The following is a 57,671-nucleotide window of genomic DNA, read 5'->3' as shown; positions in this document are numbered from 1 at the left end:
GAGGCGGTCGACAAACTTCAACCGATACTTGAGTTGAGCGGCGACAATATGCAGAAGCTCAACCAGTTGAAAGGGGTGCTCGCTGTTTCGGAGACGGGCATGAAGGGCATCGAGGAGATGGAGGCCGTATTCGGCTATGTCGGGCGGCTGGGCATCGACCTCACGGTGGAGCTGGACCTCTCGCTGGCACGCGGTTTGAACTACTACACCGGTGCGATCTTCGAGGTCAAGGCCCTCGATTTCGCCATCGGCTCGATCTGCGGCGGCGGCCGTTACGACGACCTGACGGGAATTTTCGGCATGCCCAATATGTCGGGCGTGGGCATTTCGTTCGGTGCGGACCGCATTTACGACGTGATGACGGGACTTTCGCTCTTCCCCGAGGAGGTCAACAGTTCGACCCGCGTGCTGTTCGTGAACCTCGGCGCGGAGGAGGAGGCCGCCGTGCTGCCGCTGCTGCGTCAGCTGCGCGGGCGTGAAATCGCCGCCGAAATCTACCCCGAGGCGGGCAAGATGAAGAAGCAGATGGAGTACGCCAACCGCCGCGGCATCCCCTATGTGGTGATCGTTGGGTCGCAGGAGCTGGAGGCCGGAGCCGCAACCGTCAAGGACATGCGCACGGGTGAGCAGCGGCAGGTTTCGTTAGACAAGCTGGCAACCGAAATCTGCAATTCATAATCGAGAATTCGGGATTGCAGGGTTGCAGAAACCGACCTGCGGGCTTTTGCCGCAAAGTCGGATTGTGAATTGTGAATTTTGAATCGAATCATGCGCCGATTATTCGTCATACTCGCTACCCTCTCCGTCCTGCCCCTCGCGGCGCAGAACGAGGACGATGCGCGCCAGTTCCAGAAACTCGCGCAGGTTTTCCGTTATCTTTCGGGTCTTTACGTCGACGAGGTGGAGATGAAACCCGTCGTCGAGGGCGCCATCGCGGGCATGCTCGAAGAGCTGGACCCCCACTCGGCCTACATCGGCGCCGAGGAGATGAAGGGCGTGCAGGAGAGTTTCGACGGGGAATTCAGCGGCATCGGCGTGGAGTTCAACGTCCTGCGCGACACGGTGATCGTGGTGAACACCATCGCCGGGGGACCAGCCGAACGGGTCGGCGTCAGGGCCAACGACCGCATCGTGCGCATTGATACGCTCGACGCCGTGGGGATGAGCCGCACGGACGTGCCCAAACACCTGCGGGGCAAGACCGGCACGAAGGTCGGAATCGACGTCGTGCGCCACGGCACGCCCGGACGGCTCCATTTCGTGATCGTCCGCGACAAAATCCCCCTGAACACCGTCGACGCCTCCTATCTGGCCGGCGAGGGCATCGGCTATATCAAGGTCAACCGCTTCGGCCGCACCACGATGGACGAATTCACCGAGGCCTACCGCAAGCTGGGACGGCCCGAAGGGCTGATCCTCGACCTGCGGGGCAACGGCGGCGGCCTGCTGGAGCAGGCGATCGGGATGGCGGGATTCTTCCTGCCGCGCGGCGCGGTGATCGTCTCGACCGAGGGGCGCGCCGTTCCGGCGTCGTCGTTCCGCGCCCAGACCAACGGCGAGGACCTCAAGGGACGTCTCGTGGTGCTGATCGACGAATCGTCGGCTTCGGCTTCGGAGATCGTCGCAGGGGCCGTGCAGGACTGGGACCGCGGCGTGGTCGTAGGCCGCCCGAGCTTCGGCAAGGGTCTCGTGCAGCGGCAGATCGGGCTTTCGGACGGTTCGGCCGTGCGCATCACCGTGGCCCGTTATCACACCCCTTCGGGCCGCGTCATCCAGCGTCCCTACGAGAAGGGGAAGCGCCGCGAGTACTACCTCGACCACCTGCGCCGTTATGACGATGCCGCGCGCGATTCGCTCGACGCGGCGGCCCCGGCCTACCGCACGCTCCGCACCGGACGCACGGTCTACGGCGGCGGAGGCATCCGTCCCGACATCCTCGTCGAGGCCGACACGGCGGGTTTCTCGAACTACTACGGCGAACTGATCCGCCGCGGCATCGTGGCCGATTTCGTGGGCGACTGGCTCGACGGTTCGCGCGACAGCCTCTCGCGCCGCTACGCCTCGTTCGAGGCCTTCGACGCCGGGTATACCCCCTCGGACGAGGTTCTCGAAAGGCTCACGGCGCTCGGTGAAAGCCGCGGCGTGAAGTTCGACGCCGAAGGGTTCGCCGTCTCCGAACCCCTCGTGCGCATGCAGCTCAAAGCCCTCGCGGCGCAGCGGCTGTTCGGCACGGGAGCCTATTTTCGGATCATCAACCCCGCCGCAAGCCCCGCCTACGCCCGGGCCGTGGCGATTCTCGAAGATTGGGACAAATCGGGCCAGCCGGTTCTGGAACCGTGAAAATAGCCCTTCAAGTTTTTGGAAATTCGCTTTTTTTTGCGTATATTCGTAGATACGAGCGTGTGCTGAAAAAGCTGAAACCAACCCAAAAACGAAACCCATGCTATCCCCAACCCATCTCCGTCGCGAAGGCGAGGATTACGAAGCCCAGATTCTTTCCAAAGCCGTAAAGGCGGGCCGCCGGACCTATTTTTTCGATGTCCGGGCCACGCGCGGCGACGACTATTTCCTGACCATCACCGAGAGCCGCAAAATCACGGCCCCCGACGGCACGTCGAGCTACGACCGCCACAAGATATTCCTCTACAAGGAGGATTTTTCGAAATTCGCCGACGGTCTGCACGAGGTCGTCGAGTTCATCCGCCGCAGCAAGGCGTGCCCCGAGCCGGAGGAATAGCCCGTTCCGATCCGTTTCGGAGCGCGCGGAAATCGGCCACCGGCCCGGTTCCGCCGTAAGATGCGCCGGAGTCCGGCGACAGCTCCCGGGAGGCGGCGGAGGCTTATCCGCATAGGATGTCCCCGGAACTGTCGGGGAGCGGGAGAAGGTCCGGCAGCGGTTGTTTGGGACGAATGTGCGCCCTGCACAGCGCGGCATTCCGAAAGGAACGGCGCCGACTGCGGGAAATCCCTCCGCGGCGGAGGCTTATCCGCACAGGATGTCCCCGGAACTGTCGGGGAGCGGGAGAAGGTCCGGCAGCGGTTGTTTGGGACGAATGTGCGCCCTGCGCAGCGCGGCATTCCGAAAGGAGCGGTGCCGACTGCGGGAAATCCCTCCGCGGCGGAGGCTTATCCGCACGGGATGTCCCCGGAACCTGCCGGGGAGCAGGAGAACGTCCGGCAGCGGCGGACGCAGGCGGGTGCGAAAAACGGCAGGCTCCCGAAAAATTGATGAAAACTTAATTTTCGGAACGCGGGCGTTCGTCTTTTATCCCCTATCTTTGGCTGCGCCGAAGATACTCCGCCTGAACAAAATCGCAAACAAGTTTGCTTTTGTATCCGGCTTATTCGTATCTTTGCGTTTAAAACCAAAATACGCAAACAAACCATGAATTTTTCCCGGTACATCGTACTTGCGCTCAAAGGGTGCGCCATGGGTATGGCCGACGTAGTTCCCGGCGTCTCGGGCGGTACGATCGCTTTCATTTCGGGTATCTACGAAGAACTGCTCGACTCGATCCGCAGCGTCAACGCCACGGCGCTCAAGCTGCTGCTGAAACTCCGCCTCGGCGAGTTCTGGCGTCATATCAACGGAAGTTTCCTGCTGCCCGTGCTGCTGGGCATCGCCATTGCGATCTTTTCGCTGGCTCGCCTGATGACCTATCTGCTGACCTACCATCCCATCGCCATCTGGTCGTTCTTCTTCGGGTTGATCATCGCCTCGGCGCTGCTCGTCGCCCGGCAAATCGGACGCTGGGACTGGCGGAGTCTCCTCGCGTTCGTCGCAGGGGCCGCCGCGGCCTGGTGGATCACCGTCGCCACGCCCGCAGAAACCCCCAACGACTGGTGGTTCGTGATGCTTTCGGGCGCCATCGCCATCTGCGCCATGATCCTGCCCGGCATCTCCGGGGCCTTCATCCTGCTGCTGCTGGGCAAATACCAATATATCATGCAGGCCGTGGGCGATCTGAACATTCCCGTCATCGTGATCTTCGTCGTCGGAGCCGCGGCGGGCATCATCTCCTTCTCGCACCTGCTGTCGTGGCTGCTCAAACACTGGCACGACGTCACGGTGGCCGTGCTGATGGGCTTCATGGTCGGCTCACTCAACAAGGTCTGGCCGTGGAAGGAGACCGCCGAGACCTACCTCGACAGCCACGGCGTCGCACAGCCGCTCGTCCAGCACAACGTCGCTCCCGGGACCTTCGAACAGCTCACCGGCCAGCCATCGCAGCTTGTGCAGGCGGTTCAGCTCTGCGTCGTTGGATTTCTGGCCATCTACGGCATCGAACTGCTGGCGCGCATCATCGTCAAAAAAGAGGAGAAGTAACCCATGCGACGCTTCGGACTGATCGGACGCCCGCTGGGGCATTCGGCTTCGGCCGCCTACTTCACGGAAAAGTTCAACAGAGAGGGGATAACCGACTGTGAATACTCGCTTTACGAACTCGGGTCGATCGGAGATCTGCCCGGTCTGCTGGAGCGTCTCCCGGAGCTTTGCGGGCTGAACGTCACGATTCCCTACAAGCGCGACGTAATGGCCTTTCTGGATTCGGTGTCGCCCGAGGCCGAGGCCATCGGGGCCGTCAACTGCATCCGCCGCACGGCGGACGGGCGTCTCGCGGGCCACAACACCGATGTCATCGGCCTCCGGGCCGCGCTGAACGAACTGCTGGGCGCGGCCCAGCCCGGGCAAGCCCTCGTGCTCGGCACGGGAGGCGCTTCGCAGGCCGTGCAGTATGCCCTTGCCGAACGCGACATCCCCTTTGCGCTGGTCTCGCGCGAAGCGGCGAAAGGCAACTACACCTACGACGATCTGCCGTGTGAGGCAGTGGAAGCCAGCCGGTTGATTGTCAACGCATCGCCCGTGGGGACCTACCCCAACGTCGATGCCGCGCCGCGTATCCCCTATGCCTATGTCACGCCGGAGCACTACCTGCTCGACCTGGTTTATAACCCGCCGCTGACGCAATTCCTCGACTACGGCCGTCAGCGCGGGGCGCATATTCTGAACGGGCGGACGATGTTCGTCGGGCAGGCCGAAGCCTCGTGGCGCATCTGGAATGCTTAAAGCGGGGCTTTAAATAAATCTTATAATGTTATGAAAAACCGCTTGTTGTCGATATTATTCGCTCTGCTTGCCGGAACGGGAGCGGTCTTCGCGCAGTCGGAGGTGACGCCTCCCGCATTCAACGGCGCGGTGATCAGGGTCTTTATGACGCGCATGGCCGCCACGGTCGAGAAGATTGCCATTGAGCAGCAGATTCCGGCGGACTCGATCTCTCCGGTCGTGGGCATCGCCCTGCAAATCGACAAGGCGGGAAACGTCGCGGAGTGGCGCTACATGGACAATACGCAGGAGGGCCGCGACCATGCGGAGTTCGCTCCGGCGACGGCGGCCACCCGCCGGGCGATGGAGAAGGCGTACGACCGTCTGGGCGGAACGTGGAGTCCCGCGACGCTGGCCGACGGAAGTCCGGTCTCCTACACCTCGCGGATGACGATCCGCATTCCGGTCGAGAAGATCCGGAGGGCGCAGGACGCCGATCCGCTGCTCTTCATGGGGGAAAATCCGGACGAGAATTTCCACGCGTGGGCCAAAATGCGCATCCGCTACGACGGGCGTTTCACGGAGAAGGGCGTGGAGGGAGTGGTGCACGTGCGGTTCTACATCGAGCCGGACGGGCGCATCGCCATCGGCGAGGTCGTGCAGTCGCCCGACGAGCGGCTGACCAAAGAGGTGCTCCGCGTCATCCGCAGCAGCAAGGGCAAATGGACGCCCCGCAAGGTGCGCGACGTGCCCCAGCGGACGGCCTACGAATACCGGGTCAACTACCACAACAACTGAACGAAAAGCTCCGCCGTGCAGCGGAGCTTTTTCATGGGGTTCTTATCGGTGGTGGAGCATCGCCTTCGCCTTCTCGTAGTCCTCTTCGCGGACGACAATCTGGGCGGGCATGGTCCCTATCGGGTAGATGGCCGACATGTATTCGTTGCGGATCGTCGACCAGATACCGGCGCTGTCGAGCATCGACTTGGCGATCTCGGCCTCTGTGATGATGTTGTACTCCGCCAGTACAACCAACGTGTCGTCTTGCATAATTCTTCGGTTTTTGGTTCGGTATTTAAAGTTAAGCATTTTATCGGTAAAATGCAATAGCCCTGCCATGAATTCTTCAATAAAAAAACATTATCTTCGTCCGGAACCGGAGAGGGGCCGCATCCCGGTAAAACAAGTCGTCCGGCATTTGATTATACCCCCGATTTATATTATCTTTGTCGTAGCAAAATTTTGACGCAATGCCCCAATTCGTACACCTTCACGTACATACGCAATATTCGATCCTCGACGGACAGGCCAGCGTCCAGCGGCTCGTGGACAAGGCCATGGCCGACGGACAGCCCGGCATCGCCGTGACGGACCACGGCGACATGTTCGGCATCAAGGAGTTCTACAACTACGTCCAGAAAGTCAAGGGCAAATGCAAGGACAAGGCCGCCGAGGCGGAGGCCCGCATCGCCGCCCTGCGCGACGGCACGGAGACCTGCGCTGACCCCGCTGCCGAGATCGCCAAATGCGAAAGACAACTGGAGGAGTGCCGGCGCAAACTCGCCTTCAAGCCCATCATCGGCTGCGAGGTCTACGTGGCGCGCCGCCGGCTCCACGACAAGGAGGGCAAGCCCGACCAGAGCGGCTACCACCTGATCCTGCTGGCCAAGAACCTCAAGGGATACCACAACCTCATCAAGATCGTCTCGAAGGCGTGGACCGAAGGTTTCTACATGCGTCCGCGAACCGACCGCACGGAGATCGAGAAATACCACGAGGGGCTAATCTGCTGTTCGGCCTGTCTGGCGGGCGAGGTTCCGCGCGCCATCACGGCCAACGACCTCGAAAAGGCCGAGGAGTCGATCCGATGGCACAAGAAGGTCTTCGGCGACGACTATTACCTCGAACTGCAACTCCACAAGGCCACCGTCGAGCGGGCCAACCACGAGGCCTATCCCATGCAGCTGCACGTGAACAAGCACCTGCGCGAACTGGCCGCGAAGCACAACGTCAGAATGGTCTGCACCAACGACGTGCACTTCGTGGACGAAGACAACGCCGAGGCGCACGACCGGCTGATCTGTCTCTCGACGGGCAAGGACCTCGACGACCCCAAGCGCATGCTCTACTCGAAGCAGGAGTGGCTCAAGACGACGGCCGAGATGGCCGCGATCTTCGGCCAGACCGACCCCGAGGCGATGTCGACGACCGTCGACATCTGCAACCAGATCGAGTGCTACTCGATCGACCATGCGCCGATCATGCCTAACTTCGAGATCCCCGAGGAGTTCGGAACCGAGGCCGAATACCGCGCCCGGCTCACGGAAAAGGACCTTTTCGATGAATTCACGCGCGACGAGAACGGCAACGTGGTGATGTCGGAGGAGGAGGGACTCAAAAAGATTCAGAAATTAGGAGGTTACGACAAACTCTACCGCATCAAGTTCGAGGCCGACTATCTGGCCAAGCTGACGATGGACGGCGCGCACAGGCGCTACGGCGAGCAGCTGACCGAAGAGCAGGAGGAACGGCTGAAATTCGAGCTGCACATTATGAAGACGATGGGTTTCCCGGGCTACTTCCTGATCGTGCAGGACTTCATACGCGCCGCGCGCGAGGAGCTGGACGTGTCGGTGGGTCCGGGCCGCGGATCGGCCGCCGGATCGGCCGTGGCCTACTGCCTCGGCATCACGCAGATCGACCCCATCGCCTACGACCTGCTGTTCGAGCGTTTCCTGAACCCCGACCGTATTTCGCTCCCCGATATTGACGTCGACTTCGACGACGACGGCCGCGGAAGGGTCCTGAACTGGGTGACGCAGAAATACGGCAAGGAGAAGGTGGCGCACATCATCACCTACGGCACGATGGCCACCAAACTGGCCATCAAGGACGTGGCGCGCGTGCAGAAACTGATGCTCTCGGAGTCGGACCGCCTCTGCAAACTCGTGCCGGACAAGATTCCCGACAAGAAGCTCAACCTGCAGAACGCCATCGACTACGTCCCCGAACTGAAAGCCGCCGAACAGTCGGACAACCCGATTCTGCGCGATACGATCCGTTACGCCAAGATGCTCGAAGGAAACGTCCGCAACACGGGCGTGCACGCCTGCGGCACGATCATCTGCCGCGACGACATCACGGACTGGGTTCCCGTCTCGACGGCCGACGACAAGGAGACCGGCGAGAAGATGCTCGTCACGCAGTACGAGGGTTCGGTGATCGAGGACACGGGACTGATCAAGATGGACTTCCTGGGGCTGAAGACCCTTTCGATCATCAAGGACGCCGTGGAGAACATCCGCCTGACCAAGGGCGTGAAGATCGACATCGACGACTTCACGATCATCAACGACCCCGCGACCTACCGCCTCTACGGCGAGGGCCGCACCGTCGGGACGTTCCAGTTCGAGTCCGCGGGCATGCAGAAGTACCTGCGCGAGCTGCAACCCTCGACCTTCGAGGACCTGATCGCGATGAACGCCCTCTACCGGCCCGGCCCGATGGACTACATCCCGGACTTCATCGCCCGCAAGCACGGCCGCAGCCCCATCGAGTACGACATCCCCGTGATGGAGAAGTACCTCAAGGACACCTACGGCATCACGGTCTACCAGGAGCAGGTCATGTTGCTGTCGCGTCTTCTGGCCAACTTCACCCGCGGCGAGTCGGACACGCTCCGCAAGGCCATGGGCAAGAAACTCAAGGACAAGCTGGACCACCTGAAACCCAAGTTCATCGAGGGCGGCAGGAAGAACGGACACGATCCGAAGGTGCTCGAAAAGATCTGGGGCGACTGGGAGAAATTCGCCTCCTACGCGTTCAACAAGTCGCACGCCACGTGCTACTCGTGGGTGGCTTACCAGACGGCCTACCTCAAGGCCAACTACCCTTCGGAGTACATGGCTGCCGTGTTGAGCCGAAACCTCACGAACATCGAGCAGCTGACGCTCTACATGAACGAGTGCAAGCGCATGGGCATCAGCGTCATGGGACCCGACATCAACGAGTCGATGCGGACCTTCTCGTCCAACGCCGCCGGGGACGTGCGCTTCGGCCTCGCGGCAGTGAAGGGCGTCGGTGCGGCGGCCGTGGAGAGCATCATCGCCGAACGCAAGGCCAACGGGCCTTTCAAGGACATATACGACTTCGTCGAGCGCGTGAACTACTCGCTCGTCAACCGCAAATGCCTCGAAAACCTGGCTTACGCCGGGGCGTTCGACTCGATCTCGGATTTCGCACGCTGCAAGTATTTCGGCGTCGACCTGCGCGATTCGAGCGGCATCACCTTCATCGAGCAGCTGATGCGCTACGGGCAGCGGTTCCAGACCGAGCAGAACAACGCCCAGCAGAGTCTGTTCGGCGGCGGCGAGCACGTGGACATCCAGCGCCCGGTGCTTCCGGCCTGCGCCGACTGGAGCCAGTTGGAAAAACTCACGAAGGAGCGCGAAATGGTGGGCCTTTACCTCTCGGCGCACCCGCTCGACGATTACAAAATCATCATCGACCACATGTGCAAGACCCAGCTTTCGGAGCTGGAGAACCTCGACGCCCTCAAGGGGCAGGAGATCGCCGTGGCGGGCATGGTCGTGGGCGTGCAGAACCTGATGACCAAGACCGGCAAGCCGTGGGGCAAGTTCAAACTCGAGGACTACAACGGAGGCCACGAGTTCGCCCTCTTCGGCAAGGACTACGAGAACTTCCGCAAATACCTTTTCCCGGACTATTTCCTCTTCGTCCGGGGCCGCGTGCAGGCCAAGCCCTACAACGACAAGGAGCTGGAATTCAAGATCATTTCGATGGTTCAGTTGCAGGAGATGCGCGACACGATCAAGGAGATGATCGTGCAGCTGCCGATCGAGGAGGTGACCGAAGCGTTCATCCACGACCTGACGGAGAGGGTCCGCGAGTCGAAGGGCGACACGCTGCTGCGCCTGAACGTCTACGACCGCGGAGCGCAGGTCTCGCTGCGCCTCTTCTCGAAAAGCCACAAGGTGAGCCTCTCGCAATCTCTGGTCGGATATTTGGACGACAACAGCATCCACTACTCAATCGCATAAGCATACTTTAATTGATAATCAACAAAAAACTCAAAGCTATGGCATTGGCAATCAACAAAGACAATTTCGAAGCGCTGGTCGCAGGCGATCAGCCGGTGGTCATCGACTTCTGGGCCGAATGGTGCGGTCCCTGCCGCACGATGTCGCCCATCGTGGACGAACTGGCTGCGGAATACGAAGGCAAGGTCGTCATCGGCAAGTGCGACGTCGAGGAGAACGATGACATCACGATGAAGTACGGCGTGAGGAACATCCCGACGATCGTCTTCCTCAAGGGCGGCGAGCTGGTCGACAAGCAGGTCGGCGCATGCCCGAAGGATGCCCTGAAGGCCAAGATCGAGAAGCTTCTCTGATGCTGCGCGCCATCGACTTCCACGGGCTGAAAGGCGTGGAGTTCTCCAAGGGGGAGTATACGGTGCTGCTGATTCCGGAGATGGGGGCCAACCTCGTGCGGCTGGCCAACACCCGGCTGGGCGCGGAGATCCTGCGCACGCCCGGACCCGGGGAGATCGAGACGTTCCGGAGCCGTCCGCAGGTCTTCGGGCTTCCGATTCTGTTCCCGCCCAACCGCATCGCCGACGGCCGTTACGTCTTCGAGGGACGCACGTACCAGTATCCCATCACCATCGAGAGGGAACGGAACTACCACCACGGCGTCCTCAAGAGCGAGGCGTTCCTGGTGTCGAAGGCCCGCGAGACGGACAGGGAGGTGATGATCGAATGCCGTTACTACGCCAATGCGGGGAACGATGCCGTTTACCGCGATTTCCCGCACGAGTTCAAGTGCAAGATCACCTACCGGCTCACGGCCGAAGGGTTGGAGCAGGAGGTGGTGTTCTTCAACCGCAGCGAGACCCGCATGCCCCTGGGCGTGGGTTTTCACACCCCGCTGACGATTCCCTTTGCGGGCGGGACCGACGCCGACTACGTGATGCGCCTGGCTGTCGGGGAAGAGGTCGAACTCGATGGCCGCAACCTCCCGACGGGACGCAGGCTGCCGCTGTCGGAGCAATTTTCCAAATTGCGCCGCGAAGGGCTTCAGGTCACCGGCTGCGGGCCGATCGAGGCGGGTTTTACGCTGCGCGAGATTGACGTGGACGGCAAACCGTTCCGCGGCGCGCTGGTCGAGCACCTGCGCACGGGCGTGAGAACCTGCTACGAGGTCGACGAGCAGACGACCTACTGGACGCTGTGGAACAACGGAGGGCAAGTGCCCTACTGCTGTCCCGAGCCGCAGACATGGACCACGAACGCCCCCAACGCCGCCGATCCCGCGGCCGAAGGGTTTCGGGCCATTGACCCGGGCGAGTCGTGGCGCACGACTTTCCGCCTGTATGCGAAATAGTGGTAAAAAAAGAGGATCGACCGGCGATCCTCTTTTTTGTCTCAAAACCTCTCGTGGAAGACCGTCGCGGAGAGCGGTTTGCGCAGCGTGTCGTGGCGGTTGGGATCGGCCGCCGGGCCGTCGCCGTAGCCGATCAGCAGGATGTTCACGGGTTCGACGTTCGCCGGAAGGGCGAACTCCTCGCGCACGGCTTCGGGTTTGAACATGCAGATCCACAGCGTGTCGAGGCCCAGCGACGCGGCGGCAAGCATCATGTGGTCGGTGACGATCGACGCGTCGATGTCCGAAATGTTCTTGCTGTCGTACTTGCGGGTCCATGCCTCGGAGGTGTCGGCGCAGACGATGACGGCCGTCGGGGCGCCGAAATCGCGCGTGCAGCGCGCAAGGCGTTCCATGCCCTCCTTCGACTGCACGACCACCAGCCGCTGGGGCTGGCGGTTGGCGCCAGTGGGAGCCACGCGGCCCGCTTCGAGGATCAGCTCCAGTTTCTCCGGCTCCACTTGCCTGGAGAGGTATTTGCGGCAGGCGTACCGCTTTTTCGCCAGTTTCAGAAAATCCATTTGCAAAGGTTTTAATTATATAAAGGTACGAACAGGCCGGGCGATTCGAAACCTCCCGACCGGTAAAAAGGGCCGTTACGCCTCCAAAGGTATAAAAATTCGCGCCGTTATACAACCGGGCGCTCCGTTTTGGCAGGTCCGGCTGACAGAATGGCAGAAAAAAAGTACTGGCACACCGTTTGTTGCAGGAAGGGCAGGAAATCAAATACAACAACAACGATAGCACTATGAAAAACGGAAAAATCGGAGTTACGACGGAGAACATTTTCCCCGTCATCAAGAAATTCCTCTACTCGGACCATGAAATTTTCCTGCGCGAGCTGATTTCGAACGCCGTGGACGCCACCCAGAAGCTGAAAACCCTCTCGTCGATCGGCGAGGCCAAGGGCGATCTGGGCGACGTGACGATCCGCGTCGCCGCCGACAAGGAGAAGAAAACGCTCACCGTGACCGACCGCGGCGTCGGCATGACGGCCGAGGAGGTGGATAAATACATCAACCAGATCGCCTTCTCGGGCGCCGAGGAGTTCATGGAGAAGTATAAGAACCAGGCCATTATCGGACATTTCGGACTGGGATTCTACTCGGCATTCATGGTGTCGGACAAGGTCGAGATTTTCACGAAATCCTATAAAGAGGGTTCTAAAACCGTACATTGGAGCTGCACCGGGTCGCCCGAGTTCGAGATGGAGGAGACCGACGAGGCGCGCGACCGCGGCACGACCATCGTGCTGCACCTCTCGGAGGATTCGCTCGAATACGCCGAGGATGCGCAGGTCGAGGCCCTGCTGAAGAAGTACTGCCGCTTCCTGCCCGTGCCCATCGCCTTCGGCAAGGTCAAGGAGTGGAAGGACGGCAAATACGTCGACACCGACAAGGACAACATCATCAACAACGTCGAGCCGCTGTGGACCCGCAAGCCCGCCGACATCACCGAGGAGCAGTACAAGGAGTTCTACCGCGAACTCTACCCGATGAGCGACGAGCCGCTGTTCTCGATCCACCTCAATATCGACTATCCGTTCCACCTGACGGGCATCCTCTACTTCCCGAAGATTCACAACAACTTCGAGATCCAGAAGAACAAGATCCAGCTCTATTCGAATCAGGTCTATGTGACGGATCAGGTCGAGGGCATCGTGCCGGAGTACCTGACGCTGCTGCACGGCGTGATCGACTCGCCGGACATTCCGCTCAACGTATCGCGCAGCTACCTGCAAAGCGACGCCAACGTGAAGAAGATTTCGAGCTACATCACCCGCAAGGTCGCAGACCGCTTGCAGGAGTTGTTCTCGACCATGCGTTCGGACTACGAGGCGAAGTGGGACGACCTGAAAATCTTCATCCAGTACGGCATCCTCACCGACGAGAAGTTCGCCGAGAAGGCCGCCGGGATCATGCTCTGGAAGAACGTCGAAGGCAAATATTTCACCCCCAAGGAGTATGCGGAGAAGGTGAAGGAGAACCAGACCGACAAGAACAAGACGGAGGTGTTCCTCTATGTGGACGATCCCGTGGAGAAGCACACGTTCCTCGAAGCGGCCAAAGGCAAGGGGTACGACGTGCTGGTGATGGACGGCCAGCTGGACAGCCACTACATCAACTGGTACGAGTCGAAGAACAAGGAGTCGCGTTTCGTGCGCGTCGACAGCGACGTGGTCGACAAGCTGATCCAGAAGGAGGAGAATGTCAAGATGTCGCTCACCGAGGGCCAGCAGGAGGTGCTGACGCCCGTTTTCGAGAGCCAGATGCCCAAGGACGACAAGATTCACTACAACATCTCGTTCGAGGCCATGTCGCCCGACGAGGCTCCGGTGGTGATCACGCAGAACGAGTTCATGCGCCGCATGAAGGAGATGGCCCAGACGGGCGGCGGGGGCATGAGCCAGTTCTACGGACAGATGCCCGACAACTTCACCATCGCGGTCAACGCCAACCACCCCATCGTCATCGACATCCTCGCCGACGTGGAGAAGTCCTACGGCGACAAACTGAAGTCGATCACCAAGAAGATCGACGCCGCAGTGGCCGAGGAGAAGCGTTTCGACGAGGTCGTGAAGGGCAAGAAGGAGGAGGAACTTTCGTCCGAGGAGAAATCCACGCGCGAGGAGCTGTCGAAGAAGATCGTCACCCTGCGCGACGAGCGCAACCAGCGTCTGCGCGAGATCGGCGGCGAAAACCGCCTCGTCAAGCAGATCATCGACCTGGCGCTGCTGACCAACGGCATGCTCAAGGGCAAGAACCTGACGGATTTCATCCAGCGTTCGATTTCGCTGATCGGAAAATAGTTTTTGAAGGGTTTGCAGAGAAGGGGCCGCACTTTCGGAGTGCGGTCCCTTTTCCGTTCCGGGCCATCCAACCGCTTTTTGCGGAAACAGTTGCAAAAACAGCAAAAAAAGACTACATTTGTTTGTCACTACAAACCCAACCAACCTGCCATGAGAAACCTTCTGTTCCTGATCGCAGCGGCGCTCGGTGCGTTGCTGCCGTCCTGCACCCCGGCTAACCGGGTCGTGGAAAACCCGCTGATCGAAACGGCCAACACCCGGACGCTCGACATCGTGAAAGTCGAATTGAGCGACACGGCGACCGTGCTCCACATGAACGCCTACTACCGGCCCAAAAACTGGATCGTCATTTCTTCGGACAGCTACCTGCAAATCCCCGCCCGGAAATTCATGCTCACCGGGGCCGAAGGCATAACGCCCGACTCGCTGTTCTGGATGCCGAAGTCGGGCCGCGCGTCGTTCGTGCTGCGGTTCCCTCCCCTGCCCCGCGGTACGAAATCGTTCGACTTCATCGAGTCGGACTGCGACGACTGTTTCAAGATCTACGGCGTGGACCTGACGGGCAAAACGGAGTATCCCGAATATCCCGAAGGCCTGCCCAAAGAGCTGCGCAAGGCTCCGAAAGACGGTCCGGTACCCGATCCGATCTTCGCCGTCGGCGAAACGAGGGTCAACATCCACCTGTTAGGATTCCGCGAAGGGATGTACAAGGACATGACGCTTTATATCAATTCGATGCTGACCGGTCACGAGCGCAAAGACGCTCCCATCGACCCCGAGACGGGCGTTGCGACCTTTAAATTCGGGCAGTACGGCCCGTCGCTGATCTATGGCAATCCGGCCGGTCCCGGCTCGATGCACCTGAATTTCTGGACGGCTCCCGGGGAAACCGCGGACATTTACGTTGACCTCACAGAGAAGGGTAAATCCATCGTCCAGCGTCGGAACAACGAGCAGCCCAAACGTGCCCCGTTGTACTCGACAGGGACGTACGGCGCGCTGAATACGCTTTTCAACGGGAGCGAGACCAAAACAATCGCTCTTGATACCCATACCGGCGAATTTGCGGATTACCGGATGACAGCGGACGAATATGTGCAGATGGTGGCATCGAAATATAAATTATTAGCCGACAGTATCGCCCGCAGCGGCATGTCCAGCATGATGACAGAACTGTCTCTGCTTTCGCTCCAGCAGGAGACCCTCAACACATTTGCCAACAGTCGTTTCTTTTTGGAACACAATTACCGGTCGGAGCATAATATGTGGGACCGCAATGCGAAGCTCGACTATGAATTTGCCAAACTGACATCCGAAAATCAGGCGATGCTCTGCAAGCTTTTCGATATCAACAACCCGAAACTGCCGATGGGCGTCCGTATTTTCGAATATCAGCGTGCAGCTCTTGCTCCCGATATCGATTGGGCGCAACTCGTCGAGGCTACCAGTCCGCTTGCCGATCTGCGCAAAGTGAGTTCTCTGCCCTCCAAAGCGGAAAACGATGCTCTCACGGAGGCTGACCTCGCCTCGCTCCGTTCGCTGAAGAATCCGTTCTACGCCGAGGCGTGCGAGGCTATTCAGGCCAGGGTACGCAGGGAGCTGGCGGCGCTGGAAGGCAAGGTGAAGATCGAAGAGACGCCCGACGTGGCCCCTGACAAGCTTTTCGACGCCATCGTCGCGCCTTACAAGGGCAAGGTCGTGCTGGTCGATTTCTGGAACACCTGGTGCGGGCCCTGCCAGGCGGCGATCAAGGCCAACGAGCCGCTGAAAACCGGGGAACTGAAATCGGACGACATCGTGTGGATTTACCTTGCCAACGAGACCTCGCCGCTGGTGACCTACAAGACCCAGATCGGCAAAATCGCCGGCAAGCATTACCGGCTGAACGAGGAGCAATGGAAATATCTGTGCGAAAAGTTCAAAGTCGACGGCATCCCCTCCTACGTGCTCGTCGACCGGGACGGCAACAGCAAACTGCGCAACGACCTGCGCAACCACGACAAGCTGAAAAAGACGCTCAAAAAGATGATCGAATAACGGAAACGGCCGCCCCTTGCAGGGCGGCCGTTTTGTCTGCGTCAAGGACGGGCGGCACGGAATCCCGAGGGTCCGGGACTTCACAGGCGCGGCGTCTACGCCTTGCGCCGTTCGATTTCGCTGATATTTTCAATTTTCTTCTTCCGGAGGAAACCGTAGACCCCGTCGAGGTGCTCGGTGACGCGGCCGTGGGAGAATTCGTAGATTTTGGATGTCAGCCCGTCGAGAAAATCGCGGTCGTGGGAGACGACGATCAGCGTGCCGTCGAAAGCCATCAGGGCCTCTTTGAGAATCTCCTTGGTCTTCAGGTCGAGGTGGTTGGTCGGCTCGTCGAGGATCAGCAGGTTGACTGGTTCCAGCAACAGCTTGATCATCGCCAGACGCGTCCGTTCGCCGCCCGACAACACCTTTACGAGTTTCTCGCTGGCCTCCTTGCCGAACATGAAGGCCCCCAGAATGTCGCGGATACGGGTCCGGATGTCGCCCACGGCGATGTCGTCGACGGTCTTGAAGACGGTGATCGACTCGTCGAGCCCCGACGCCTCGTTCTGCGCGAAGTAACCGATCCGGACGTTATGGCCGATCCGGATCTCGCCCTCGAAGTCGATCTGCCCCATGATGGCCTTGACCATCGTCGACTTGCCCTCGCCGTTGCGCCCCACGAAAGCCACCTTGTCGCCGCGCCCGATGGTGATCGACACGTCGCTGAACACCCGGTGGTCGCCGTACGCCTTGCCCAGTTCGGAGGTGATGACCGGATAGGAACCCGAACGCGGGGCGGGCGGAAAGCGCAGGTTCAGCGCCGACCGGTCCTCCTCGTCCACCTCGATGAGTTCCAGTTTTTCGAGCATCCGCACGCGCGACTGCACCTGATTGGTCTTCGAATAGGTCCCCTTGAAACGCTCGATGAACTCGCGGGTCTCGGCGATCATCTTCTGCTGGTTGTCGTAGGCCGCCTGCTGCTGCTCGCGACGCTCCCTGCGGAGTTCGAGGTAATGGGAGTAGTTGACCTTGTAGTCGTAGATGCGTCCGCGGGCGATCTCGATGGTGCGCGTGGTGATGTGGTCCACGAAAGCCTTGTCGTGGGAAATGACCATTACGGCCTTGGCGTTGTTCATCAGGAAATCCTCCAGCCACTCGATCGACTCGATGTCGAGGTGGTTCGTCGGCTCGTCCAAGAGCAGCAGGTCGGGTTTCTGCAACAGCAGCTTGGCCAGCTCGATGCGCATGCGCCAGCCGCCCGAGAATTCGGAGGTCTGGCGCGTGAAGTCGCTCCGTTCGAAGCCCAGCCCCAGCAGAATGCGCTCCACGTCTTCCTGGTAGTTGGTGAGGTCCACGGCATAGAACTTCTCGGAGATGGCCGTGACCTCCTCGATCAGCCGCATGTACGACTCGCTTTCGTAGTCGGTGCGGGTCGTGAGCTGCTCGTTGAGCGCCGCGATCCGCCGCTCGATTTCGAACAGGTGTTCGAAGGCCCGCGACGCCTCCTCGACGAGCGTGCGCCCGTCCTCCACCTGAAGGTGCTGGGGCAGATACCCCACTTTCCCGCCTTCGCCCACGGTCACGCGCCCCCGCGTGGCCGAACGCACTCCGGCGATGATCTTCAGCAGGGTCGATTTGCCCGCTCCGTTTTTGCCCATCAGGGCGATCCGGTCCTTGTCGCCGATCGTGAAGGAGATGTCTTTGAAAAGCGTCGTGCCGCTGAACTCTACGGTGAGGCCGTCTATTGAAATCATAAGTTGTCGCAAATTGAGCCGCAAAGGTACGAATAAGCGATGGCAATGTCAAATTTACTTGAACATTGCCGAGCGGGAGTATCCAAAGGTACGAAACGTCGGGCGTAGAAGCGAACGCCGGTTTGCTTCCGCCCCGACGGAGCGGTCCCGGAATCCGGACTGCGGGGAGGGACTTTCCGGGCGATGAAAATGCCGTCACGGCGCAGAAAAAACCGCTTCGCAGGGCGAAGCGGCATGAATCGGACCCGAAACGGGGCGTCTTATTCGGTCCAGCGGCTGCGGATCAGCTCCAGGAACCATTCCGGACAGCGGCACGGACGCCGCGAATCGCTGTGGATGAAGCCCAGCTGGGTCATGCCCGTATTGAGCAGGTCGCCCCGCTCGTTGTAGATTTCGTAGAAGAAATTGATGCGTGTCGAGGGCATTTCCCGGAGGATGATGCGCACGGTCAGCAGTTCGTCGAAATAGGCCGGCTTGCGGTATTTCGACTGCACTTCGAGGATCGGCATCATGATGCCCCGCCGTTCGACCTCGGCGAACGACATGCCCAGCGCGCGCAGGAACTCGCTGCGGGCGGCTTCGTAGTAGCAGATGTAATTCGAATGGTGGCAAATGGCCATCTGGTCGGTGTGCTTGTACCACACGCGTATCTGACAATCGTGACTTAACATGTTTTCTTTATTTTTCGGTTTGCAGGGAATATCCAAGTAACAATTCGGCCTCTGCGGTTTTCCCCTCATCCAGCAGCCGGCGGATCACGGTCGAACTGACATGCTCGCCGTCGACCCTGCACGGACCCACCTTCACGACGCGGAGCCGTCCCGACGCCGCGAGCGTGTCGCAGTCGATCCGGTCGTGGCCGAAACGGTGGTTGTAGCCCGCGACGAGCGTTTCGGCGCCGACCTTTCCGATCAGGTAATCGTCCGCGAACTCCTCTCCGGACAAGGCGCTGAACGCCCTGTCGAAGGGAATGACGATCACGTTATCCACCCCCAGCTCTTCCAGCAGGGCCGTTTTCTCGTCGAGCGTCGTCAGCAGCCGCAGCCCTTCGGCCTTTCCCAGCGTGATGCGCGGGTGCGGCTCGAAGGTCAGCACGATGCTTTCGCCGCCGTTGGCGCGGGCCTCGGCGATCAGCCGCCCGATCAGGGCGCGGTGGCCCAGGTGCACGCCGTCGTACGACCCGACGGTGACCGCCGGGCGGACGAAGTGCGGAAGTGCGTCGAAACCGTGAAATACCCTCATCTCTCTCTCCCTCTCCGGCACACGGTTACGAATTGCTCCCGTCGCTCTCCTTGACGAAGTAGGCGACTTTTTCGAGCAGCGTGGTGATGTCGTAATTCTCGACGATGATCCCCTGCGGGAAGTTCAGCGGCGTGGAGGTGAAATTCAGCACCCCCCGTATGCCGGCATTGATGATCGGCAGCACGAGATTCGGAGCCACCTTCGTCGGCGAGGAGACGATGACGATCGAGATGTCCTTGTCCTCGACCACCTCCTCGAAGGAGTCCATATGGTAGCACGGGATGCCGTCGATCGTCTTGCCGACCTTTTCGGGGTCGACGTCGAACGCCGCGGTGATCTTCAGCTTGAGCCCCTTGCCGTTGAAATATTTGGTGATGGCCTGGCCCAGATGGCCCATGCCCAGCACGGCGATGTTCATGGGCGAGGGGCTGTCGAGGATGCGGCTGATGTACTCGATCAGCACCTGCACGTCATAGCCCTTCTTCGTGTCGCTCGAGAAGCCGATCAGCATCAGGTCGCGGCGCACCTGCACGGCCGTGATGCCGTGGATGCCGGCCAGTACGTGCGAAAAGATATGCGTGATGCCCTGCCGATGGCTGGCGAGCAGCGTGCGGCGGTACTCGCTCAATCGCTCGATGGTTTTCTCGGGAATCGTATTCGTCAAAGTTGCCATGGCTCTGTCATTCGATGGTTATGGTGAAGTCGCTGTTGTAGTTGACCCGCGTCCAGTTGCGGTTGACGTGGTTCTCGCGGCCTTCGTTCTGCCCGAACCGATAGGTCGTCTGCAACGGCGTGTAGCGGCGGTCTTCGAGGTCGTACTCGATGTCGCCGTACATGGCCGGGGCGAAGATCATCGCCGTGTCGTAGCCCCGGTAGGAAAAGAGGCTCGGCAGCGCGCCGAACGAACGGATGTAGGCGTCGTCGAACGCCCGCACGGTCTCCGAGTCGCGTTTGGCGTGGTAGGTCGAGAAGAAGATCACGCGGTTCTTGAAGAACATCGCGCGGTCGACGGTGTTGTAGCGGTTCCAGCGGGTGTTGCCCAGCACCACGAAGCGGGGCGCCGTGCGGCCGCGGCTCGTAAGGCTCGTATCGGCCGAGGCCAGAGCCGCGAGAATGCGGTCGATGTCCACCTCGTTGTCGGAGAGGATGATGAAAACGTTGTCGTCCGTATTCTCCAGCAGCGGCGTGAGGTCGCTCGGGCTGTCGGCCGAGCGGGCCGTGGGATGCTCGTATTTATAGGTATAGCGGCGGTACTCCGAATCGCCCAGCAGCGCGAGCATCTCGCGCTCGAACTCCTTGTCGGCAGACTCGGTGCAGATCAGCGTCACGCGCTTGTCGCCGTTCACCAGATCGCCCGCCTTCTCGTACTTGCGCGAAGGGTCGGGCGCGAGCTGGAACAGCACGTCGCTGTTCATCCCCTCGATATTGGCCAGCGGCGACACCACGGGAATCTTTTTCTCCTCGGCGAAGCGGATCACCGGATACAGCCCCTCCTCGTAGACGGGGCCGACGATCAGGTCGGCTTTCCGGAAGGCGTCGCTTTCGACGATTTCGCGGATGCGCGCCGTGTCGCGGGCCGTGTTGTAGAGGTCCACGTTCACCGAACGTCCGTATTTGAGCTTCACGCTGTCCAGCCCCAGCAGAAAACCCTGATAGAACTCCAGGTAGTTGCCGTTAGGCTCGCCGCCCGTGGCGAGGGGCAGCAGCAGCGCCACGTCGAGCGGGTCGCCGGCCCGGAGCGCCCGGAAGTCGATCTGCACGACCTGCTGCCCGGTCTCCGGCACGCTGTCCTGCCGTTGGAGGCTGTCGGCGCCCTCCGGAATCTGTCCGGCCTCGGGCGCGGGAATCTTGACCATGGCCCCGGCCTTGAGGTCCGCGGGTTTCAGTCCGCCGTTGAGCGCGCTGAACTCCGCCTCGGTGATCCCGAAGCGGCGCGAGAGCGAATAGAACGTCTCGCCCGGATGGACGATGTGGTAGGCCGTGCCTTCCTCGGCCACGCTGTTCAGCGACTGCCGGTACTCCTCCCACTGCTCCTTCGTGCCGGCCTCGTCCTCCGAGCCGATCTGTTTCCTGCGGATCAGGATGCGTTCGCCGAGGCGCATGTGCAGCGGGTCGAGGTTCGGATTGTCCTCCAGAAGGGTTTTCACCGGAATCTCGTACTGCCGCGAAATGGCGTAGAGCGTCTCGCCCTTCGACACGAAATGGAAGTCGAAGGTCTTGCGCAGCTTCTTGTCCGACTTGGGTTCGGGAACGTCGGCCACGAAGGGGATCTTGATGTTCTCGGCGGTTTTTAGGCCGCGGGCGATCGAGGGGTTGTTTTCGAGAATCACCTTCTCGCCCACCCCGTAGGTTTTCGAAAGCCCGTAGAGCGTCTCGCCCGCCTGCACCGTGTGGATGTAGTATTTCGCACCGTTGATGTAGACGATCGTTGCGGACTTCCCCGCCGCAACGGCGCAGAAAGCCCACACGATCATCAGAGCTGCGGCACAGAGTCGTTTCATCGTCATTTCATTTTATCGCGCATCCGGATTTCGGTGATGACCTTCTTGGTGTAGAGCGGGAAATCGCCGTTCATCATCCAGGCGTAGTAGCTCGGCTCGATGCGGAACACCTCGGCCACCGAACGGCCCTTGTACTTGCCGAACCCGAAGACCTCCTCGCCCTTCTCGTTGTAGAGGATGCGCCCGGCGTAGTCGGCCGATTCGGCGCGGCACGAGTATTCGGCCAGCTTGTCGATGTCGTTCTCCAGATCGTCGTAACGGTCCAGCTGGGCCTTCAGCACCTCGTAGGTGGCCTTCGTGTCGGCCTCGGCCGAGTGGGCCTCCTCCAGGTCCTTGTCGCAGTAGAACTTGTAGGCCGCGACCAGCGTGCGCTGCTCCTTCTTGTGGAAGATGTTCTGCACGTCGATGAACTTGCGGCGCTTGAAGTCCACGTCCACGCCGGCGCGCAGGAACTCCTCGACCAGCACCGGCAGGTCGAAGCGGTTCGAGTTGAAGCCGCCGAAGTCGCAGCCGCGGATGAACTGTTCGAGCGACCGCGCGACCTGCGCGAACGTCGGGCAGTCCCTCACGTCGTCGTCCGTGATGCCGTGTATGGCCGAGGCCTCCTCGGGGATATGCATCCCGGGATTGAGCCGCCGGGTTTTGGTGATCTCCTCGCCGTCGGGCATGACCTTGACCATCGAGATCTCCACGATGCGGTCCCGGGCGGTGTCCACGCCGGTGGTTTCGAGGTCGAAGAAGATGATCGGTCGTTTGAGGTTCAGCTTCATCTGACGGCCGTTATGCGTTGATCATCATCGGCATCAGCAGCATGAGCGTCGCGCTCGACTGCTTGTCGTCGTAAACGGGTTTGAAGACGCCGGCGCGGGTCGAGTCGGCCAGTTCCACCACCACCGTCGGGGTATCCATGTTCGAGAGGATCTCGACGAGGAACGTCGACTTGAAGCCGATCGAAATGGGCTGCCCGTCGTAGCTGCACGAGATCGTCTCGTTGGCCGACACCGAGAAGTCGATGTCCTGCGCCGTGAGGGTGATCCGGTTGTCGGCGATGTCCATGCGGATCAGGTTCGTCGTGGGGTTCGAGCAGACGGCCACGCGCTTGATGCCGTTGACCAGCTCGATGCGGTCCACCAGCACCTTGTTGGGGTTGTTGGACGGAATCACGGCGTTGTAGTTCGGGTAGTTGCCCTCGATCAGGCGGCAGACGAGCGTGTGGCTCTTGAGTTTGAACAGGGCGTTCTTCGAATCGAACGCCATTTCGATCGCGTCGTCCTCCTTCAGCAGCACCGACTTGAGCAGGTTGGCGGGCTTCTTCGGGAGGATGAACGACGCCGTCACCTCGTTTTCGGTCTCGGCCTCGTACTTCACGAGTTTGTGCGCATCGGTTCCCACGAACGTCAGCGCGTCGGGCGCCAGATTGATATAGATGCCGTTCATCACGGGGCGCAGTTCGTCGTCCGCCGTGGCGAAAATCGTCTTGTTGATGCCGTTCACGAGGGTGTCGACGTCGAGGCGCAGCTCCTTTTTCTCGGCGTTCAGCTGCGGCACGGCGGGATAGCTGACGGCGCTGGCTCCGGGAATCGAGAGCGATCCGCTCTTCCAGTTGATCTTGATCTCCCAGTTCTTGTCGTTGACCTCGATGGTCAGCGGCAGTTCGGGGAACTCCTTCAGCGAGTCGAGCATCAGTTTGGCCGGCGCGGCGATCGTACCTTCGCTCTCGACGCTGTCCACCTCGATCTGCCCGACGAGCGTCGTCTCAAGATCCGAGGTGGTGACTTGCAGCGTGTTGCCGTTGAGTTCCAAGAGGAAGTAGTCCAGGATGGGCAGCGTGTTCTTATTGCTGATGACCTTGCCGGTGGTAGCCAGAAGCGAAAGCAGGGCCGAGCTTGATACGGAAAATTTCATACGTTGTTTCTGTTTTGTCTGTTTATGGTTTCTTACTCTAAAATTGCCAGTTTGTCGAGGGCCGTTTCGATCATCTTCCGCACGAACGGCTTGTAGTCGGTGTTCACGTCCTGCGCGATGCGCTGGGCGATGATCGTGCAGATCGTGGCGGCGCGGTGACCCATCAGGGCGGCCAGCCCCGCGAGCGCCGAACCCTCCATCTCGAAGTTGGTGATGCGGCGGCCTTCGTAGCCGAACGACTCGATCTTCTCGTTCAGCCGGGCGTCGTGCGGTTCGAGCCGCACCCAGCGGCCCTGCGGGGCGTAGAATCCCGGTGCGGCGATGGTGATGCCCTCGCGCGTGACGTCGCTGAAATGCTCGAACAGGGTCTTGTCGGCGTCGACGAAATAGGGGCGCGGCATCTTCTCGTACCAGCCCGTGTGCTTCACGAACGCCTCTTCGAGCGCCAGGTCGCAGACCGCGTCGCGGCCCTTGTAGTAGCTCAACAGGCCGTCGAAGCCGCACGAAGTGCGCGAGAAGACGAATTCACCGACCTTGATGTCGGGCTGAATGGCGCCCGAAGTGCCCAGCCGCACCAGCGTGAGCCGTTTTTTTTCGGCCTTCTCCTGCCGCGTGGCGAAATCGACGTTGGCCAGCGCGTCCAGCTCCGTGACGCAGATGTCGATGTTGCCGATGCCGATGCCGGTCGAGAGGACCGTCATGCGTTTTCCTTTATAGCTGCCCGTCACGGTCTTGAACTCGCGGTTCGAAACCTCGCACTCCTTCGTGTCGAAAAATCCGGCTACGAGGGCCACGCGGCCGGGGTCGCCGACCAGGATCACCGTGTCGGCCAGCTGCCCGGGATACAGGTGCAGGTGAAAAATCGAACCGTCGTCGTTGATAATCAATTCGGAAGCGGGAATGGTTCTCATAATTGTCGTTTTTTAATTTCCATAATTGGCATAAAAGTAATATATTTACCTCGAATATCAAAACTTCGAAGCGAATTTTTCATAAATATAAGTATCCGTAAAACCGAATAAAACATGACACTCATCAAATCCATTTCGGGCATCCGCGGCACGATCGGCGGACCCGCGGGCGAGAACCTGACGCCTCCCGACGTCGTCAAATTCACCACGGCCTACGTGCGCCTGATCGCCCGCCGCAATCCGGGCAAAAAACTTACCATAGTCGTAGGACGCGACGCCCGTATTTCGGGCGAAATGGTCTCGAACCTCGTGGAAGGGACCCTGCTGGCCTGCGGCGCGAACGTCGTCAACGTCGGGCTGTGCACCACCCCCGGGACCGAGATGGCCGTGATCGGCAAGAAGGCCGACGGCGGCATCATCATCACCGCCTCGCACAACCCCCGCCAGTGGAACGCCCTGAAACTGCTGAACTCCGACGGCGAGTTTCTCAACGACGCCGAGGGCAAGCAGGTGCTGGCCATGTCCGAGGAGGAGGATTACGACTACCCCGCGATCGACGCCATCGGCCATGTGCTGTCGCGCGAGGATTTCAACGACGAGCATATCCGCCGCGTGCTGGCGCTGCCGCTGGTCGACGTCGAAGCGGTGCGCAAACGCCGTTTCAAGGTCGTCGTCGACGCCGTGAACTCGGTGGGCGGCATCGTGATGCCGAAACTGCTGCGCGAACTGGGCTGCGAGGTCGTGGAGCTGAACTGCGAACCCACGGGCGAATTCGCCCACAACCCCGAACCGCTGCCGCAGAACCTCACGGAAATCTCGGAGGTCATCGTGCGCGAGAAAGCCGACCTGGGCATCGTCGTCGACCCGGACGTCGACCGGCTGGCGTTCGTCTCGGAGGACGGCTCGATGTTCGTCGAGGAGTACACGCTGGTGGCCGTCGCGGACTACATTCTTTCCGAAAAGCCCGGCAACACGGTTTCGAACCTCTCCTCGTCGCGCGCGCTGCGCGACGTCACGGAGCGGCATGGCGGCAAGTACTACGCCTCGGCGGTCGGCGAGGTCAATGTCGTGGCGAAAATGAAGGAGGTCGGCGCGGTGATCGGCGGCGAAGGCAACGGCGGAGTGATCTACCCCGAGCTGCACTACGGCCGCGACGCGCTGGTGGGCACGGCGCTCTTTTTGACGTGGCTGGCGAAGAAAGGCATGACGATGACCCGGCTGCGCGCCACCTACCCTTCGTACTACGCCTCGAAGAACAAAATCGAGCTGACGCCCGCCATCGACGTAGATAAAGTGCTGCGTGAGGTGAAGGAGCGTTATGCCGGTGAAAACGTGAACGATATAGACGGCGTGAAGATCGACTTCGCGGAAAACTGGGTGCACCTGCGCAAGTCGAACACCGAGCCGATCATCCGCGTCTACACCGAGGCGAAGTCGATGGACGAGGCCGACGCGCTGGCGCAGCGGTTCATTGCCGAAATCAAGGAGATCTGCAACATTTAAGACCATGAAAGAGAGTTTATTGATCCTCGCCGCAGCCCTCGCGATGGTCTCCTGCGGCGGAAATGCGCAGCAGAAGGCGGCGACAGCCGGGACGCAGCAGACAACGGCAGCGGCTCCCGACATGCACAATGCCGAGACCTCGCTCGACTATCTGGGCGTCTACAAGGGCACGCTGCCTGCGGCCGACTGCCCGGGAATCGAGACGACGCTGACGCTCGCGCCCGACGGTTCCTATGCCCTGCATCTGAAATACATCGACCGCGACTCGGAATTCGACGAGAAGGGCGCTTTCACGGTTAAGGAGAACCTGCTGACGCTGACGCCCTCGGAGGGCGGACAGCCCCAATATTACAAGGTCGAGGAGAACCGCCTGCGCCGCCTCGACGCCGAAAAACAACCTGTGACCGGCGCGCTGGCGGACAATTACGTACTGCAAAAAACCACCGAATAAATGGATAAAGCAAAGGTTTATATAAAGGAGAATAAAGAACGGTTTATCAGCGAGTTGTTCGACCTGCTGCGTATCCCGTCGATCAGCGCGCAGTCCGAGCGCAAGCCCGATATGCAGCGTTGCGCCGAGTTTCTCGCGGCGGCGCTCGTGAAGGCCGGGGCCGACCGCGCCGACGTGCTGTCCACGGAGGGCAATCCGGTGGTTTACGCCGAGAAGACCGTCGATCCCGGGGCCAAAACGGTGCTGGTCTACGGCCACTACGACGTGATGCCCGTGGACCCGCGCGACGAGTGGCGCACGGAACCTTTCGAGCCGGTCATCCGCGACGGCCGCATCTGGGGCCGCGGCGCCGACGACGACAAGGGACAGCTGTGGATGCACGCCAAGGCGTTCGAGGCGATGTGCGCCACCGATTCGCTGCCCTGCAACGTGAAATTCATGCTCGAAGGCGAGGAGGAGATCGGTTCGCCGAGCCTCTATGGCTTCTGCGAGCAGAACAAGGAGCTGCTCAAGGCCGATATTATATTGGTGTCGGACACGTCGATGATCTCGATGCAGACGCCGTCGATCACCTGCGGACTGCGCGGACTGGCCTACATGGAGGTCGAGGTGACGGGACCGGACAAGGACCTGCATTCGGGGCTGTTCGGCGGTGCGGTGGCCAACCCGGCCAACGTGCTGGCGCGGCTGGTGGCGGGACTCGTCGATGAGAACGGCCGCGTGACGATCCCCGGCTTCTACGACGACGTGCGGGAGCTGACGCCCGCCGAGCGCGAGGCGTTCAACAAGGCGCCGTTCAGCCTCGAGGATTACAAGAAGTCGCTGAAAATCGGCGACGTGGAGGGCGAAGCGGGTTACACGACGCTGGAACGCACCGGCGTGCGCCCGTCGCTCGACGTCAACGGCATCTGGGGCGGCTACACGGGCGAGGGGACCAAGACGGTCATTCCGTCGAAGGCTTCGGCCAAGATTTCGATGCGCCTCGTGCCGAATCAGGACTACCGCAAGATCTCGGAGCTGTTCGAGAAACATTTCCGCGCCATCGCGCCCGAGAGCGTGAAGGTCGTGGTGAAATCGCTCCACGGCGGCATGCCCTACGTCGCGCCGACCGACATGCCGGCCTACAAGGCGGCCGAAAAGGCCGTCGAGGCGACTTTCGGCAAAAAGCCCCTGCCCTTTTACTCGGGCGGTTCGATCCCCATTATCAGCGGATTCGAGTCCATCCTGGGCATCAAGTCGCTGCTGATCGGCTTCGGTCTGGCCGAGGACGCCATCCACTCGCCCAACGAAAGCTACGGACTCGAGCAGTTCGACAAAGGCGTGGAGACCATTCCGCTGTTCTACAAGTATTTCGCCGAATCCGAATAGCATGTACGACGAACTGCTGAAATTCGCCGTGCAGCTGGCGAAGGCCGCGGGCGGAATACAACTCGCCTACTTCCGGGGCGACAGGCTGTCGATCGAGACCAAATCCAACGTCTACGACGTGGTGACGCGCGCCGACAGGGAGAGCGAGGAACTGATTGCCGGCATGATCGCGGAGCGTTATCCCGACCATGCCATTCTGGGCGAGGAGGGCGGCTGCCGGGGCAACGCCGCGAGCGACTGGCGCTGGGTCGTCGACCCGCTCGACGGCACGACCAATTACAGTCAGGGACTTCCGCTGTTCACGGTTTCGATAGCCCTCCAGTACAGGGGCGAAACCATCGTGGGGGTCGTCTATGCACCCTACCTGAACGAGCTGTTCACGGCGACGAAGGACGGCGGGGCATATCTGCAATACGCTTCGCGGGAGCCGGAACGCCTCCGCGTCGGGGAGAAACAGACGCTCGCCACCTCGGTCATCGCCACGGGATTCCCCTACGACAAGGACGTGAATCCGGACAACAACAGCGACAACGTCGCACGGATCATCCCCTACGTGCGGGATGTCCGGCGGCTGGGTTCTGCGGCCTACGACATCAGCTGCGTCGCCGCCGGACTGCTGGACGGCTACTGGGAACTGGCGCTGCACGAATGGGACGTCTGCGCCGCCGAACTGATCCTCGCCGAGGCCGGGGGCGTCGTCTGCGACCTGCGCCGCGACCGGGGCATCTCGATCGTCGCGGGCAACGGCGCGATCGTGAAGGAAATCTTGAAGTACGTGCGGTAAATTCACCGAAAACCAAATCGTTGCAAGCGTTGCAGCCTATTCTGAATGAGGGCGGGAGTAAATTCCCGCCCTTACACATGTGTGTTTATTAAAATTTTTTCTTATTTTTGACCCGAACAAAAAAACAGAACAACATGTGCGGAATAGTCGGATATGTCGGGCGGCGCGACGCGTGCCCGATTCTGATAAAGGGGCTTCACCGCCTCGAATACAGGGGATACGACAGTGCGGGCGTCGCGCTGGTCAACCCGGACGGGCGTCTCAACGTATTCAAATGCAAGGGCAAGGTCTCCGATCTGGAGCATTTCCTCGACGGAAAGGACCTCGGCGGCAACATCGGCATCGCCCACACCCGCTGGGCCACGCACGGGATTCCGAACGACGCCAACGCCCATCCCCACTACTCCGAATCGGAGAATATAGCCCTGATACACAACGGCATCATCGAGAACTACCGCGTGCTGAAGGACGCCCTCGAACAGAACGGATACACCTTCCGCAGCAGCACCGACTCCGAGGTGTTGGTGAATCTGATCGAATACGTCCGGGCGACCAGCGGCTGCTCGCTGCCCGAAGCCGTGCGGCAGGCCCTCCGGCAGGTGATCGGCGCCTACGCCATCGCCGTCGTCGAGAAGGGCAACCACGACCGGATCGTCGCCGCGCGGCAGAGCAGCCCGATGGTCGTGGGCGTGGGCGACGGGGAGTTCTTCCTCTCGTCCGACGCCGCGTCGATCATCGAATACACCGAGGATTTCGTCTACGTGGGCGACGGCGAAATCGCCGTGATCGACCGCAACGCCCCGCTGAAAATCGTCACGCTGGACAACCACGATGCGAAGATCGACATCAAGAAACTCCAGCTGTCGATCTCGCAGCTGGAAAAGGGCGGCTATCCCCATTTCATGCTCAAGGAGATTTACGAGCAGCCCCGAACCATCGTCGACTGCATCCGCGGACGCATCAACCCCGACACCTGCGAGGTGAAACTTTCGGGCGTGATCGACCACCGCGACAGGTTCGTGAACGCCCGGCGCATCATTTTCGTGGCGTGCGGCACGTCGTGGCACGCCTCGCTGATCGGCGAACACCTCGTGGAGTCGATCTGCCGCATTCCCGTCGAGGTGGAGTACGCCTCGGAGTTCCGCTACCGCAACCCCATCATCCGCGAGGACGACATCGTCGTGGCCGTGTCGCAGTCGGGCGAGACGGCCGACACGCTGGCCGCCGTCGAACTGGCCCGCAAGGCCGGGGCGTTCGTCTTCGGCATCTGCAACGTCGTCGGCTCGTCGATCGCCCGGGCCACGGATTCGGGGGCCTATATCCACGTGGGGCCCGAGATCGGCGTCGCCTCGACGAAGGCTTTCACCGGGCAGGTGACCGTGATGGCCATGCTGGCGCTGGCCGTGGGCCGCGAGAGAGGAACCGTCACGGAGGCGTATTACAACGAGGTTTCGGCGGCGCTGCTGCACCTGCCCGAGACGATGGAAGAGGTGCTGAAAGTCGCCCCGCAGGTCGCCGACCTGGCGAAAATATTCACCTATGCGCACAACTTCATCTACCTCGGCCGCGGGTACAACTACCCCACGGCGCTCGAAGGCGCGCTGAAACTCAAGGAGATTTCGTACATCCACGCCGAAGGTTACCCCGCGGCCGAGATGAAGCACGGCCCCATTGCGCTGATCGACGCCGAGATGCCCACCGTGGCCATCGCCACGCCGGACCACACCTACGAAAAAACGGCCTCGAACATCGAGGAGATCAAGGCCCGCGGCGGCAAGATCATCGCCGTCGTCGCCCGCGGCGACGAACAGGTACGCCGCTCGGCCGACTTCGTGATCGAGGTCCCGGTGATCGCCGAGTGCCTGATGCCCATCGTGGTATCGGTCCCGCTGCAACTGCTGGCCTACTACATCGCCGTCTACAAGGGCCGCAATGTCGACCAGCCCCGCAACCTCGCCAAGTCGGTGACGGTGGAGTGATCACGCGCCGCACGGCAAACGAAAATCCGCAGCTTCCCGGGGGGAGGCTGCGGATTTTTCATCTGCGGCGGACGCCTAATGCCCGTAGTTGGCGTCGATGTAGTCGGAAATCCCGAAATCCTTCGGAACTGCGGGCGCATCGAGCGGCGTGATGCGGACGTCGGTCACCAGCCGCTGCCGTTTGAAGACCAGCTTTTCGAGAAACGAGTCGATCTCGCCGCGGTTCTCGGTCATCGGCCGCCACGCCATCGAATGATTGGTCTCGGCGACGGAGTAGAACGCGTGCGGAACTCTGCGCCGCGCGAGGTCGTCGGCAATGCTCTTCGAGCCGAACAGCCAGACTCCGTCGACACCGAGCGCGCCGTAGGGCACATTGCGGTCGGCGTCGCCGTGGAAAAGCAGCATCGGCGCGGGATCGCGCGCCCAGCGCAGGCTGTCCTGCGTATCGCAAACGGCTCCCGCAAAGGCGATTACCCCGGCGTAGCTAAAGTCCTGCGTGAACTTCCCGGCGGTCAGCGGATGCCCGTTGCAAAGCCAGTACTCGCCCATCAGCACCGTGATGGCCCCGGCGCTCGACCCGCACGTCACGATCCGCGAAGGATCGACGTCCGGCATATGCCGGCAGATATAGGCCGTGGCGTCGTAGAGGTCCTCCGTCGCCATCGAAAGCGTCATGTCCAACGCCTGCGTGAAATGCTCCTCGTCGAGCAGGCCGGCCTGTCTGGCCCGCTTCATCCCCAGCCGGTAGTCGATCGACACGACGACGAACCCCTTGCGGGCGTAGTAGTCGAAGAAGGGGCGGAAACGCCGGTTGTCCCGCGTTCCGGTCATAAAGCCGCCGCCGAAAAGGAACATCAGGCAGGGTTTCGCCCGGCTGTCGGGCGAGAGGAGCGCATAACGGTCCAGCCGCAGCGTGTCGGCATCCCGCACGGCATAGACGAAGGTCTCTTTTTCGATCTTCCGCGGCGTCGCATCGTCGTTCTGCGCCCCGGCCGGCGTCCACAGAAACAGTGCAGCGATCAGAAACAGACGTCTCATGTCACTGCATCTCTTCGTGGGCGTAGCGGATCGCCCGGTTCAGAATGGCGATGAACGGCTGCGTGCGGCGGAACTGCTCGACGGTGCGTTCCAGCAGGTCGGGTGCGAGCAGGAACTCCTCGGCGATGGGCTGTTCGAGGTAGAAGTCCTTCAGCTTCAGCATCTCGGCATAGGGGCTGTCGGCCGGAAATCCCGTCGGGACCCGCTTGAGCCTGTTGCCGCTGCACAGCCGGAACCCTTTGGCCTTCCGGATCGCCGCCTCGATCTGCGCGCCGTTGTCGAGCACCTCCTCGCGGATCGACCGCAGCACCGTCGGCTCGATGCACACGGCGCCCGCCGAAAGCAGGTTGCAGCACACCAGCGAGTCGCAGCAGGGTTCGATGTGGAAATAGTATCCCGCGAAACCCGATTTCTTGCCCTTCGGCGCAATGTAAGCCCCGATATAGGTCTTGTAGGGCGACTTGTCGGGCGAGAAACGCGTGTCGCGGGCGATCCGGTAGGTGCAGTCCTGCGGACGCAGGCCGCGCACCTCGGGGTCGAACGACGCGATGCCCTCGATCAGCTGTCCGGTGAAATCGGCGAACCGTCCCTTCACACGGGTCCATTCGGCGCGGTGGGCGTCGAACCATTCCCGGGTGTTGTCGTCGTGCAGCCGGCGGAAGAAGTCGATGACCTCCTTCATCTTACCACGCGAAAAGCGGATAGTCGGCCATCAGCGCGTTCACGTCCTTGCGCACGGCGGCGATGTTCGCTTCGTTCTCCGGGTCGTGCAGCACGCGGTCGATCAGCCCGACGATGTAGTCCATCTTGTCCTCCTTCAGGCCGCGCGTGGTGATGGCCGGGGTTCCGAAGCGCAGACCCGAGGTCTGGAACGGCGACCGGCTGTCGAACGGAACCATGTTCTTGTTGGTGGTGATGTCGGTGGCCACGAGGCACTTCTCGGCCAGCTTGCCCGTCAGTTCGGGGAACTTCGTGCGCAGGTCGACGAGCATCAGGTGGTTGTCCGTGCCGCCCGAGACGATCTTGTAGCCGCGCTCGACGAAGGCGGCGGCCATGGCTGCGGCGTTCTTCTGCACCTGCGTCTGATACTCCTTGTAGGCGGGTTCCAACGCTTCGCCGAAGGCTACGGCCTTGGCGGCGATGACGTGCTCCAGCGGACCGCCCTGGATGCCCGGGAAGACGGCCGAATTGAGGATCTGCGACATCATCTTCACGGCGCCCTTCGGCGTGGTCTGGCCCCAGGGGTTCTCGAAGTCCTTGCCCATCAGGATGATGCCGCCGCGCGGGCCGCGCAGGGTCTTGTGGGTCGTCGAGGTGACGATATGCGCGTATTTCACGGGGTTCTCCAGCAGCCCCGCGGCGATCAGACCGGCCGTGTGGGCCATGTCCACCATCAGCAGCGCGTCCACCTTGTCGGCGATCTCGCGCATGCGTTTGTAATCCCACTCGCGCGAGTAGGCCGAGGCGCCGCCGACGATCAGTTTCGGCTTGCACTCCAGGGCCTTGCGCTCCATGGCGTCGTAGTCGATCACGCCCGTGGCCTCGTCGAGCTGATAGCCCACGGCCTTGAAATATTTACCCGACATGTTGACCGGCGAACCGTGCGAGAGGTGTCCTCCGTGTGCAAGGTCCAGTCCCATGAACGTATCGCCCGGCTGCATGCAGGCGAAGAAAACGGCCATGTTGGCCTGTGCGCCCGAATGGGGCTGCACGTTGGCGTACTCCGCGCCGTAGAGACGGCAGATGCGCTCGATGGCCAGCGTCTCGACCTTGTCCACGACCTCGCAGCCGCCGTAGTAGCGCGCTCCGGGATAGCCTTCGGCGTATTTGTTGGTCAAGACCGAACCCATGGCCTCCATCACCTGGTCGCTGACGAAGTTCTCCGAAGCGATCAGTTCGATGCCATGCATCTGGCGGTTGCGCTCGGCGGCAATCAAATCGAAAATCTGGGAATCTCTTTTCATATCGTTATAAGGATTTTGGAATGCTGTTTACGGTCGGTAAAGATAAGCAAAAATGCCGAAATTCGCTCCGCGGGCAGGCGATTAAGATATTTTTCCTATATTTGCGAATAAAAATTGGCAGATATTGCCTTAAAAATATAAAAGAATTATGAAATTACTGGATGGAAAAGTGGCCGTTGTGACCGGCGCCGCACGCGGCATCGGCAAGGCCATCGCACTCGAATTCGCCAAAGAGGGCGCCAATGTGGCGTTCACCGACCTTGCGATCGACGAGAACGGCAAGGCTACCGAAGCCGAAATCGCCGCGCTGGGCGTGAAAGCCAAGGGCTATGCCTCGAACGCAGCCAACTTCGAAGAGACGCACGCGGTCATCGACCAGATCATAAAGGATTTCGGCCGTATCGACATCCTCGTGAACAACGCCGGAATCACCAAGGACGGCCTGATGATGCGCATGTCCGAGGCCCAGTGGGATGCCGTGCTGACGGTCAACCTCAAGTCGGCGTTCAACTTCATCCACGCCGTCGTGCCGGTCATGGCGCGCCAGAAAAGCGGCTCGATCATCAACATGTCGTCGGTGGTGGGCGTCAGCGGCAACGCCGGCCAGTGCAACTACTCGGCCTCGAAAGCCGGCATGATCGGCCTTGCGAAGTCGATCGCCAAGGAGATGGGTCCGCGCGGCATTCGCGCCAACGCCATCGCCCCGGGCTTCATTATGACCGAGATGACCGACAAACTGCCCGACGAGGTGAAGGAGGGCTGGTACAAGCAGATTCCGCTGCGTCGCGGCGGCACGCCGGAGGATGTCGCCAAGGTGGCGCTGTTCCTAGCGTCGGACCTTTCGTCGTATGTCAGCGGGCAGGTCATCCACTGCTGCGGAGCGATGAACTGTTAGAAAACGACAGACAACGAGAACGTTGCGGAAAACGATGCCGTCAAGGCGTCGTCTGAAAATGAAAGCGCCCGCCAGGTTCACCTGGAAGGGCGCTTTTGTTTTCGGACAATATTCCGTCGAAATTTTTCTTTTCGAGCCCGAAGCGCCGCCAACAATCACGGCACGAAAGCGCAGCGTGTGCCGTAATTGCCTGAACAGCCTGCGCAACTTGCATCTTTTTTGCTGCCCTCCGGCGTCGCAACGACGCTTCCGGCAGACCGGAAGGTTTCTGCGGACCGGATTTGCTTCCGTCCCGCATTTTACTATCTTTGCAACATGAAACGACTCGTAACCTTGCTCGCGGCGCTGGCCGCGCTCCAGACATACGCCCAGAGAATCGAGGCGACGCTTCCCAGCCCCGACGCCAAGTCGCTGGGCATGGGCGGCGTGATGATGACCACCCTTTCCGGTTCGCACGCCATCTACAACAACTCCGCGACGGCCATCTTCTCGCACACGCCGTCGCAGGTCTCCTCCTCCTATTACGGACAGCGGAGCTTCGACTATTACGCCGTGTCGGGATTCTGCCGGTTCGACAACATCAACCTCGTGCAGGCCGGCTGGCGGCAGTTCCTCCGCGAACACGGCAACAACGACATGGCCGTCGACCTGGGTTATGCGCGCCGCATCGGCGACCGGTGGGCCGTCGGCATCGTCGGCCGCTACATGCACCTCAAACGCCCCGACATCTCGGCCGACGCGCTGGCCGTGGATTTGAGCGCCGCGTGGCAGCGGCCGCTGGAGAACGTCGGCAGCTACTCGACGCTGCGCGCAGGCGCCAAGCTGGGCAATCTGGGCGGGTATCTCCGCGATACGGAATACACCCTGCCGATGGATTTCACCGTGGGCGCGGCCCTCGACACGTTCCTCACCGATGCGCACGAAATCACCGTCGGAACCGACCTGGGCTACTATTTCTCGCCCTCCGCGGTCCGCGGTTTCCAGATGTCGCTGGGCGTCGAGTACAACCTGATGCAGCTCGTGCAGCTGCGCACCGGCTACCACTACGGCGAACGGCGCGACTACTACCCGAGCTACTGGACCGTCGGCGCGGGACTGCGCATCCTCCACCTGCGGCTCGATTTCGCCTACCTCTTCGCCAAGAAGCACTCGCTGCTGCGCAACACATACAGCATCAGTTTCGGGTTGGATTTCTGACGTAAAACCGGCAAGCCCGACACGCTCGGGGTTCATCCCGGGCCGAACCTGCCGACTCCACACCGGGCCGCGGCGTCATTCATTCCGGCAATCCCTCCGGGTCTCCCTCGTCAAAGGGAGACTTTTCATTTTCCGTTTTCGGAGAGATATTCCAGAATCCCCTCGCAGCCGTCTTCCAGCATGTCGAGCACCAGTTCGAAGCCCTCGTGGCCCTCGTAGTAGGGATCGGGCACGTAGGTGCGGTCGGGATGGCGGCGGCAGAACTCCGCCATGCGGAAAATCTTCCGCGCAGCCTCGCGCGACGGAGCCAGCCGGTTGAGCGACTCGTAGTTCATGTCGTCCATCGCCACGATCATGTCGAAGCGGTCGAAATCCTCCTCCCGGACCTGCCGCGAACGGTGCGTCAGCGCATAGCCGCGGCGCGAGGCCGCGCTGCGCATGCGCGGATCAGGCAGTTCGCCGCGGTGTCCCCCGTAGGTTCCCGCGGAGTCGATCCCGAACGTCCCGGACAGGCCGCGTCGCTCCACGATGCGGCGCATGATGCCCTCGGCGGCCGGAGAACGGCAGATATTGCCAAGGCAGACAAACAATATTCTCGTTTTCATATGGTTGAATTTTCAATGCTTTCCGGACCGACGCCCCGTAAGGAGCCGGAAAAAGGGCGGTTCATGGCCTGCCGTCATTGTCCGTTCCGGCAAATGCAGCCCGTCAGATGGTCGTTGACGAACCCCGAGGCCTGCAAATGGGCGTAACAAATCGTGGGGCCGAAAAATTTGAAACCCCGTTTTTTCATGTCCCGGCTCATGGCGTCGGATTCGGGTGACGACGCCGGAATCTCGTTCAGGGAGCGGAAATGGTTGGTGATCGGCTTTCCGCCGGGAAAGAACGACAGCGTGTAGTCCCTGAAACTGCCGAACTCCTCCTGCACGGCGAGGAACAGCCGCGCATTCGTGATGGTCGCTTTGATTTTCAGCCGGTTTTTCACGATGCCGTCGAAGTGCATCAGCCGTTCGACATCGTCATCGGTCATCCGCGCCACCTTCCCGGCGTCGAAATTGCAAAAGGCCTTGCGGTAGCCCTCCCGCTTCCGGAGAATCGTTATCCAGCTCAACCCGGCCTGGGCGCTCTCCAGCACGAGGAATTCGAACAGCTTCCCGTCGTCGGTCACCGGTCTTCCCCACTCCTCGTCGTGGTATTTCACATACAGCCCGTCGGTTCCGCACCAACCGCAGCGTCCGTCTATCATATCCTGCATCGTCGTCCCGTTTGGAATACACCGCCAAAGGTAGCAAAAAGTCGGATGGATGCAAAATCGGGCCGCCCCGGTCGGCAAAACCTTCCGACCTGTGAAAAATGTCGTCACGGCGCCGGGGGCGGCGGAACTTCCGGAACGCGAATTGCAGGGAGCCGGGGCATGGGAAAACGAATTTCAGACTGGATCGGACAATACAGGTGCATGGACTGGGCGGTGCTCTACCTGCGGCTGTTCACGGGGGCCTCGATGCTGTTTCACAACATCGGCAAAATACAGAACTACAACGAGATAATCAGTTCATATCCATCGCCGCTTTACATCAATCCGCCGGCCGTGTTCGTCATCGTGACGGTCGCCGAGGCGCTGCTGGCCGTGCTGATCATCATGGGTCTCTGGGTGCGGATGTCGGCCCTCGTCATGTCGCTGGGCATCCTCCTGATGTTCGCCTGGGGCGGATTCGGAGCCGGAGAGCCGGAATTCGCGTGGCTCGGGATCTACGTATTCCTGATCGTTTCGGGCGGCGGACTGTACGCCTTCGACGCGGCTCTGCTCCCGTCCGACCGAAAAAAATGACCAATCGAACAATAATATGCACCCCCGCAATCTCCATTTTCGGAGAAATATTGTAACTTTGCCACGATTTGTTTTCATTAAAAACCAACAAAATCAGAACGTAATGAAGATGAAAGTGATTGCAATGCTGGCCGCCTTCGCGCTGACCGCATCGGCCGTTCAGGCGCAGGAGCTGCCCCGCAAAGTGCAGAACGTCGAGGTGCTCGATCTGGACGGCAAGCCGGTCAAACTCCCCTATTTCGGCGAAAAGAACCTGATGATATTCTACGTGGACCCCGACCGGCACAAGCAGAACGAGGATTTCACCATCGAACTGGAGCAGAACCACCGCGCCGAAAGCGACAATATCCACGGCTTCGGCGTGATGAACCTCAAGGACGCCCCGATGGTCCCCAACGGCATGGCCCGCAACATGGCCAAGAAACGCACGGCCAAGAACGGCGCCACGGTCCTCGCCGACCAGAACCGCATTTTAAGCACGGCGTGGGCGCTGGGCGACTGCAACAACCAGTTCGTGCTGATGATCGTATCGAAGGAGGGGGAACTGGTGTTCCTGCGCAAGGGCGAGCTTTCCGACGCCGACAAGGAGGCCTTCTACGAAACCATCGAAAAGTACAAATAGGCCCGGATGCTGCGCCGCCCCGCCGTTCTGCTCCTCATAAGCGCAGGCATGCACCTCACGGCGCATGCCCAGGAGACCGCCATCCGCTCCTCCGACGGCGACTCGCTCCGCTACTCCTACACCCCGCTGCCGCCGCAGGCTCCCGAAAAGAAACCCTTTCTGCGGCGCGTCGTCGATTATTTCGGGGAGTCGACCACCGACAAGACCTTCGAGAAGAAGATAGATTTCACCTTCGCCGGAGGTCCCAGCTACTCGAAGAACACGAGTTTCGGCATCGGGCTGCTGGCTGCGGGACTCTACCGCCTCGACCGCACGGACTCGATCACGGCGCCGTCGGACGTCTCGATCTTCGGCAACGTCTCGGTGTCGGGCTTCTATGCGCTGGGCGTGACGGGAAACAACATTTTCTCGCACAACAAACGCCGCATAAACTATACGGTGATGTTCGCCTCGGCGCCCCGCAGTTTCTGGGGAATCGGTTACGACGCCGGGCGGTACAATCCCGAGAGCACCTACTCCGAAAAGCGTTATCTGGTCGAAGGGCGCTACCTGCACGAGTTCCTGCCCCACGCCTACATCGGAGGGCTGGTGAGCTTCGAGCATGTGCGGGGGCTGAAATTTTCAGACCCGGCCTACCTCGCAGGGCAGAAACAGCACTATACGGCCACGGGCGTCGGCGCAATTCTGGAATACGACTCGCGGGACTTCATCCCCAGCCCGTTCCGGGGCGTCTACGTGAGTTTTCAGGAGACGCTGTTCCCCAAGGGGCTGGGCAACTGCGGCAAGACGCTGTGGCGCACGACCTTCACGGCCGACGCTTACGGGCAGGTCTGGAAGGGCGGCGTTCTGGCTGCGGATCTGTATGCCGTATTCAACTCCGACGGCACTCCGTGGCCGATGCTCGCCCGCATGGGCGGAGGCCAGCGGATGCGCGGCTACTACCAGGGCCGCTATACGGACAACGACATGATCACCGTGCAGGTCGAACTGCGCCAGCGCATCTGGAGGCGGATCGGATGCGCGGTATGGGGCGGCGCGGGCAACGTCTTTCCGTCACTCGGGCGTTTCGACTGGTCGCAGACGCTGCCCAACTACGGCGCAGGCTTCCGGTGGGAACTGAAAAAACGGGTGAACGTGCGCCTCGACTACGGATTCGGCAAGAAAACGAGCGGTTTCCTGCTGAACATCAACGAGGCTTTTTAAGAGAATTTGTATGAATGCCGATCTGAATAACGCGAATAAGACGAACCGCCGGAGGACGGTCAAGACCCGCAGCCGCTTCACGACGCTGCTGACCGTCTACTTCTTCGTGGCGCTGATCATCCCCAACTGCGTGCTGGCCAATACGGAGCCTTACTCGGTGTGGACCGTCGAGGCGCTGATCCTCATGCCGCTGGGATTCTACATGATGTGGAGCGTGGCGCTGCGGCGTTCGGGCGTGATGATCTGGCTGGCCTTCCCGTTCATCTTCTTCTGCGCCTTCCAGATCGTGCTGCTGTACCTGTTCGGCAACTCGATCATCGCCACGGACATGTTCACGAACCTGCTGACGACCAATCCGGGCGAGGCGGGCGAACTGCTGGGCAACATCTATCCGTCGGTGGTTCTGGTCTGCGTCATCTACCTGCCGCTGCTGTGGCTCGCGGCCCGCGAGATCGGACACAAACGCTACATCACGCGCACGGCGCGCATGAACATCGGTCTGACCGGGGCGGCGCTCTTCGCCGTGGGCCTGCTGGCTCTGTGGCCCGCCTACCACGTCAGCGAGGAGCGGCACGTGCTGCGCGACGAGATTTTCCCGCTCAATATCATGTACAACCTCGGGTTGAGCGGCTCGGAGTTCCGCAAGTCGTACAACTTCCACAAAACCTCCGAGGGCTTCACCTACGAGGCCGAACGCACGGCCGAAGCTCCGGGACGCGAGGTCTACGTATATATCATCGGGGAGGCGTCGCGCGCGATGAACTGGCAGCTCTACGGCTACGGGCGGGAGACCAATCCCCTGCTCTCCGGAGTCGGCGATCTGGTGGTTTTCCGCGACGTGCTGACCCAGAGCAACACCACCCACAAGAGCGTGCCGCTGATCCTCTCGTCCGTAGCCACCGGCGAACACGAGGAGCTGTACCGCCGCAAGGGCCTTCCGGCGCTCTTCAACGAGGCGGGATTCGACACGTGGTTCATCTCCAACCAGTCGCCGCAGGGCGCGATGATCGACCACCTGGCCCACGACGCCAGACACGTGATCTACATCCGCTCGCCGCGCCACGACACGCAGCTGCTCGACGAGATGCGCAAGGCGCTCGAAAGAAGCACGTCGCAGAAACTCCTTTTCGTGCTCCACTGCTACGGTTCGCACTTCAGCTACCACCAGCGCTATCCGCGCGAGTTCGCCCATTTCCAGCCCGACAACGACGTGGCGATCGCCCGGCAGCACCGTCCGATGCTCGTCAACGCCTACGACAACTCGATCCGTTACACGGATTATTTCCTCGCGCAGACCATTGATTACCTGCGGTCGCTGAAAGGCACCTCATCGGCCCTGCTCTACTGCGCGGACCACGGCGAGGACCTGATCGACGACGACCGCGAACGCTTCCTGCACGCCTCGCCCACGACGACGGCCTATCAGCTCTACGTGGCGTCGCTGGCCTGGTTCTCGGAGGATTACCGGACCCATTTCCCCGAAAAGGCCGCCGCCGCCGAGGCCAACGAGACGGCTCCCGCGACGACCCACGCGCTGTTTCACACGATGGCCGACATGGCTTCGATCCGCGGACGGTTCCTCACGACGAAGGTCTCGCTCGTAAGCCCCGATTTCGACCGCACGGCTCCGCGCCGCTACCTGAACGACCACAACGAAGCCGTGCCCTTCCGCAAGACGGGCCTGCGGCACGAGGACATGGAGGTGTTCCGGAGATACGGAATCGAACTTTAGGTTCCGATTTCAGACGGCTATTTCCGCACATCCCCCGTTTTCGATTTCAGAGACGCCTATTCGCGCCTGAACGAAACGCGGCACGGATGGGCAGTATAAAAACACCCATTCGTACCGCGTGAGAGCAAGTGCGAAGACGCCCTATAAAACCGGAAACGATAAAGGCTGCCCCGAAGGACAGCCTTTATCGTTGTGCGGAACTCAATTATTTCGCAGCTTCTACGGAAACCTTGCGGAACTCCTTCATCAGCTTCGAAATTTCGAGAGCCGATTTGCGGGCGCGCGTGCCGGCAGCCTTGTTGTTCTTCTCTACCTGGGCAGCTGCGTTGGCTGCAAACACCTCAAACTCTGCGTTGATCTTTTCTACTAATTCTTTCATAGTTTTATTTATTAAATTGGGTTTGTTATCAACGCAAAGATATAAAAATATTCTAAACAACATCATTCGGAACGGGAAAAACAGTTTTTTTTAAAGAAAAAACCCTATTTCAAGGGGCTGACGGTACGTTTTTTGCCTTTCCTGCGGTGTAAAACATACCCTTATGGACAGACTTTTTCCCGCCGCATGTCTTTTCGCCACGCTCCTCACGGGCTGCGCGCAACATACGCCGAAACAGGCGGTGCCTCCCCTGCGGGTCGGGGTGGCCGAAGCCGCCGTCGACAGCGTACCCAACCGCATGAGTTTCATCGGTTACCTCGCGAGCAACTTCGACGCCGTGATCCAGCCGCGCGTGAACGGCTACCTCTCGTCGAAGCAATACGGCAACGGCATGCCCGTACGGCGCGGCCAGCTGCTGTTCACCATCGACCCCGACCAACTGTCGACCTCGATGCTGGCGGCCGAAGCCGAACTCGAATCGGCCCGAGCACAGGCCCTCGAGGCCCGCAACAACTACGACCGCGCCGTGCCGCTGGCGCGCATCGACGCCATCAGCCAGTCGCAGCTGGACCAGTACACGGCCCAATGGAAGGCCGCCGAGGCCTCGGTGCGCTCGGCGGAGCAGTCGCTGCGCAACGCCCGCATGAACGTGGGATACACCGAGCTGCGCTCGCCCATCGACGGCATCATCGAGCACACGGCGGCGCACGTGGGCGACTACGTGGGTCCCGGCACGCAGTTCAGCGTGCTGACGACCGTGTCGAACATCGACACGCTGACGGTCGACGTGGCGATTCCGATGTCGCAGTACCTGCGCTATGCGGGCGACCGGACTTCGATCTACGACAACGAAGGGCTGCTGTCGGACATCCGTCTCGTGCTGGCCGACGGCTCGCGATACCCGCTCGGAGGAATCTACGACTACACGCGCAAGGATGTCTCGTCGACCACCGGGACGCTCGTCGTGGTGGTGATGTTCCCCAATCCCGACGAGACGCTGAAACCCGGACAGTTCGCCCGCGTGGAGGCCAGCGTGGGCCCCGTGCGGCCGCGCGTCGTCGTGCCCCAGCAGGCCGTGAGCCAGACGCAGGACATCGCGTCGGTGTGGGTCGTGGAGGCCGACAGCACGGTGCACTACCGCCGCGTCACCCCGGGCGACACCTACGGCGCGATGTGGTGCATCGACGAGGGACTCGACCGGGGCGAACGGGTCGTGGTCGCCGGGCAGCAGAAACTGCACGACGGCGCAAAGGTGATCCCCGAAAACCCGACTGCGCGGAGGACCGAACAGGCCGCCGCTGCGGAGCAGGCGGGCAAGCGTCTCGAAAAACGGTAGTCCTATGGAAAAATTCTTTGTTTCGCGCCCGATTTTCGCCATTTCGCTGGCCATCGTCATCGTGCTCGTCGGCCTGATCTCGATCATGGGGCTGCCCATCGAACAGTACCCCGACATCACGCCTCCGGTCGTGGAGGTGTCGGCCACCTACGACGGCGCCGACGCCGAGACGGTCAACAACGCCGTGGCGACGCCCGTGGCCCAGGCCGTGATGGGCGTCAGCGACATGCTCTACATGCAGGCCACCTCGGCCAACGACGGTTCGATGGTCCTGCAGGTCACCTTCGACATCGGCTCCGATCCCGACCTCGACGCCATCTTCACCCAGAACAACGTCTCGTCGGCCACGGCCGAACTCCCCGTGACGGTCACCCGGCAGGGGGTCACGACACGCAAGACCATGACGGGATTCCTGATGGTCTACTCGCTGCACAGCGACGGCCGCTACGACGGGGAGTTCCTCTCGAATTACGCCTACATCAATCTCCAGAACGAGCTGCTGAAGATCGACGGCGTGGGCAAGGTCTCGATCATGGGCGCGGGCGAATACGCCATGCGGGTGTGGCTGCGGCCCGACGTGCTGAAATACTACGGCATCGCCGTCGGCGAGGTGACGGCCGCCATCGAGAAGCAGGGCGGCATCTACCCTGCCGGGCAGTTCGGCGCCGAGCCGGCTCCCGACGGCGTGGCCTACACCTATACGGTGACCATGCCGCCGCAGATCTCCACCGCCACGGAGTTCGCCGACATCGTCGTGCGGACCACCTCCTCGGGCGAACAGATCCGTCTGGGCGACATCGCCGAGGTGTCGCTCGGCAGCCAGACCTACGGCGTAAGCTCGTCCTACGAGAGCGACCCGACGGCCATGATCGTCATTTACCAGCAGCCGGGCAGCAACGCCGTGGCCGTGGGCGGCAAGGTCAAGGCCGCGATGGAACGCCTCTCGCAGCGGTTTCCGGACGGCGTCGAGGCCGCCACGATCGTCGACAGCACCACGAGCATCGACGCCGGCGTGAAGGACATCTTCCGCACGCTCGTCATCGCCCTCATACTCGTCATCTTCATCATCTTCCTCTTCCTCCAGGACTGGCGCGCGACGGTCATCCCCCTGGTGGCGATCCCCGTGTCGCTCGTCGGCGCCTTCGCGCTGTTCCCGCTGCTGGGATTTTCCATCAACATCATCTCGCTGCTGGGACTGGTGCTGGCCATCGGCCTTGTGGTCGACGACGCCATCGTCGTCGTCGAGGCCGCGCAGGTCAATATCGAACGGGGCATGAAACCCCGCGAGGCGGCGCTGGAGGCCATGCGCAACGTGGCCTCGCCGATCGTCGCCACGACAGTCGTGCTGCTGGCCGTATTCATCCCCGTGTCGTTCACCGGCGGCATCACGGGGCGGCTGTTCCAGCAGTTTTCGGTGACGATCGCCGTTTCGGTGGTCATCTCGGCCTTCAACGCCCTGACGCTCTCCCCGGCGCTCTGCGCCCTGCTGCTGCGACGCCGGGAGCCGTCGCAAAAGGGATTTTTCGCCGCCTTCAACCGCTGGTTCGCACGGCAGATGGACCGTTACACGGCCTTCACGCCGACGCTGATGCGCCACGTCGCCCGCACGGGCGTGTTCGTGGCCGTGGTCCTCGGGGTGATCTTCGTCGTGTGGCGCAAACTGCCCGCGGGATTCCTCCCCGAGGAGGATCAGGGCTACGTGATGGTGATGGTCTCGACGCCCGAAGCCTCGTCGCTGCAAGTGACCCGACAGGCGATGGCCGACGCCGACGCCGTGATCCGCACGCTTCCCGAGGTCGCCTCGACGTCGTTCGCCGCGGGATTCAACATGATGGCCGGCATCGCCTCGACGTCGAGCGGCATCATCTTCGTCAAACTCGTCGACTACTCCGACCGCAGGCTCTCGGCCATGCAGATCGCCCAGCGGCTCACCGGAGAACTTTACGTCGCGGTTCCGGGGGCCGAATGCTACGCCTTCATCCCGCCTTCGATTCCCGGACTGGGCGTCACCTCGGGCGTCTCGGTCGAGGTGCAGGACCTCGAAGGGCGCGGCACGGCCTACCTGATGGAAAACGCCGGGCGGCTGATGGATTCGCTGCGCAAAAATCCCGCGATCGCCTCGGTCACCACGCAGTTCGACGCCGGGGTTCCCCAGCGGCGGCTGCGTATCGACAAGCAGCAGGCGCTGGCCGCCGGCGTGGACCTCGGGACGCTCTACGGCGAGCTGACCACCCTGCTGGGCGGCGCGTACATCAACAATTTCACACGCTTCGGCAAACTCTACCAGACCTACATCCAGGCCGCGCCCGACTACCGCCTCGACCGGCGGTCGCTGGACAGCTACTACGTCACCTCGGCCTCGGGCGAGAGCGTTCCCGTGGCATCGCTGATCGACGTGGCGGACACCGTGGGCGTGGAGTACGTCTCGCAGTTCAACCTCTACCGTTCCGTCTCGCTCACCGTCACCCCCGCGGCGCGGGCCTCGACGACGACCGTCATGCGGGAAATCACCACTACGGCCGCCGAAACGCTGCCCGACGACATCGGCACGGCGTGGAGCGGAACCTCCTATCAGGAGGCCAACGCCTCGAAGACCGGCGGGCTGGTCTACGCGCTGGCCCTCGTGTTCGTGTTCCTCGCGCTGGCGGCCCTCTACGAATCGTGGGGGCTGCCACTGGCGATCCTGATGAGCGTGCCGGTGGCGGTGCTGGGCGCGGTGCTGTTCGTCGGAGGCTCGCACCTAATGAACAGCCTGTACGTCAACGACATCTACATGCAGATCTCGCTCGTCATGCTGATCGGGCTGGCGGCCAAGAACGCCATTCTGGTCGTCGAATACGCCGACCGGCTGTTCCGCGAGCAGGGCGTCTCGCTGATGGACGCCGCCATCGGAGCCGCGAAACTGCGCGTGCGACCGATCATTATGACCGCCTTCGCCTTCATCCTGGGCGTCATGCCCCTCGTCTTCGCCAGCGGCGTCTACGCCACGGCCCGCAACATCATGGGCGTGGCCCTCGTGGGCGGCATGCTCTTCGCCACGCTGCTGGGCATCTTCGTCTACCCCGCGCTCTACTATTTCGTCGGGAAGATCGGCCGCTTCGAACAGCGCCGCGAACTTAAAAAACAGGAGGAGAACGCATGAAAACGCAACTTACGATAGCCGCCGCCGTGCTGACGCTGGCCGCCTGCACCCCGAAATTCTACCCGCCGCAGATCGCGACGCCCGAAAGTTACGTCTACGGCGCGGGCTTCTCGTCCGACACGACGGGCGTGGGCGAACGCTGGTGGGAACTCTTCGGCGACACGACGCTCGACGCGCTGGTCGAACAGGCGTTGGCGAACAACCGCGACGTGGCCGTAGCGGCCGCGCGCGTCCAGCAGGCCTGGGCCAACCTCAAGACCGTAAGGGCGCAATACCTGCCGCAGATCGGCGCGGAAGCCACCGCCGAGGGCGAATATACGCCCGAGACGAAAATCGTGCAGTCGTATGCCGTCGAACCGACCCTCTCGTGGGAACTGTCGCTGTTCGGGGCGCTGCGCAACGCCAAACGGGCCGCAAAGGCCGAAATCGCGGCCTCGGAGTGGGCTTTGGCGGGCGTCAGGCTCTCGCTGGCCGCCGAGGTCGCCACGACCTACTTCACGCTGCTGGAGTATGAACGCGACCTCTCGATCGCCCGCCAGACCCTCCGGCTGCGGCGCGAATCGGCCGCGCTGATCGACTCGATGTTCCGCTACGGCATGTCCGACGGCGTGGCGCTGGAGCAGGCCCGGAGCCTGGTCTACACCGCCGAGGCGGACATTCCGCAGTACTGCCGCGCCGTGGAGCAGACGTGGCTTTCGATGGGAATTCTGTTAGGCGAGACGCCCTCCCGGGCGCGGCTTTCCGGAGCGGGGCTGCGACTGCTGACCGACTACCGCCCCGCGGACATTCCCGTGGGACTGCCCTCGGAGCTGCTCAAACGCCGCCCCGACATCCGCCAGGCGCATTTTAACATGTTGCAGGCGGCGGCGCAGGCCGGGCAGGCTCGGAGCGCGCGATTCCCGTCCATCTCGCTGACTGCCAAAGGAGGAGTTGCATCCAGTTCAATCAAAGGTTTAACTGCAGCGAACCCCTGGGCGTGGGATGCGCTGGGTTCCGTCGCCGAGCCGATTTTCGGATTCGGGAAACTGCGCAACGCCGAGCGCGCCGCGATGGCAGCCTACACCCAGTCGGCCAAGACCTACGAGCAGACCGTGCTGACGGCGTTCGCCGATGTGGAAAAGGCGCTGGTGGCCATCGCCACCTACCGCAGCCAGACCGAGCGCACGGGCGAACTGGTGCTCTCCAACGACCGCATCGCCACGATGACCCGCGCGCTCTACCGCAGCGGACTGTCCGACTACCTCGACGTGATCGACGCCGAGCGCAGTCTCTACCAGTCGCAGATGTCGCACGTCAACCTCGTCGTGCAGCAGTATATCAACTACGTCACGCTCTGCAAGGCGCTGGGCGGAGGATGGGCCGCCGCAATGCAGAATTAAGGATATACCTACTTATGGGGATTGCGCAAGTCGCCGCAAAATCGTATCTTTGGGCGCAAAAATGCAGTAGAAAAAATGCGCTTATCCGAACTGAAGACCGGCGAATCGGCGACGATTGTCAAAGTGATGGGCCACGGAGGCTTTCGCCGCCGCATCATGGAGATGGGTTTTGTCCGCGGACAGCGGGTCGAAGTGATTCTGAACGCCCCCCTGAAGGACCCGATCGAGTATAAAATCATGGGCTACGACATCTCGCTGCGGCGCAGCGAGGCCGATATGGTCGTCGTGCTCACCGACGACGAAGCCGGGGAGTACCTCGCGCGGCGCGAACACCACCGCCATCACCGCCACGCACACTCCGGGGAGTGCGGATGCCCCGCGGCGGAGACTGCGCCCGCGGAAATCCGGACGGAGGAGTTCGGCGCGACGGAATCCGACGAGGCGTGCTGCGCGAGCATCGACGAGGTCGTGGCGCGCCACTCCCGCACCATCGCCGTCGCGCTGGTGGGCAACCCCAACAGCGGCAAGACCTCGCTTTTCAACGCCATATCGGGCGGCCACGAGCATGTGGGCAATTACAGCGGCGTGACCGTCGGGGCCAAGATCGGCCACCGCACCTACCGCGGCTACCGTTTCGAGGTCACCGACCTGCCCGGAACCTACGCCCTCTCGGCCTACACGCCCGAGGAGCGTTATGTGCGTCACCACCTCGCCACGAAGACCCCCGACGTGGTGATAAACTCGGTAGTCGCCTCGAATTTAGAGCGAAACCTATACTTAACTACCGAACTGATTGATATAAACCCGCGCATGGTCGTGGCGCTCAACATGTTCGACGAGTTGCAGGACAGCGGTGCGAAACTCGATTACGACAGTCTGGGCCGCATGCTGGGCGTGCCGATGGTTCCCGTAGAGGCGCGCAACAACCGCGGCATAGAAGCTCTGCTGGACACGGTGATCGACGTTTTCGAGAACCGCGACGAGCGCGTGCGCCACATCCATATCAACATGGGCCCCGTGATCGACGAGGGGCTGCGCAAACTCAACGGCGACATGAGCGTCTTCCGCGACGAACTCCCGAAAAACTTCCCGCCTCGCTACTACGCGATGAAGATGCTCGAGGGCGACCGGCAGGCCGAAGAGAGCCTCCGCGGCTGCGAGCGTTACGGGGTGTGGGCCGAAATCCGCGACCGCGAGGCCCGGCGCATCGCCGGGGAGCTGGGCGAGGATGTCGAAACGGCCTTCGCCAACCAGAAATACGGATTCATCCAGGGTGCGCTGAAGGAGACCTTCACCCCCGGACGGCGCGAGGAGGTGACGACGACGGCCATGATCGACACCTTCGTGACGCACAAGCTGTGGGGATTCCCGATCTTCTTCGCGCTGATGTGGCTCATGTTCTGGTGCACGTTCAGCCTCGGAGCCTATCCGCAGGAGTGGATCGACGCGCTGGTGGGATGGATCGGCGGCGCGGCGGACGCGCTGCTGCCCGCGGGGCCGCTCCGCGACCTGCTGGTCGACGGCGTCATCGGCGGCGTGGGGGCCGTGATCGTTTTCCTGCCCAACATTATGATCCTCTACCTCTTCATCTCGTTCATGGAGGATTCGGGCTACCTGGCCCGCGCGGCGTTCATCATGGACCGCGTGATGCACCGCATCGGAGTGCACGGGAAATCGTTCATCCCGCTGATCATGGGCTTCGGCTGCAACGTGCCCGCGATCATGGCCTGCCGGACCATCGAAAGCCGCAGCAGCCGCCTGATAACCATACTCATTACGCCGTTCATGTCATGCAGCGCGCGAATTCCGATCTACCTCCTGCTGGCGGGCACGTTCTTCGCCGCCGACGCCGGGACGGTGATGCTGGGCCTCTACGCGCTGGGGATCGTGCTGGCTGTCGTTACGGCGCGGCTGATGCGGCGGTTCCTCTTCCCGGTGGACGAGACGCCGTTCGTGATGGAGCTGCCGCCCTACCGCCTCCCGACGTGGAAAACCACGCTCAGCCACATGTGGGACAAGTGTGCGCAGTACCTCAAGAAGATGGGCGGCATGATCCTGATCGCTTCGGTCATCGTGTGGTTTTTGAGCTACTACCCCCGCACGGACGCCGCCGCCGGAACCGAGGCGCACTACGAAAATTCCTACCTCGGACGGCTCGGCAAGGGCTGCGAGCCGGTGTTCAGCCCCTTGGGATTCAATTGGAAAGCCGGCGTGTCCCTGCTGTCGGGCCTCCCGGCCAAAGAGATCGTGGTGTCGACGCTCGGCGTGCTCTACTCCGAAGGCGCCGCGACCGCTCCCGCAGAGCAGGAGGCCGTGATCGGCGGTGCGGACGGCGCGACGGAAATCATCGTGAAAACGGACGATCCGACGCCGGCAAAGGCATTCCGGACCGCGGAAGAGGAGGAGGAGGACTCGCTCTCGCAGCGGCTGCTCGCGAGCGGCGACTTCACGACGGCCTCGGCGCTGGCGTTCCTCGTCTTCATCCTGCTCTACATGCCCTGCATCGCCACGGTGGCCGCCATCGGCGCCGAAGCCGGGTGGAAATGGGCTGCGGCGTCGGTGGTTTACAACACGACGCTGGCCTGGTTCGTGGCGTGGATCGTATATCGGATCGCACTGATATTCTGAACGATGGACTGGCAGGATTACATCGTCGCAGCCATCGGGCTGGCGGTTGCGGCCATTGTCGCGAGGCGGCTGTGGTGTTTCGCGCGCGGACGGCGGCGGGGAGGATGCGCGTCGTGCGCGTCGGCGCAATGCCCGCTCAAGAAGCGCACCGGCAGGAATTGATTTGCCGGACACGGGCTGCGCCGGGGAGATTCTCCAAATAAATTTGGCATTGCACCCGGCATGCACTATATTTGTCGCCGCAAACGGCGGCAGGGTTCCGGGACCGGCTGAAAAGTCCGGTCCCGAACGTTCAAGGCCCGCCGCCAAAGTCGAACGACGATGACAGGACTTTTTCAGATTCTTCTTTTCTGGCTCATAGGCAATGCGTTGAGCCTTATCACCGGAGGTTACGTGTCGGGCAACATCATCGGCATGATCCTGCTCTTTGCTGCGTTGTGCCTGCGCTGGGTGCGGGCCGAGACGGTGCGCCCCGCGGCGCGGTTCCTGTTGGGGGCCATGGCGCTCTTTTTCGTGCCCTACGGGGTGGGGCTGATGGACTCCTACCGGGTGATCCTCGAAAACCTCTGGGCCATCCTCGTCTCGGGAATCGTCTCGACGATCCTCGTGCTGATCGTCGCCGGCCAGACCTTCCAGAGCCTGAACCGCCGCGCCCGCCTGCGGCACATCAAACAACTCCGCCACGATGCCTGACGCCTCATTTCTCTCCTCGGACCTCTTTCTGCTGACCCTCACCGTGGGGCTTTACTGCCTCGGAGGGATGATCTACCGCCGTACGCGGCTGCCGCTGCTGCATCCCGTGCTGCTGACGTTCGTCGCCGTGATCGTCTTCCTGCGCTGCGCCGGAATCGGCTACGAGCGTTACCGCGACGCCACGGGCATCCTCAATTTCGCCCTCGGCATGTCGGTCGTGGCGCTCGGGTATCTGCTCTACGAACAGTTGGAACGCCTGCGCGGAAGCCTGCTTCCCGTGGGCATGGCCACGCTCGCGGGATGCGTCGTCGGGGTGTTGAGCGTCGTCTATATCGCCATGGCGTTCGGCGCCGAGCGGCAGATTCTCAACTCCATAGCCCCCAAGTCGGTCACGGTGCCCATCGCCGTGTCGGTCGCCGGACCGCTGGGCGGCAACGTCTCGGTGACGTCGGTCGTGGTCTTCTGCGTGGGGATTTTCGGCAGCATCTTCGGCGAATGGATTCTGCGCCGCTGCGGGGTCCGCGACCCCGAGGCCCGGGGATTCGCCCTCGGAGCCGCAGCCCACGGCATCGGCACGGCCCGCGCCATCGAAATAGGAGCCGCCGAAGGGGCTTTGAGCGGTCTGGCCATGGCCCTGATGGGGCTGGCGACGGCGCTGCTCATGCCGCTGATGGAGAAATATCTGTATTAGACGCAAGGCCCTGTGCGCATGCGGCGAAGAAACGAGGCGCGGAGACGTCCGGTTCGCCTTGCAGCGCAGACCGGGGAATTAATGCTCAATTTTTAATTCTTAATTTTTAATTTTATTATTATTTCCCTATCTTTGCCCGGAAAGCATAATCCCAAACATATTCAAGCTATGGCAAAAGCAGTCAACATCGCCCGTTCGCACCGGTTGGACGGCATCGGAGAGTACTATTTTTCGCGCCGTCTGCGCGAGATCGCCGAGATCGAAGCGGCCACCGGCCGCCAGATCGTAAAACTGGCCATGGGCAGCCCCGACCTGCCGCCCCACCAGTCCGTGATCGACCGCCTGGCGAAAGAGGCGCAGCGTCCCGACGTACACAAATACATGTCTTATCAGGGTGAACCCATCCTGCGCAAGGCTTTTGCCGACTGGTACAAGAAATGGTACCGCACCGAGCTGGACTTCAAGTCGGAGGTGCTGCCGCTGATCGGCTCGAAGGAGGGTATCATGCACATCTGCATGACGTTCCTCAATAAGGGCGACAAAGTCCTCGTCCCGAACCCCGGCTACCCCACCTACTCGGCGGCCGTGCGTCTGGCGGGCGGCGAAATGCTCCCCTATGCGCTAAACAAGCAGACCAACTTCTACCCCGACTTCGACGCCATCGAAAAGGCCGGGCTGGACGGTGTGAAGATGATGCTCGTCAACTACCCCAATATGCCGACGGGACAAACCCCCTCGATGGAGCTGTTCCAGAAGATCATCGACTTCGGAGCCAGGCACAACATCCTGATCGTGCACGACAACCCGTACAGTTTCATCCGCAACGCCGAACACCCGATCTCGATCATGGAGGCCGAGGGCGCGAAGGACGTGGCGCTGGAGATGAACTCGCTGTCGAAAGGCCACTCGATGGCCGGCTGGCGCGTGGGCGTCGTCGTGGGCAAGAAGGAGTGGATCGACTCGATCCTCACGTTCAAGTCGAACATGGACTCGGGTATGTTCTACCCCATTCAGGCCGCTGCCGACACGGCGCTGGCGCTGGGCGAGGAGTGGTTCAAGGAGCTGAACGACATCTACTACGGCCGCGAGAAGCAGGCTTACGAACTGCTCGACGCGCTGGGATGCCGCTACCGCAAGGGACAGGCGGGCCTGTTCGTGTGGGCCGAGCTGCCCGAGGGCTACGAGGGCGACAGCTTCGCATTCTCGGACGAAGTGATGGAGAAGACCGACGTGTTCCTGACCCCCGGCGGCATCTTCGGTTCGGAAGGCAACGGCTACATCCGCATCACGCTCTGCTGCCCCGAGGCGCTGCTGAAGAAGGCCACCGAGAAGATCAAAGCCGCTTTCGGCAAGTAGAGGCGAAATCACGGCCTTACAGAAACAGCCGCCCTTCGGGGGCGGCTGTTTCTCGTTCACGCCTCTCCCGGCATCTCTGCGCGTTGGGCGGAAGCCATTCGCCGCAAAACAGAAAGGTCCCCTCCAGAACGAGGGGACCTTCCCGTATGGCGGAACGAACCGCAACCTACTTCATCAGCCAATGCCGCTTGAGCCACTCGCGGACGGGCAGGTCGTAGAGTTTCAGGCAGGCCCAGGCCAGACCGACGGCAAGCAGGAAAATCGCGACATTCACGAAAATGCCCGTGCCGAGCGGAGCGTCGGGATTCCCGGCCGGCCGAACAGGTCGAGATTCAGCGTGAGGTCCAGCGTCAGCACCGCGGCCCCGGCCACGAACAGCCCCAGCACGAATTTCGGGAAGCGCCGGATGACGAGGGCATAGAGGATATTGGCGATGTATTCGTAGAGCAGCGACCATGCGGGGCCGTTCAGCGGGCTGGTCTCGCCCCAGCCGCGGATGTCCCACGACGGCAGCGCGGGCAGCATCGTACAGCCCAGCAGGCAGATCAGCAGCACCTCCCACCACTGTACGCCGGCGATCATCGGGAAGGCCGCGGACCCGAAGTAGAAGAACAGCGCGCCGATGAGAGACCCCATGATGACCATCGGATGCAGACGCACCAGGCGGCGCTTGAAGAAGCCCTTGAGCGACATGCGGTTCCAGCGGTCGTCGTAGGCGTAGCCGATCACGAAGCCCGAGAGCACGAAGAAGAAGTCGACGGCCAGATAGCCGTGGTTGAGCACCTGGTAGGCAGGGCCTTTGGAGTAGGTTTCCAGCAGATGGAAGGCCACCACGATCATCGCCGCCACGCCGCGCAGTCCGTCGAGGATTTCGTAGCGCGGCTTCGAGGCCAGGTAACCGGTTGCGGTCGCAGACATGGGGATCGGACGGGATTCGTTACTCCTCGACGATGCGGATCGAAAGAATCTTGTCGCCCGGGCGGATGTCGTCGATCACGTCCAGCCCTTCGACCACCTGCCCGAAGCAGGTGTGGCGGCCGTCGAGATGCTGCGTATTCTCGCGGTTGTGGCAGATGAAGAACTGCGAACCGCCCGTGTCGCGCCCGGCATGGGCCATCGACAGCACGCCGCGGTCGTGGCGCTGGCGCGGGGCCGACGTCTCGCACTTGATCGTGTAGCCCGGGCCTCCCGTGCCGTCGCCCCTGGGGCAGCCGCCCTGGATCACGAAGTCGGGAATCACACGGTGGAAGGTCAGCCCGTCGTAGAAGTTGTGTCCGGCCAGTTCGACGAAGTTGGCCACGGTTCCGGGGGTCTCGTCGGCATACAGCTCGGCTTTCATCGTCCCCTTTTCGGTCGAAATAATTGCGTACTTTTTCATGGATCGGTTTTATGGTCCGGTTCCGGCTGAACGGCCCGCGGTTTTCGCGGGTCGCTCGCGGCCGGGAAGCCGGAGTTGTCGTTATTCGGTGACTTTCACTTTTGCGGCGGCGGCGCAAACCCGTTCGCGCAGGGCTTCGAGGCTGCTGCCGTGGGGTTCGTAGCCCACGACGACGCCCATGCGGCGGTTCACGCGCGCCGAGGGTTTGCCGAAGATGCGGATGTCGGTGCGGGGATCTCCGGCGACGGCCTCTTCCACGCCCTCGTAACGCGGCGCGGAGGTCTCCACGCCCGAGAGGATCACCGCGCTGGCGCCCATGCGCTCGAAGGTGACCGCCGGAATGGGAATCCCCAGCACGGCGCGCAGGTGCAGTTCGAACTCATTGAGGTTCTGCGTCCCGGCCAGCGTCACCATGCCCGTGTCGTGCGGCCGGGGCGACAGTTCGGAGAAATAGACCCCGTTGTCGCGGCTCAAAAAGAACTCCACGCCCCACAGTCCGGCTCCGGTGAGGGCTTCGGTGACGGCGGCGGCCATGCGCTGCGCCTCGGCAAGGTGTTCGGGTGCGATCACGGGCGACTGGAAACTCTCGCGGTAGTCGCCGCCCTTCTGCACATGGCCGATCGGCGGGCAGAAAAGCGTCGGGCCGTCCTTCTGGGTGACGGTCAGCAGCGTGATCTCGCTGTCGAAGCGGATGAACTCCTCGATGATCAGTTCGCGGATGTCGCCGCGCGACCCTTCGCAGCCGTAATGCCAGGCGCGTTCCAGCTCGTCGGGACCCTTGACCAGCGACTGCCCCTTGCCCGAAGAGGACATCAGCGGCTTGACCACGCAGGGGAAGCCGATTTTCGCGGCGGCCTCGCGCAGTTCGCCGAGCGATGCGGCGTAGAAATACCGCGCCGTCTTCAGCCCCAGTTCCTTCGCCGCGAGGTCGCGGATGGCCTTGCGGTTCATCGTGAAATTCACGGCCCGGGCGCTCGGTACGACCTGGACGCCCGCCCGCTCGAACTCGTAGAGCCGTTCGGTGCGGATGGCCTCGATCTCGGGAACGATGATGTCGGGGCGGTGTTTTGCGACCGCAGCGGCCAGCGCGTCGCCGTCGAGCATGTCGAAGACCTCCGCGGCGTCGGCCACCTGCATCGCGGGAGCGCCCGCATACTTGTCGCACGCCACGACGGTCTGTCCCAGCCGCTGCGCCGCAATCGCGAACTCCTTGCCCAGCTCGCCGGAACCCAGAAGAAGAATGGTTTTCATATCAGCATGTAGTTTAGTTACAGTATCGTTTAGTCGTTCTCATGGTCAATCTCCTGCGGCCTTTGGCCACATTTGCAAATCTGACCCTCCCCTAAATCCCCTCCTCGGAGGGGACTTATCGCATGCGACCGGATTGTCAACCAAAATGCGGGCACCGCTTATCGGGAATAGTCCCCCTGTTTTTTGCAACGCAAAGATAGCTTTTTCCGCCGAATTTCGTATCTTGTAACGACAAAACTGCGCAAGCCCAATGAAATACTCCAAAATCCTGCTGTGCTTCGGCGCGCTGTGGGCGTCGTCGGCATTCCCGGCCCCGGCTCCCTGCGACACGCTCCGCGTCGCCTTTCTGACCGACATCCACGTGACGCCCGGCAACGTGCAGGATTCGCTGTTCCGCGTCGCGGTGGACGAAATCAACGCCTCGCCGTGCGACATCGTGATCTTCGGCGGCGACCTCACCAACCTGGGCAGCGACGCCGAACTGGAATATGTCCACGGGCTGATCTCACGGCTCGAAAAACCGTGGCACGCCGTGCCGGGCAACCACGAGACCACGTGGTCCGAAAGCGCCTGCACGACCTTCGCCCGGATCTTCGGCCACGACGGGCGCACCGCCTTCCGTGCCGGGGACTACCTCTTTCTGGGCTACGCTTCGGGACCTTTTATGAAGATGGCCATGGGAGCGGTGCGCACCGAGGACCTCGCGTGGCTGGCCGCGGAGGCCGCCAAGGCCCGGCCCGGCCAGCGCATCGTGAGCCTCTGCCACTATCCGCTGAACAACGACCTCACGAACCGCACGGAGGTGACGGCGACGCTCCGGCGGCTGGATATCCCGCTCACGCTGTTCGGCCACTACCACCGCGCACCCTCGCTGTTCAACTTCGACTCCATAGCAGGCATTCAGGGACGCGCCCTGCGCGGCAAAAGCGATTCCGACGCGGGCTACACACTGCTCGACTTCTGGGGCGACTCGGTCCGTGTGCGCGAAAAGACGCTGGGCGCGGAGCCGCGCACCCGCTTCACGATCCGCATGCAGGACGACCCGCAAACGCTGGCCCTCGCCTCCGACCCGACGCCCCCGGTTCCCGACTACAAGGCGCATGCGCAGCTTGTGTTGCAGGACAGCGCCACAATCTACACCGGAGCGGCCTTTTACAAGGACCTGGTGTATTACGGCACGACGCAGGGCGTGCTGCGGGCCTACGACACGCGCCGCAACCGCGAGGTGTGGCGTCAGCGTTTCGGCGGGGCGCTCTACACCACGCCCCTCGTGGCCGAAGGGCTGGTCATCGCGGGCACGACCACCGACGGACTGCGCGCCTACGACGCCCGCACGGGCCGCGAGAGGTGGCACATCGACACCCCGACGCCGATCGTCGGGCAGGGACTCGTCGCGGGCCGCGGACCCAACGCCGTGCTCTACATCGGTCTGGGCAACGGCACGATGGCCAAAATCGCGGTGAGCGACGGGCGGATTCTGTGGCGTTACGACTACGGACGCGGCCAGTCGCAGGGGCAACCCGCGCTGGCGGACGGGAAACTGGTTTTCGGAGCCTGGAACGGGCATCTCCACTGCCTCGACGCCGCGACGGGAAAACTCGGTTGGAAGTGGACCAACGGCTCGAAAAGCCTCTTCCTGTCCCCGGGCAACATCGTTCCCCGGATCGCCGGAGGCCGCGTGTTCATCGACGCGCCCGACCGCGCCGTCACCTGCCTCGACCTCGCCTCGGGAAGCGTCGTATGGCGCTGCACCGACTACAAGGCCCGCGAAGCATCGGGCATGAGCGCCGACGGCAAACGCTTCTACGTCAAAACCATGGACGGCGAACTGCTGGCCATCGACACGGCCCCGGACGCCTTCCGCCGGCTGTGGATCACCCCCGCGAGCTTCGGCTACGACTACACGGCCTGCCCGGTGACCGTGAGCGGCGGCATAGCCTACCTCGCCGACCGCTCGGGCAACGTCGCCGCCGTGCGCGAGGACGGCACGCCGCTGTGGTGCGTCAAGTGCTGCAACTCGGCGGCGAACTTCATCACCGAGGCTCCCGACGGCTCGCTGTGGGCGACTTTCGCCGAAGGGAAGATCTTCCGCATCCCTCCGCACGCACCCGCAGGGCACAAAAAGAAAATCCCGTAATTCGCAGAAGTTCCGGGGATTTACAAAACAATGCTGTAACCTAATAAGTTACGGCGTTGTTTTTTTATGAGGTAATGATTTAGAAACGCAAGTCTTGAATAAACT

Annotated in this window: 47 protein-coding genes and 2 pseudogenes (1 of these 49 running past the window's edge); 30 read left to right on the top strand and 19 right to left on the bottom strand. The window is 61.7% G+C overall.

The window, feature by feature from the left end; translation table 11 throughout:
- From hisS to BHV64_RS09485, 6 genes are all read left to right on the top strand, one after another.
- Positions 1-678 carry the 3' portion of a histidine--tRNA ligase gene (gene hisS / locus BHV64_RS09510; RefSeq protein WP_288115805.1) on the top strand. 669 nt of this gene lie to the left of the window's left edge, so only the last 678 of its 1,347 coding nucleotides appear in the window; its start codon lies beyond the left edge, outside the window; the stop codon is at positions 676-678.
- A gap of 90 nt (positions 679-768) precedes the next feature.
- Positions 769-2,340, top strand: a complete 1,572-nt coding sequence (locus BHV64_RS09505) for a S41 family peptidase (protein WP_288115804.1) — start codon at positions 769-771, stop codon at positions 2,338-2,340.
- Between the two features lie 100 nt (positions 2,341-2,440).
- Positions 2,441-2,737, top strand: a complete 297-nt coding sequence (locus BHV64_RS09500; protein ID WP_015546104.1) for a DUF3276 family protein — start codon at positions 2,441-2,443, stop codon at positions 2,735-2,737.
- A 648-nt stretch (positions 2,738-3,385) separates the two neighbouring features.
- A complete protein-coding gene (locus tag BHV64_RS09495; RefSeq protein ID WP_288115803.1) occupies positions 3,386-4,327 on the top strand; it encodes a DUF368 domain-containing protein in 942 nt (313 codons plus the stop codon).
- A gap of 3 nt (positions 4,328-4,330) precedes the next feature.
- Positions 4,331-5,068: a shikimate dehydrogenase family protein gene (locus tag BHV64_RS09490; protein ID WP_195579622.1), complete on the top strand. Its 738-nt coding sequence runs from the start codon at positions 4,331-4,333 to the stop codon at positions 5,066-5,068.
- 30 nt (positions 5,069-5,098) lie between these two features.
- Positions 5,099-5,845 (top strand): energy transducer TonB, encoded by a 747-nt coding sequence (locus BHV64_RS09485; RefSeq protein WP_288115802.1) that lies wholly within the window; start codon positions 5,099-5,101, stop codon positions 5,843-5,845.
- A gap of 42 nt (positions 5,846-5,887) precedes the next feature.
- On the opposite strand, the gene BHV64_RS09480 is transcribed toward BHV64_RS09485, so the two are convergent.
- Positions 5,888-6,097 (bottom strand): putative signal transducing protein, encoded by a 210-nt coding sequence (locus tag BHV64_RS09480; protein ID WP_288115801.1) that lies wholly within the window; start codon positions 6,095-6,097, stop codon positions 5,888-5,890.
- 200 nt (positions 6,098-6,297) lie between these two features.
- Between BHV64_RS09480 and dnaE the strand changes: the two genes are divergently transcribed.
- The 3 genes from dnaE to BHV64_RS09465 are packed head-to-tail and all read left to right on the top strand — an operon-like array spanning position 6,298 to position 11,452.
- Entirely contained in the window at positions 6,298-10,107 is a 3,810-nt protein-coding gene (gene dnaE, locus BHV64_RS09475) for a DNA polymerase III subunit alpha (RefSeq protein ID WP_015546099.1), read from the top strand.
- Positions 10,108-10,145: 38 nt separating this feature from the next.
- Positions 10,146-10,460 (top strand): thioredoxin, encoded by a 315-nt coding sequence (gene trxA / locus BHV64_RS09470; RefSeq protein WP_022061499.1) that lies wholly within the window; start codon positions 10,146-10,148, stop codon positions 10,458-10,460.
- Positions 10,460-11,452 carry an aldose 1-epimerase gene (locus BHV64_RS09465; RefSeq protein ID WP_195636593.1) on the top strand — a complete coding sequence of 331 codons (993 nt, stop codon included), beginning with the start codon at positions 10,460-10,462 and terminating at the stop codon, positions 11,450-11,452. The genes trxA and BHV64_RS09465 overlap by 1 nt, the downstream gene beginning before the upstream one ends.
- 41 nt (positions 11,453-11,493) lie before the next feature.
- Here the strand turns inward: BHV64_RS09465 and BHV64_RS09460 are convergent, their stop codons facing one another.
- Positions 11,494-12,012, bottom strand: coding sequence for a nitroreductase family protein (locus BHV64_RS09460; RefSeq protein ID WP_195636824.1), 519 nt, complete (start codon positions 12,010-12,012; stop codon positions 11,494-11,496).
- A gap of 227 nt (positions 12,013-12,239) precedes the next feature.
- Here BHV64_RS09460 and htpG point away from each other — a divergent pair, with 227 nt between their 5' ends.
- Both htpG and BHV64_RS09450 read left to right on the top strand, forming a co-directional pair.
- Positions 12,240-14,300 (top strand): molecular chaperone HtpG, encoded by a 2,061-nt coding sequence (gene htpG / locus BHV64_RS09455; RefSeq protein WP_118406334.1) that lies wholly within the window; start codon positions 12,240-12,242, stop codon positions 14,298-14,300.
- A gap of 150 nt (positions 14,301-14,450) precedes the next feature.
- Positions 14,451-16,337, top strand: coding sequence for a thioredoxin domain-containing protein (locus BHV64_RS09450; protein ID WP_195636822.1), 1,887 nt, complete (start codon positions 14,451-14,453; stop codon positions 16,335-16,337).
- Between the two features lie 95 nt (positions 16,338-16,432).
- On the opposite strand, the gene BHV64_RS09445 is transcribed toward BHV64_RS09450, so the two are convergent.
- From BHV64_RS09445 to BHV64_RS09410, 8 genes are all read right to left on the bottom strand, one after another.
- Positions 16,433-18,073: an ABC-F family ATP-binding cassette domain-containing protein gene (locus BHV64_RS09445; RefSeq protein WP_015546095.1), complete on the bottom strand. Its 1,641-nt coding sequence runs from the start codon at positions 18,071-18,073 to the stop codon at positions 16,433-16,435.
- A gap of 260 nt (positions 18,074-18,333) precedes the next feature.
- Positions 18,334-18,744, bottom strand: a complete 411-nt coding sequence (locus BHV64_RS09440) for an acyl-CoA thioesterase (protein ID WP_022061873.1) — start codon at positions 18,742-18,744, stop codon at positions 18,334-18,336.
- A 7-nt stretch (positions 18,745-18,751) separates the two neighbouring features.
- The gene (locus BHV64_RS09435; protein WP_015546094.1) at positions 18,752-19,315 is read right to left on the bottom strand and encodes an FAD synthetase family protein; all 564 of its coding nucleotides are present in this window, start codon (positions 19,313-19,315) and stop codon (positions 18,752-18,754) included.
- Positions 19,316-19,340: 25 nt separating this feature from the next.
- The gene (locus tag BHV64_RS09430; protein WP_022061871.1) at positions 19,341-19,988 is read right to left on the bottom strand and encodes a redox-sensing transcriptional repressor Rex; all 648 of its coding nucleotides are present in this window, start codon (positions 19,986-19,988) and stop codon (positions 19,341-19,343) included.
- 7 nt (positions 19,989-19,995) lie between these two features.
- Complete coding sequence (locus tag BHV64_RS09425) at positions 19,996-21,822, bottom strand: amino acid ABC transporter substrate-binding protein (protein ID WP_138265460.1); 1,827 nt, start codon at positions 21,820-21,822, stop codon at positions 19,996-19,998.
- Positions 21,819-22,586 carry a 3'-5' exonuclease gene (locus BHV64_RS09420; protein WP_015546092.1) on the bottom strand — a complete coding sequence of 256 codons (768 nt, stop codon included), beginning with the start codon at positions 22,584-22,586 and terminating at the stop codon, positions 21,819-21,821. Before BHV64_RS09420 ends, BHV64_RS09425 begins: the two co-directional genes overlap by 4 nt.
- 10 nt (positions 22,587-22,596) lie before the next feature.
- A complete protein-coding gene (dnaN, locus tag BHV64_RS09415; protein WP_147620063.1) occupies positions 22,597-23,721 on the bottom strand; it encodes a DNA polymerase III subunit beta in 1,125 nt (374 codons plus the stop codon).
- A 32-nt stretch (positions 23,722-23,753) separates the two neighbouring features.
- Positions 23,754-24,632 (bottom strand): nucleoside phosphorylase, encoded by an 879-nt coding sequence (locus BHV64_RS09410; RefSeq protein WP_288115800.1) that lies wholly within the window; start codon positions 24,630-24,632, stop codon positions 23,754-23,756.
- Between the two features lie 114 nt (positions 24,633-24,746).
- Here BHV64_RS09410 and glmM point away from each other — a divergent pair, with 114 nt between their 5' ends.
- The 5 genes from glmM (at position 24,747) to glmS (ending at position 30,717) form a co-directional block, all read left to right on the top strand.
- On the top strand, positions 24,747-26,135 hold the full coding sequence (gene glmM / locus BHV64_RS09405) for a phosphoglucosamine mutase (protein WP_288115799.1): 1,389 nt from the start codon (positions 24,747-24,749) through the stop codon (positions 26,133-26,135).
- Between the two features lie 4 nt (positions 26,136-26,139).
- Positions 26,140-26,586 (top strand): copper resistance protein NlpE, encoded by a 447-nt coding sequence (locus BHV64_RS09400; protein WP_149887228.1) that lies wholly within the window; start codon positions 26,140-26,142, stop codon positions 26,584-26,586.
- A complete protein-coding gene (locus BHV64_RS09395) occupies positions 26,587-27,954 on the top strand; it encodes a dipeptidase (protein WP_149887227.1) in 1,368 nt (455 codons plus the stop codon). It begins immediately after the preceding gene.
- 1 nt (position 27,955) lies between these two features.
- Complete coding sequence (locus tag BHV64_RS09390; protein WP_288115798.1) at positions 27,956-28,738, top strand: inositol monophosphatase family protein; 783 nt, start codon at positions 27,956-27,958, stop codon at positions 28,736-28,738.
- A gap of 134 nt (positions 28,739-28,872) precedes the next feature.
- A complete protein-coding gene (glmS, locus tag BHV64_RS09385; protein WP_288115797.1) occupies positions 28,873-30,717 on the top strand; it encodes a glutamine--fructose-6-phosphate transaminase (isomerizing) in 1,845 nt (614 codons plus the stop codon).
- A 75-nt stretch (positions 30,718-30,792) separates the two neighbouring features.
- Here glmS and BHV64_RS09380 read toward each other — a convergent pair whose 3' ends face one another.
- The 3 genes from BHV64_RS09380 to glyA are packed head-to-tail and all read right to left on the bottom strand — an operon-like array spanning position 30,793 to position 33,719.
- On the bottom strand, positions 30,793-31,755 hold the full coding sequence (locus tag BHV64_RS09380) for an alpha/beta hydrolase family protein (RefSeq protein ID WP_217727490.1): 963 nt from the start codon (positions 31,753-31,755) through the stop codon (positions 30,793-30,795).
- A gap of 1 nt (position 31,756) precedes the next feature.
- Positions 31,757-32,437: a DUF2461 domain-containing protein gene (locus BHV64_RS09375; protein ID WP_217727491.1), complete on the bottom strand. Its 681-nt coding sequence runs from the start codon at positions 32,435-32,437 to the stop codon at positions 31,757-31,759.
- Between the two features lies 1 nt (position 32,438).
- On the bottom strand, positions 32,439-33,719 hold the full coding sequence (gene glyA, locus BHV64_RS09370) for a serine hydroxymethyltransferase (protein WP_288115796.1): 1,281 nt from the start codon (positions 33,717-33,719) through the stop codon (positions 32,439-32,441).
- A 148-nt stretch (positions 33,720-33,867) separates the two neighbouring features.
- Here glyA and fabG point away from each other — a divergent pair, with 148 nt between their 5' ends.
- Both fabG and BHV64_RS09360 read left to right on the top strand, forming a co-directional pair.
- On the top strand, positions 33,868-34,614 hold the full coding sequence (gene fabG, locus BHV64_RS09365) for a 3-oxoacyl-[acyl-carrier-protein] reductase (protein ID WP_015546081.1): 747 nt from the start codon (positions 33,868-33,870) through the stop codon (positions 34,612-34,614).
- Positions 34,615-34,929: 315 nt separating this feature from the next.
- Positions 34,930-35,811: a PorV/PorQ family protein gene (locus tag BHV64_RS09360; RefSeq protein ID WP_118406333.1), complete on the top strand. Its 882-nt coding sequence runs from the start codon at positions 34,930-34,932 to the stop codon at positions 35,809-35,811.
- A 125-nt stretch (positions 35,812-35,936) separates the two neighbouring features.
- Here the strand turns inward: BHV64_RS09360 and BHV64_RS09355 are convergent, their stop codons facing one another.
- Together BHV64_RS09355 and BHV64_RS09350 are read right to left on the bottom strand one after the other, a co-directional pair.
- Positions 35,937-36,416, bottom strand: a complete 480-nt coding sequence (locus BHV64_RS09355; protein WP_022061860.1) for a low molecular weight protein-tyrosine-phosphatase — start codon at positions 36,414-36,416, stop codon at positions 35,937-35,939.
- A 74-nt stretch (positions 36,417-36,490) separates the two neighbouring features.
- Positions 36,491-37,066 carry a DNA-3-methyladenine glycosylase I gene (locus BHV64_RS09350; RefSeq protein WP_015546080.1) on the bottom strand — a complete coding sequence of 192 codons (576 nt, stop codon included), beginning with the start codon at positions 37,064-37,066 and terminating at the stop codon, positions 36,491-36,493.
- A gap of 159 nt (positions 37,067-37,225) precedes the next feature.
- Here BHV64_RS09350 and BHV64_RS09345 point away from each other — a divergent pair, with 159 nt between their 5' ends.
- From BHV64_RS09345 to BHV64_RS09330, 4 genes are all read left to right on the top strand, one after another.
- Positions 37,226-37,639: a DoxX family protein gene (locus tag BHV64_RS09345; RefSeq protein ID WP_118406257.1), complete on the top strand. Its 414-nt coding sequence runs from the start codon at positions 37,226-37,228 to the stop codon at positions 37,637-37,639.
- A 103-nt stretch (positions 37,640-37,742) separates the two neighbouring features.
- Entirely contained in the window at positions 37,743-38,261 is a 519-nt protein-coding gene (locus BHV64_RS09340) for a hypothetical protein (protein WP_022061858.1), read from the top strand.
- Positions 38,262-38,267: 6 nt separating this feature from the next.
- Positions 38,268-39,464, top strand: a complete 1,197-nt coding sequence (locus BHV64_RS09335; RefSeq protein WP_288115795.1) for a BamA/TamA family outer membrane protein — start codon at positions 38,268-38,270, stop codon at positions 39,462-39,464.
- A 10-nt stretch (positions 39,465-39,474) separates the two neighbouring features.
- Positions 39,475-41,196 (top strand): lipid A phosphoethanolamine transferase, encoded by a 1,722-nt coding sequence (locus BHV64_RS09330; protein ID WP_147620074.1) that lies wholly within the window; start codon positions 39,475-39,477, stop codon positions 41,194-41,196.
- A gap of 205 nt (positions 41,197-41,401) precedes the next feature.
- On the opposite strand, the gene BHV64_RS09325 is transcribed toward BHV64_RS09330, so the two are convergent.
- Positions 41,402-41,575 (bottom strand): histone H1-like protein Hc1, encoded by a 174-nt coding sequence (locus BHV64_RS09325; RefSeq protein WP_022061855.1) that lies wholly within the window; start codon positions 41,573-41,575, stop codon positions 41,402-41,404.
- Positions 41,576-41,738: 163 nt separating this feature from the next.
- On the opposite strand from BHV64_RS09325, the gene BHV64_RS09320 reads away from it, so the two are divergent.
- From BHV64_RS09320 to BHV64_RS09290, 7 genes are all read left to right on the top strand, one after another.
- Positions 41,739-42,911 (top strand): efflux RND transporter periplasmic adaptor subunit, encoded by a 1,173-nt coding sequence (locus BHV64_RS09320; protein ID WP_195580262.1) that lies wholly within the window; start codon positions 41,739-41,741, stop codon positions 42,909-42,911.
- Between the two features lie 4 nt (positions 42,912-42,915).
- Positions 42,916-46,053, top strand: coding sequence for an efflux RND transporter permease subunit (locus BHV64_RS09315; protein ID WP_288115794.1), 3,138 nt, complete (start codon positions 42,916-42,918; stop codon positions 46,051-46,053).
- Positions 46,050-47,432 carry an efflux transporter outer membrane subunit gene (locus BHV64_RS09310; protein ID WP_288115793.1) on the top strand — a complete coding sequence of 461 codons (1,383 nt, stop codon included), beginning with the start codon at positions 46,050-46,052 and terminating at the stop codon, positions 47,430-47,432. Before BHV64_RS09315 ends, BHV64_RS09310 begins: the two co-directional genes overlap by 4 nt.
- Positions 47,433-47,507: 75 nt before the next feature.
- Complete coding sequence (feoB, locus tag BHV64_RS09305) at positions 47,508-50,060, top strand: ferrous iron transport protein B (protein ID WP_288115792.1); 2,553 nt, start codon at positions 47,508-47,510, stop codon at positions 50,058-50,060.
- A gap of 321 nt (positions 50,061-50,381) precedes the next feature.
- Positions 50,382-50,753, top strand: coding sequence for a CidA/LrgA family protein (locus BHV64_RS09300; RefSeq protein WP_015546070.1), 372 nt, complete (start codon positions 50,382-50,384; stop codon positions 50,751-50,753).
- Positions 50,746-51,444 (top strand): LrgB family protein, encoded by a 699-nt coding sequence (locus BHV64_RS09295; RefSeq protein ID WP_015546069.1) that lies wholly within the window; start codon positions 50,746-50,748, stop codon positions 51,442-51,444. Before BHV64_RS09300 ends, BHV64_RS09295 begins: the two co-directional genes overlap by 8 nt.
- Before the next feature lie 168 nt (positions 51,445-51,612).
- Positions 51,613-52,800 (top strand): pyridoxal phosphate-dependent aminotransferase, encoded by a 1,188-nt coding sequence (locus BHV64_RS09290; RefSeq protein WP_015546068.1) that lies wholly within the window; start codon positions 51,613-51,615, stop codon positions 52,798-52,800.
- 315 nt (positions 52,801-53,115) lie between these two features.
- On the opposite strand, the pseudogene BHV64_RS09285 reads toward BHV64_RS09290, so the two are convergent.
- The 3 genes and pseudogenes from BHV64_RS09285 to purT form a co-directional block, all read right to left on the bottom strand.
- Positions 53,116-53,718 (bottom strand): annotated as a pseudogene (locus BHV64_RS09285) (acyltransferase family protein); the annotation flags it as partial.
- 19 nt (positions 53,719-53,737) lie between these two features.
- Positions 53,738-54,178: a peptidylprolyl isomerase gene (locus BHV64_RS09280; protein ID WP_022061851.1), complete on the bottom strand. Its 441-nt coding sequence runs from the start codon at positions 54,176-54,178 to the stop codon at positions 53,738-53,740.
- 81 nt (positions 54,179-54,259) lie between these two features.
- Positions 54,260-55,438, bottom strand: a pseudogene (gene purT, locus BHV64_RS09275) (formate-dependent phosphoribosylglycinamide formyltransferase); the annotation flags it as partial.
- Between the two features lie 241 nt (positions 55,439-55,679).
- Here purT and BHV64_RS09270 point away from each other — a divergent pair.
- Complete coding sequence (locus BHV64_RS09270; protein WP_217727496.1) at positions 55,680-57,566, top strand: outer membrane protein assembly factor BamB family protein; 1,887 nt, start codon at positions 55,680-55,682, stop codon at positions 57,564-57,566.
- Positions 57,567-57,671: the final 105 nt, after the last annotated feature.

It is taken from the genome of Alistipes sp. 56_sp_Nov_56_25 (assembly GCF_001915285.1).
Lineage (GTDB): Bacteria > Bacteroidota > Bacteroidia > Bacteroidales > Rikenellaceae > Alistipes > Alistipes shahii.
Note: the sequence above shows the minus strand (reverse complement) of the source record. Positions and strands in the feature narration are given on the sequence as shown.

Bases quoted from the DNA above. Each gene is read 5' to 3' on its own strand.
- BHV64_RS09330 (WP_147620074.1), top strand. From the start codon at position 39,475: ATGAATGCCGATCTGAATAACGCGAATAAGACGAACCGCCGGAGGACG.
- BHV64_RS09280 (WP_022061851.1), bottom strand. From the start codon at position 54,178: ATGAAAAAGTACGCAATTATTTCGACCGAAAAGGGGACGATGAAAGCC.
- dnaE (WP_015546099.1), top strand. From the start codon at position 6,298: ATGCCCCAATTCGTACACCTTCACGTACATACGCAATATTCGATCCTC.
- htpG (WP_118406334.1), top strand. From the start codon at position 12,240: ATGAAAAACGGAAAAATCGGAGTTACGACGGAGAACATTTTCCCCGTC.
- BHV64_RS09505 (WP_288115804.1), top strand. From the start codon at position 769: ATGCGCCGATTATTCGTCATACTCGCTACCCTCTCCGTCCTGCCCCTC.
- BHV64_RS09325 (WP_022061855.1), bottom strand. From the start codon at position 41,575: ATGAAAGAATTAGTAGAAAAGATCAACGCAGAGTTTGAGGTGTTTGCA.
- BHV64_RS09335 (WP_288115795.1), top strand. From the start codon at position 38,268: ATGCTGCGCCGCCCCGCCGTTCTGCTCCTCATAAGCGCAGGCATGCAC.
- BHV64_RS09440 (WP_022061873.1), bottom strand. From the start codon at position 18,744: ATGTTAAGTCACGATTGTCAGATACGCGTGTGGTACAAGCACACCGAC.
- BHV64_RS09430 (WP_022061871.1), bottom strand. From the start codon at position 19,988: ATGGCAACTTTGACGAATACGATTCCCGAGAAAACCATCGAGCGATTG.
- BHV64_RS09410 (WP_288115800.1), bottom strand. From the start codon at position 24,632: ATGAGAACCATTCCCGCTTCCGAATTGATTATCAACGACGACGGTTCG.
- BHV64_RS09395 (WP_149887227.1), top strand. From the start codon at position 26,587: ATGGATAAAGCAAAGGTTTATATAAAGGAGAATAAAGAACGGTTTATC.
- BHV64_RS09495 (WP_288115803.1), top strand. From the start codon at position 3,386: ATGAATTTTTCCCGGTACATCGTACTTGCGCTCAAAGGGTGCGCCATG.
- trxA (WP_022061499.1), top strand. From the start codon at position 10,146: ATGGCATTGGCAATCAACAAAGACAATTTCGAAGCGCTGGTCGCAGGC.
- BHV64_RS09295 (WP_015546069.1), top strand. From the start codon at position 50,746: ATGCCTGACGCCTCATTTCTCTCCTCGGACCTCTTTCTGCTGACCCTC.
- BHV64_RS09290 (WP_015546068.1), top strand. From the start codon at position 51,613: ATGGCAAAAGCAGTCAACATCGCCCGTTCGCACCGGTTGGACGGCATC.
- BHV64_RS09380 (WP_217727490.1), bottom strand. From the start codon at position 31,755: ATGAGACGTCTGTTTCTGATCGCTGCACTGTTTCTGTGGACGCCGGCC.
- feoB (WP_288115792.1), top strand. From the start codon at position 47,508: ATGCGCTTATCCGAACTGAAGACCGGCGAATCGGCGACGATTGTCAAA.
- BHV64_RS09350 (WP_015546080.1), bottom strand. From the start codon at position 37,066: ATGCAGGATATGATAGACGGACGCTGCGGTTGGTGCGGAACCGACGGG.
- BHV64_RS09420 (WP_015546092.1), bottom strand. From the start codon at position 22,586: ATGAAGCTGAACCTCAAACGACCGATCATCTTCTTCGACCTCGAAACC.
- glyA (WP_288115796.1), bottom strand. From the start codon at position 33,719: ATGAAAAGAGATTCCCAGATTTTCGATTTGATTGCCGCCGAGCGCAAC.
- BHV64_RS09490 (WP_195579622.1), top strand. From the start codon at position 4,331: ATGCGACGCTTCGGACTGATCGGACGCCCGCTGGGGCATTCGGCTTCG.
- BHV64_RS09375 (WP_217727491.1), bottom strand. From the start codon at position 32,437: ATGAAGGAGGTCATCGACTTCTTCCGCCGGCTGCACGACGACAACACC.
- glmM (WP_288115799.1), top strand. From the start codon at position 24,747: ATGACACTCATCAAATCCATTTCGGGCATCCGCGGCACGATCGGCGGA.
- BHV64_RS09355 (WP_022061860.1), bottom strand. From the start codon at position 36,416: ATGAAAACGAGAATATTGTTTGTCTGCCTTGGCAATATCTGCCGTTCT.
- BHV64_RS09310 (WP_288115793.1), top strand. From the start codon at position 46,050: ATGAAAACGCAACTTACGATAGCCGCCGCCGTGCTGACGCTGGCCGCC.
- fabG (WP_015546081.1), top strand. From the start codon at position 33,868: ATGAAATTACTGGATGGAAAAGTGGCCGTTGTGACCGGCGCCGCACGC.
- glmS (WP_288115797.1), top strand. From the start codon at position 28,873: ATGTGCGGAATAGTCGGATATGTCGGGCGGCGCGACGCGTGCCCGATT.
- BHV64_RS09425 (WP_138265460.1), bottom strand. From the start codon at position 21,822: ATGACGATGAAACGACTCTGTGCCGCAGCTCTGATGATCGTGTGGGCT.
- BHV64_RS09400 (WP_149887228.1), top strand. From the start codon at position 26,140: ATGAAAGAGAGTTTATTGATCCTCGCCGCAGCCCTCGCGATGGTCTCC.
- BHV64_RS09435 (WP_015546094.1), bottom strand. From the start codon at position 19,315: ATGAGGGTATTTCACGGTTTCGACGCACTTCCGCACTTCGTCCGCCCG.
- BHV64_RS09315 (WP_288115794.1), top strand. From the start codon at position 42,916: ATGGAAAAATTCTTTGTTTCGCGCCCGATTTTCGCCATTTCGCTGGCC.
- BHV64_RS09500 (WP_015546104.1), top strand. From the start codon at position 2,441: ATGCTATCCCCAACCCATCTCCGTCGCGAAGGCGAGGATTACGAAGCC.
- BHV64_RS09320 (WP_195580262.1), top strand. From the start codon at position 41,739: ATGGACAGACTTTTTCCCGCCGCATGTCTTTTCGCCACGCTCCTCACG.
- BHV64_RS09360 (WP_118406333.1), top strand. From the start codon at position 34,930: ATGAAACGACTCGTAACCTTGCTCGCGGCGCTGGCCGCGCTCCAGACA.
- BHV64_RS09480 (WP_288115801.1), bottom strand. From the start codon at position 6,097: ATGCAAGACGACACGTTGGTTGTACTGGCGGAGTACAACATCATCACA.
- dnaN (WP_147620063.1), bottom strand. From the start codon at position 23,721: ATGAAATTTTCCGTATCAAGCTCGGCCCTGCTTTCGCTTCTGGCTACC.
- BHV64_RS09460 (WP_195636824.1), bottom strand. From the start codon at position 12,012: ATGGATTTTCTGAAACTGGCGAAAAAGCGGTACGCCTGCCGCAAATAC.
- BHV64_RS09340 (WP_022061858.1), top strand. From the start codon at position 37,743: ATGAAGATGAAAGTGATTGCAATGCTGGCCGCCTTCGCGCTGACCGCA.
- BHV64_RS09300 (WP_015546070.1), top strand. From the start codon at position 50,382: ATGACAGGACTTTTTCAGATTCTTCTTTTCTGGCTCATAGGCAATGCG.
- BHV64_RS09450 (WP_195636822.1), top strand. From the start codon at position 14,451: ATGAGAAACCTTCTGTTCCTGATCGCAGCGGCGCTCGGTGCGTTGCTG.
- BHV64_RS09465 (WP_195636593.1), top strand. From the start codon at position 10,460: ATGCTGCGCGCCATCGACTTCCACGGGCTGAAAGGCGTGGAGTTCTCC.
- BHV64_RS09345 (WP_118406257.1), top strand. From the start codon at position 37,226: ATGGGAAAACGAATTTCAGACTGGATCGGACAATACAGGTGCATGGAC.
- BHV64_RS09390 (WP_288115798.1), top strand. From the start codon at position 27,956: ATGTACGACGAACTGCTGAAATTCGCCGTGCAGCTGGCGAAGGCCGCG.
- BHV64_RS09485 (WP_288115802.1), top strand. From the start codon at position 5,099: ATGAAAAACCGCTTGTTGTCGATATTATTCGCTCTGCTTGCCGGAACG.
- BHV64_RS09445 (WP_015546095.1), bottom strand. From the start codon at position 18,073: ATGATTTCAATAGACGGCCTCACCGTAGAGTTCAGCGGCACGACGCTT.
- BHV64_RS09270 (WP_217727496.1), top strand. From the start codon at position 55,680: ATGAAATACTCCAAAATCCTGCTGTGCTTCGGCGCGCTGTGGGCGTCG.